The following is a 57,671-nucleotide window of genomic DNA, read 5'->3' as shown; positions in this document are numbered from 1 at the left end:
TGCGGTTATTATTAGGAAGTTGAGAAGTCCAGTCATCAATAACTGTTGTTTTTCCATCATACCGAGCTGCACCGGCCCCTTCTCCGGTAATTAACCCATAACCGATATAAGTTAAGTCATAAGCTTGCATCTGTTTCCAAAAATACTGACTCACTTTTTCTTTTTGGGTTACATCTAATATCCCCATTTGAATGGCATCAGCATTCATTTGTATAATTTTAGGAGGAACGGACAGATAACTATCTAAGTTCTGATTAATAATGGTGGCTGTTTTATTCAATAATCGGTCAGCGAGTTCGTTCACAGCTTTCTGACCATTTTTCAAAGAAAGGTATCCCACCAAGCCGACTGCCGCAGCAATTTGCACTACAAACGGCACAATCAAAATCATCTGTAACGGAATAGATTTCTTTGAATTAAAAAATAAATGACTCATGGTTAAAAATTTTAACGAGGGGTGTTGGTTCAGATTTTTTCTCACCCCTCATCCCTTTCTCTATGAATCTCAATTATTTTTTCAACGAACTAGGGTAGGGGCGTCAGGCATAAACGTTAACTGGTAAGGAAAATAAGTTAGGGGTATGACGCTGGTCAAACCCAAGGAATTGCTAGAGCAAGGGGGGTCAAAGAAAATTGTAATTAGAGCTACACGATATTACCCTTTCTTTGACCTTCCTTGCACTATTAATTCAGGATTCAAGTGTCTAGGAGGCTCCCGAATTAGGGTTGAACTTGTAATTTAATCCGGAGGGTTCCTGAGAGAGATTGGGGGGGTTGCCAACCCTGTAAAGTTTGGCGAATTAAGTTGATTGTTGCTTGATCACTTAAGGTAGAAGCGCGATCGTCTAACATCACGCGCACGACTTGACCCTGACGAACCACAATTTCCCAAACCACTTCTCCAGTTACTTCTGGGGAAAGGGACACATATTGGAATAATTCTTCTAAATCTGCGATCGCCTCCGCATCTAAGTCATCCGCATCCATCACTTGAATGCGATCGCTATCAGGACTGACGGATTCCATTGGGGACGCCTCCTCTAAACGGAGAGGTTGGACTCCACCGGGACCGGGACTAGCACCCCCCGACAACCGCGCAGGTGACGCAGAGGGTGACGGTGGCGGATATGCGCCACTGGTACGCCCCTGAGTTCCCATTGCTGCATCTGCTTCGCTATCTACCCCAAAAATCCCTTCATAGCTGACTCCCTCGGGGAGTTCGACGGGGACTTGTACTCGGCGAGTGGTGCCATCAGGACTGACTCGGACTTCTTCGCTGACGGCGACAAAGGCAGTGTAGGCAGACAGCAACCGATAGGCGAGGGCGGTATTGGTAACAGCAGTTACCCCGGAAGTGGTTTCTCCGCCGTACATTTGGGTCATTAAGTCTTTAATTCGCTGCCGACCCCACAATTGCGCGATCGCCGGGTTGCCATCTTCCTCAAATGCCATCCGAAAGAGCTCTTCATAGCGATCGCCATTGGCAGTCATTCCTTTAACTCGTAACTGTCCCCGGGCGCGATCGCGTTTTCGTCCAAATAAGACTAAGGGTTGTTCTGCAAACAAATCCGGTGGTAATCCCGGATAAACTTCGGCGGGTTCTCCTCCGCCTTCCCAAGTCACTTCAATATTCGTTAAAACGGGATTATTAATCTGTCGAAAAAATCGTTCTGCCACCTCTTCTGTTGGTTCATCCTGCCGAATGACTTGGGAGGTTCCCCGTCCTACTTCGGCAAGGCGATCGAGGATAAATCGATTCACGGAACTCCCCACTCCAAAACTATATAAACGGTTGCCCGCTTGTAACTTTTGTTGGACTTCGGCAATGATTTCCATGTCATTGCCAATATAGCCATCGGTTAATAAGACAATACTCCGCAACCGGCCATTTTCTGCTGGAGGATAATTTAAAACGGTTTGAATTCCATTTAATAATTCGGTTCCCCCATTAGCCTGCAATTGGTTAATATAATCGATTGCTATCTTCCGATTCGCGGGACTATTCGCTAAGGGTCGAGGAGAGAGGGCAGTTGCGGTATTGGCAAAATCAATAATGGTAAAGGTGTCATTGGGATTTAGGCCATTGATAAAGCGGCGCATCAATTCTTGAGATTTCACCAGGGGATCACCGGATTGCGACCCGCTGGTATCCATTAAAAAAATGACATCTTTGGGGACAATTTCATTGCGGTTGTAATCTAAGGCGGGAATGAGGTAAATGGCAAAATGTCCCCCGCGATCGTCGGCGTGGGTGAGGACCGTTGCTTTGGTGCGATCGCCTGAAACCTGATAGCGCAGAATTAAATCTTTGTTGGGAATAGAATCGGATTTTTCTAATTCAATACGCACCATTTCTCCCGATTGAGAGGTGACTATTTTATGAGAGGGGGACTGGATATTAGAAATAGGAACTCCGGCATTAATCTCTAGCGCTACACTAATATCATGACCGGACCGCGTGCCAGGACGAAGGACGGGAGGGGTAATCCGCGAAGCATCAGGAACTTGATTGGTGTTGGGGGTTTCCGGGGTGGTTGGGGTTCCCGGAATATAGCGCGGACCGACGACCATTGGGAATACAAATTCATAATTTCCCCCTTCAAAGGGGAGACTGTCACTGTAACGGATGGTGACCTCAATTTGTTCACCGGGTTTGATATTAGCGAGGGATTGGGTGAAGATATTATCCCGTTCTTGTTCTAATAATCCTGCGGTTCGTCCTTGTTCTCTGGCTTCTTCATAAATTCGTTGGGCTTCTTCTCGTTCTTTGATATCTCCTTTAATAATGCGATCGCCAATTTTAATTTCCATATCATAAACCGCCGCTTCATCAGGAAGCGGGAAGACATAAATCGCTTCTAATGGCTCATTAAATGGGTTTTGAAACCGTTGGGTTACCGCAACTTGGGAGACATTCCCATCAATCCGGGCTTTCACATCGGTATGGGTCAGAGTAAAGGCTTGTTTTTCTCCTTCCGGGGATAAAACGTATAAGCCCCCCATATCTTGGGAATCCGAAGGAGTCTGGGTATTATTGCCCTGAGAGAGGGTTGAACTGGGGAGCGATCGCGAATTTTGGGCTACGGTTAAATGAGCTACGGTTCCCATTACCGTAGCCATCACTAAACAGGCTGGAAAAATATAGAATAATTTCATAGGAACCTCTTTTGAGAAGCGTTGAAAAATGTGATGGATTCTAGGATGGCATAGACTTGAGGAAATGAGCAGGGGGTTACACTTTTTGTAACCAACCTCCTAGGGGTCGGGGATAACAACTGAAATTATTACTAAAAACGGTAAAATTTAGTAAGTTTTACCTAGTTCATCGTGATAACTTCAGTCATTTTTTTAGTGGGCCGGAAAACCTAAAATATTTCTCAAAAGTTTGCTTTTAATTCATGAGGCTGCGTAAAGCAAATTAGTTCTTTCAAAATTATTTTTATTAATTAATAGAAAATTTAGGATTGTTCAACAAAAAACCTCCCAATTCAAGCGATTTTTCTCAAAATTATCGAACTCGGAACGGGTAAACATCCCATGCTGATGGGAAAAAGGGATTCAATGCCCTTGACAGGTGGGAGTTTTCCCCCCGTCAATCCAGGCTGGAAAGAAGAGCGCAATATGTTAAACTAGGCGGGTCTGAACCTGGACCAATCCCTTGCAGGGACACAACTACAACTGATTTCTTAGTCACATTCGAGAGTAACCATAAATTCATGTTTGACGCGCTTGCTGAACGCTTAGAAGGAGCCTGGAAGAAACTTCGAGGGCAGGACAAAATTTCCGAATCCAATATTCAAGAAGCCCTGCGGGACGTTCGGCGCGCCCTTTTAGAAGCCGATGTCAATCTTCAGGTCGTCAAAGCATTTATTGCCGACGTTGAAGAAAAAGCGCTGGGTGCTGAAGTGATTTCTGGGGTGCGACCGGACCAACAGTTCATCAAGATTGTTTACGATGAACTGGTGGAAGTCATGGGGGAAAGTAACGTTCCCCTCGCGCAAGCTGAGACAGCCCCCACGGTTGTGTTGATGGCCGGATTGCAAGGGACAGGTAAAACCACGGCAACGGCTAAACTGGCCCTACATCTAAGAAAGCAAAATCGCACGACCCTTTTGGTGGCAACGGACATTTATCGACCAGCGGCGATCGACCAGTTGCTGACCCTGGGGAAACAGATTGATGTGCCGGTGTTTGAACTCGGGACTGATGCTGACCCGGTGGAAATTGCGCGGCAGGGGATTCAACACGCCGTGGCGATCGGGGTGGATACAGTGATTGTGGATACTGCCGGTCGTCTGCAAATTGATGCAGATATGATGGCGGAGTTAGCCCAGATTAAAGAGACGATCCAACCTCATGAAACCCTGTTAGTGGTGGATGCCATGACGGGTCAAGAGGCGGCGAATCTGACCCGGACGTTTAATGATGAAATTGGCATCACTGGGGCAATTCTAACCAAATTAGATGGGGATACACGCGGGGGTGCGGCCCTCTCCGTGCGCCAACTGTCTGGACAACCGATTAAATTTGTAGGGGTCGGGGAAAAGGTAGAGGCCCTACAGCCTTTTTATCCCGATCGCATGGCATCTCGGATTCTCGGCATGGGTGACGTGCTCACCTTAGTCGAACGGGCGGCAGAACAAGTGGACCTTGCTGATGCCGAGAAGATGCAGCAAAAGATTTTACAGGCGCAATTTGACTTTAACGACTTCCTCAAGCAGATGCGCTTGATGAAGAATATGGGGTCGTTGGGGGGATTGCTGAAAATGATTCCCGGCGTTGGGAAAATCTCCGATGACCAGTTGTCCAAGGGTGAGTCTCAGCTTAAAAGTGCTGAGGCGATGATTAATTCCATGACAGCCCAAGAACGGATTAATCCTGATTTGTTAGCGGGTTCTCCTTCCCGGCGCAAACGGGTGGCCCGGGGTTCCGGTCATGATGATGCAGCAGTGACTAAGCTGGTGACGGATTTCTCCCGAATGCGAATGATGATGCAGCGCATGGGTCAAGGGGATTTGACTGGGATGCCTGGAATGGGAGGAATGTTTGGACCCGGAGGGGGACAACCGGGACGAGGCGGCTATCCTGGGGGTCCGGGTAAGAAGAAAAAGAAGGCCAAGAAGAAAAAAGGGTTTGGGGAGTTGTAACGGGCCTGTTCTAGGGGTCTCGGGGACTCTAAAACATCAATTCTTAGAGAAGAGATCCCCCCAACCCCCCTTGGGAATGGGGGCTTTGAAAGATTTCCCTAATCCTGCGTAACAACTCCAATCAGCTTTAGTAATGTGTTTCGGCCTAATTTGGAGGCAAGTGACAGAGATTTTTTTTAGAAATTCGGTTGTCTTGCCGCTGTTGTATCGATGCCCTGCAAGGTGCTATAATGAATGACTTTGCAGCGGGAATTTGTAGATGGAACGCTGTAGGTGCTTACCCCCAGAAGCAGGTAAGCTGTAATTTGATGGCCTAGAATGGTTACGAAAAAGAAGTAGGAGCAAGATGATCAAAATTCGATTGAAGAGATTCGGCAAGAAAAAAGAAGTCAGCTATCGGATTGTTGCGATGCAAAGCACGACTCGCCGGGATGGACGTCCTTTGGAAGAATTGGGATTCTACAATCCGAGAAATGATGAAACGCGTCTGAATGTCCCTGCGCTGGTGAAGCGACTGCAACAGGGCGCTCAACCCACCGAGACGGTGCGTCACATTCTTGAGAAAGCTAATGTCTTTGAACAGGTCAATGCCAGAACCCCTTCCTAATTCCATCAACGAACCACTGACTCCCCAAGAACCATCTCAGGGTGAGAAAAGAACGCCTAGCCCAGATTATGGAGGGTTGGTACGTTTTCTGGTGGAACCGTTGTTAGAAACGCCGGAATCATTACGAGTAGATTGCGAGTTATTGACCGGCGTACCTAAAGTCTGGATTCGCATGGCGTTTGAGGATCCAGAAAAAGGGCGTGTGTTTGGGCGTGGCGGACGCAATATGCACGCGGTGCGAACAATATTAGAAGCAGCGGCGAAGGATGCGGGGGAAGCGATTTATTTAGATATCTATGGGGGATGGCCGAGCGATCGCGCTTCGTCATCCGATGGCCCTGGCTCTAAAACCACGACGAGTCCTGCGGTAAAAAATGGTCCGGTTCGTCCTGCACCAAAACTCGCCGATCGCTCCTAGTAGATGCGATCGCCTAGCATCTTTGGGGAGAAATCGCCCCAAGTTTCTGGAGTCTGGAGTGGGGCGATCGCCGTCTTGTTCCAGCCCCGCTTCGTCAACACCTATTCCTTGAATAAACAAAGATATTGCCGGAGTCCTCTTTACAAGACGCCTGTTTGCAGCTCAATTTGCAAAAAAGGCGTCTTTTTGCATTTTTTAAACCTTTACCTGTAATGGATAGGGCATGGAAGAAAACACAACGATTGAACTCCCTTCTCAAGAAAGCGCCTTAGCCCTCAGTGGCGATCGCGAGGAAAACCTCAAACTCCTCTCCAAACAAACCGGGGCCCGAGTCGTCCTGCGTGGACAAGATTTATTTATCCAAGGTACCCCCAACCAAATTGAACTCTGCACTCGCTTAGTGCGATCGCTCTCGGACCTCTGGATAACCGGCAAACCCATCACCGGCGTTGATATCATCACCGCCCGTCACGCTTTGGATACCCAACGCCAGGAGGAACTCAGCGAAATGCGCCAAGACATCCTCGCCAAAAACCGCCGAGGGGAAGAAATTCGCGCCAAAACCTTTCGCCAGCGGTCCTATATCAAAGCCATTCGCAGCCATGATCTCACCTTTTGCATTGGTCCAGCAGGCACCGGAAAAACCTTCCTCGCTACTATCCTCGCCGCCCAATCTCTCCTCGCCAATGAATACGAACGCCTGATTTTAACCCGCCCTGCCGTAGAAGCAGGAGAAAAACTCGGCTTCCTTCCCGGGGACTTGCAACAGAAAATTAATCCTTATTTACGCCCCCTCTACGATGCCCTCTATGAAGTCATCGAACCCGAAAAAATTGCCAACCTCATGGAACGCGGCATCATTGAAGTTGCCCCCCTTGCCTATATGCGGGGACGCACCCTCAATCGCTCTTTCGTCATCCTCGATGAAGCGCAAAACACCACCCCGGCGCAAATGAAAATGGTTTTGACCCGCCTTGGGTTTAAATCCCGCATGGTGGTTACCGGAGACATTACCCAAACGGATTTACCCTATCATCAGCAGTCGGGTTTAAATGTGGCCCAAAACATCCTGCAAAATGTAGAAGGTATTGCTTTTTGCACCCTCTCTCAAGCCGATGTCGTCCGCAATCCTCTCGTTCAGCGTATCGTCGCCGCCTATGAAAGCCATGATAAATAGGGTCGTCCCCCTCTGTCTGATGGTACTCATGGTGCTGTTCACCTCTGGGAATGCTCTAGCGGGACCCCTGGAGGACCGTTTGCAAGCCTTTCCCAATTGGCAGAGTAAACCTGCCGTTTCGGTGGCACAGGGCGATTTGATTTATCCCGACTGGATCAAAGGGACTTGGGATGTAACGAGTACCCTCATTGAACAAATTGCCCCCCTCGCGCCCAATCTAGTGACTCCGGGATTTGAAAAAAATCAAGCCTATTTGAATCAGCCGGTACAATTTCAGGTGCGGTTTGTGGAGGGGTCGGGATTGAATCCGGGAGGATGGCGGGGAATCCCAATTCCCGTTTCTAGGAATCAGGGAGTTATTGCCGATCGCGCCTTTAATGGATTAAAAATTGCCCAAGCTTATTTAGGCAGTCGGGCGGTAGAGTCGGTGAAAGTGGACCCGGCGGATCCGAACCGGCAGATTACGATTTTGAAAGGCGATCGCCAACTGGTATCCCTGGTTACGGGTAGAAGCAGCGAAATTCCTGCACCGGATCAGTTTATCGCCACAGAAATCACCCAGCAGATTTTTCGCCGCCAACCGCAGATTTATCTCAATGAAGTGGAAACCACCACCCACTATCAACGGGTGAAGGATACACCGGAGAAAATCACCGCCAATCAAATCACGGCGATTTATTTATCACCCCAAGACCCCGATTACTTTGCTGCCGGAGGCAAGGCGATCGCCCTTTATCGCTATCAATTAGAATTATCCCCGGTTGCCACACCTAACCGATAGCGGATACCCCGGTAAGCAGGGGTAAAAACCCGCAACCTCAAGGAGTTCAGTTCTAGCGACGGCGATCGAGTAAAGTAAGATTAACCCTGAATATTAACGTCTAAAATAAAATTGTCTCGATCGCATTATTGGTTATTGCTGCCTTACCTGCGTCCCCACTGGAACACCATCATCCGGGCGCTGATTTGTACATTGATTTTCACCGTCTTTTGGCCGCTGCAAGCCTGGTTAGCGGGTCGAATTGCTAATTTTATTGGGGCGGGGGATGTGGTGGCGATCGCCCGATTAGCGGGGATTGGTGCGCTGATTTTTCTAGGGCAAGGAATCGTCCAATATGGTCAAGATTCCCTCATGGCTTCCGCTGCCCTTTCCATCGCCCTTGACCTCCGCAAATCCATTTATAGCCACCTCCATAAGCTCAATCTGGGTTTTTTTGAAACCGCCAAAACCGGAGACCTTTCCTATCGCCTCACGGAAGATATTGACCGGATTGGGGAAGTGGTTAATAAATTTTTCCATCAATTTGTGCCATGCGTTTTACAACTGGTGGTGGTGGTGGGATACATGATTTATTTGAATTGGCAACTCACCTTTGCTACGCTATTAATTGCCCCATTTATGGCAGTTATTGTCAGTTGGTTTGGCAATAAATTATTAATTGTTTCCCGGCGCAGTCAAAACCAAATTTCTAATCTATCCGCGTTAATCTCTGAGGTGTTTAGTGGGATTCGCTTAGTTCAAGCTTTTGCGGCGGAAGATTATGAAATTGAGCGATTTTCTAAAGAAGCTGAACATAATCGCCGGATGAAATATCGGGCAGAACAATTAAAGGCGATTCAATTTCCTGTAGTGGGATTTTTAGAAGCCTTAAGCGTATTATCGCTATTTTTCTTGGGTGGATGGCAAATTTCCCAAGGAAATCTAACCGGAAGCGAATTTGTCAGTTATGTAGCGGCAGTGGCATTGGTGATTAATCCCATTGCTTTGACTACAAGTAATTATAATGAATTTAAACAGGCAGAGGCATCAGTAGACCGAATTTTTGAGTTGTTTGCGGTGAAAGCAACGGTGGTGGAAAAACCCGGTGCAGTCGCCTTACCTGCGGTGACGGGAAAGGTTGAATATCGGAATGTTTCCTTTGCCTACGCCACCCAACCGATTCTCAATCCCAAAAACCAAGAAGAAGTGCCGGTATTGCAGGGATTAAGTTTAGTTGCTTCCCCGGGAGAGGCGATCGCTCTCGTGGGTGCTTCTGGGGCGGGAAAAACCACCTTAGTTAATCTTTTACCTCGGTTTTATGATGTGAAATCGGGACAAATTCTAATTGATGGAATAGATATTCGAGATGTTTCTATTCCCAGCTTACGCCGTCAAATTGGCATCGTTCCCCAGGAAACCATTCTATTTACTGGAAGTATTGCTCAAAATATTGCTTTTGGACAACTGGACTATCGCTTAGACGAAATTGAAGCAGCGGCGAAAATTGCTAATGCTGATGAGTTTATTCAAAAACTGCCCGATGGATATCACAGTTGGGTAGGAGAGAGAGGGGTTAATTTATCTGGGGGTCAACGCCAACGAATTGCGATCGCCCGCGCGGTACTTCTGAATCCCCAAATTCTCATTTTAGATGAAGCAACCTCTGCCTTAGATTCAGAATCAGAAGCGTTAGTTCAAGAAGCATTAGAACGATTAATGCAAAATCGTACCGTGTTTATTATTGCCCATCGTCTCGGCACGGTGCGTCGCGCCGATCGCATTTTAGTCATGGAAAAGGGTAAAATTGTAGAATCGGGCACTCATCAGGAACTGTTGGAACGAGAAGGACACTATGCCAAATTTTACGCCCAACAGTTTGAGCCAGGATAACTCAAAACCCCCGAAGATTTAAAGCCCTGGGGGGTTATTGTGTTCAAAGACTTTGAACATATTTCAACAAATCTGCCATATCTTGAGGATTCGGTTGAAATTGAGGCATTGGCGGCGTTTTGCCTCCCGTTACCTGATTAATAATACCAACAGGGGATTTCCGCTGAGAAACCGCAGTCAGGCTGGGTCCTACCTGCCGTCCATTCTGGATGCCATGACAACCGGCACAGTTCATTTGGAAAATGGCATGACCCCGAAGGGAGTCACCATCCAGGGTTAGGACGGTTTTTACATAAGGATCTGAGACTTGTAGCTGTAGGGCGAGAATAATCCCGAGGATAATACCCACCAAAATAAAGACAATGACTGTGCTTCGCGCACCAAAGGCGATCGCCCCACTTGTGACGGGACAAGGTTCTACAGCTTCCGGTTTGGCGAGATCGTTAGTCAAGGGTAAGGGGGTTTTCAAGGGATGTACAAATATTGTATTATTTTCTAACATATCTTAAAACTTGGGATCACAATGGGGATGGATTGGCAATTTCTGGGGACCCCTGGGCGACGGACATCGATGGCATGATCAGGAACTCTGCTAATCGGGAAACCGGGACCAGCCCTTTTAAGCAGACTGTCTGTAGATGAGAGAATTGCAAGAAACCTTTACATATTAAAATATAACCCTAGTTGCAAAGGAGATTCATAGACGTGGTTGAACCGTTACTGTCTGGTATCGTGTTGGGTTTGATTGTGGTGACTCTAGCTGGTTTGTTTTTCGCCGCTTACCAGCAGTACAAGCGCGGGAATGACTTGGGTTTGTAAAGCCATCTTGAATTCCTGACTAAAACAATAGCGATCGCCGCTTTCGGGTCCTGAACCCGCCAGAGGCGATCGCTGTTTTAATTTCATAACTCATCGGATAACCCAATGAACGTCACCGTGGTATTGCTATAACGCCGTTCCCGAAGGATTTCCAGAGTGGAAATCGGGTCCAGGGTCAGGCGATCGCTGCGATGTTCCACCGCAATTTCCCCATCGGATGCCAGGAGTTGATACTGGGCGATCGCTGCCAACACAGGTTGATAGAGACTGCTGGCATAAGGCGGATCGAAATACATCCGGTCAAATTGGCGACCCTCCAAAGATTTTAACCGCGCCATCACATCACCGCGCAGAATTTCCACCCTTTGATCCGCCTGCTTCACCCGTTGCAAATTTTCCCGAATAATCGCTAAGGCACGAGGGGACTGTTCCATCGCCACCACTTCAACCGCACCTCGACATAATGCCTCTGCACTCATCGTCCCGGCACCCGCACACAAATCCAACCAACGGCATCCCGCAATACTCCCTTGCCAAACATTAAACACCGCTTCGCGCACCCGTGCCGCAGTGGGTCGAGTTTGTTCACCGGGTAAAGTTTTCAGTAACCGATTACCATAAATTCTAAGACTCATAATAATTAGGATAGTCGATTCAGGTGCAACCCGAATATCTGGAGGAAAAAGTAGGGTAAGAATTCCACAAAACCTGACTAGAGAACCCTTGACTATCGCCCGGGAAATAGCTTGTTCAGAGGATACCCCTAAAAAGCCGTTTTAATTCAATATTTTTTGAAAGAAGGCGAGACCCTGTATTGATTTCTCGTAAACCCGATATTCTATCTAGGTTTCCCTGTTGGTAATCTTAGCGATCGCGATAAGATTGCCTTAAATAAAATCCTATCGTTAAAAATAACAGAGTTAAAAAAGCCAGCAGATAAAAAACAGAAAATCGAGTAGCCTTTTCTACGGCAACTTCAATCATTTGCCATTCAATCCAGAGCAGAATTACCATAACTTCAGCTTTCATCCATAGCAAAACCTGACGGGCAATTTTATACTGATTTGGTAAGTTTTCCGGGGTGATGGGAACCGGGTAATTAAAGGTGTGGGGAAAAAAATTAGTAAGGGTCATCGCTACATAACTGATGACGCCGATGCCGGGAAGCAACCAGAATGTGAATTTAGGTCCCCATAAGTCGGGTTCCCCGGTGATGCCAAAGTGCAAGGGAACTGACGCAGGAAGGCTGTGCCAATAGTAGCCGCCGATCGCCAGACTGGCAACAACACCCAGGAACGCTGTAATTTCTAAAACTATTTCTAAGGGAGAGTAGGCGATCGCCTCTATACCCGGTGGTTTTTGATTGTCTTTCATTGGCCTTTTCTCCAAGGTTACAACCCGTGATAATTTAATGTTTGACTATTAATTTATCCCTAACTATTGGTGTTTTTTTTAGATAATCCTTTAAAATTGATAAACATACTCTGTCAGGAACTACCACCATGAAAATTCCTAGTTTAAGGACCCCCCGCTTGTTTCAAAAATTACAATGGGTGATGAATCCGATTGGGTACATGGAAACCCGTGCGCGCCGTTATCCTGACCTATTTCAGGCGGAGGTTGTCGGGTTGGGGGATACCCTTGTCTTTATCTCTCATCCCCAAGCCCTTCAATACATTTTAACCCATGAAAACAAACAATTGAGTGTTCCCGGGAAGGTAAATGAAATTGTCGAACCTTTGCTGGGAGAGTATTCGGTTATTATGTTAGAGGGCGATCGCCACCGTCGTCAGCGCCAATTATTGATGCCTCCTTTTCATGGCGATCGCATGAGGTCTTATGGCGAAATGATTGGTGAAATTGCTGCAACAGTCATGAAACAAGTGCCAACCTCAGAGCCTTTTATCGCTCGTCGGGTGATGTCTGAAATTTCATCCCAAGTCATGCTCAAAACCGTCTTCGGGTTAGATGTTGCCGGAGAAAATTATTATGAAATCAAACATCTAATGACTTCAATGTTAGATGTTTTTAACACTCCGGCTGCATCTGGTCTCCTGTTTTTTAAGCAATTGCAAGTCGATTTAGGGCGATGGAGTCCTTGGGGATATTTTCTCAGAATTCGAGAAAAAATTGATAAATTACTCTATGCAGAAATTGCTAATCGCCGTCAACAAGACTTGAGCGATCGCCTCGATATCCTCTCTCTATTAATGTCAGCGCGGGATGCCGACGGGGAAGCGATGACTCCTCAAGAATTACGGGATGAATTGCTGACCTTACTGTTTGCTGGATACGAAACAACAGCCAGTGCCATGTCTTGGGGATTATATTGGATTCATACGCTTCCAGAGGTCAAAAATCGTCTCTGCGAGGAAATTGCCACTCTTGGAGATAATCCCGCAGCGATGGATATTTTTAACCTCCCTTATTTGACAGCCGTCTGTAATGAAGTCCTCCGACTTTATCCCGTGGCAATGTTAACTTTTCCCCGGCGAGTCGAAGAACCGATAGACTTATTAGGATACTCACTCAAAGCCGGAACGGATTTAGTCGGTTGTATTTATCTACTCCATCATCGGGAAGATTTATATCCCGATTCCTATCAATTTAAGCCGGAACGGTTCTTAGAACGGCAATTTTCTCCTTATGAATTTATGCCTTTTGGTGGAGGTAAACGGCGTTGCATTGGAGCAGCATTAGCGGCTTATGAAATGAAGCTGGTGTTAGCCACTGTCTTATCGGGCTATGAGTTAAAATTGGCAGAAAAGGGTCCAGTCAAACCCTTGCGCCGAGGTGTTACTTTATCCCCGGCTGGAGGAATTAAAATGATGAAGGTTGGCGATCGGACTCCCGTTGAGAGACTTTTGGTCAACTCAGTCCGCTAACACCCCGAAACTAAACCAGGGATGGAGGTTTTCCAATTCTTTAAGTAGACTTTATCCAGAGTAAAAAAAGGGGGGATGGAAACGCCAATGCAACACCCCCTTTCTTCTGCCGTCTTAGTTCTAGTTTTGTTAAGTCAGCTAAAAAGGGGGATGGAAAATAAGGGAGGGATTGATTGAGGGTGATCGCCTAGGACGACTAAATCTTGAGAGTAAAAAACTGCCCATAGAGGTAAAATCGTCCCGATGGCTAAGTTTTAAAATGTTCTATACTATAGTTTTAATCACCCCATTCAAGGAGAATAGCAATGGAATTCTTGAACAACGTTATTCCTAACGGTTTTTTGGATTTTCTACCGGGAGTCGGCGAAGATAATGATGAAGAAAATCAGGCAGCCCGAGATATTGCCATCCAAACCGCTAAATTTATTACTCTAGGACCTACTGGCTTTGTTCTTAGCTCAGTATTTTCTCGGCTAGTGAATAATATTGACATCAATCAAGTCGGCTCTGAACTCCTGAATCGAGTGACTCAATTAATTGACTCTAATCCCACGGACATTAATCCCAGTCAATTGATTAATTCTGTTGCCGGACAAATTCAAAACTTTGTCAATAGCACAGAGATTACTTCGCGAATTTCTCCGGCGCAAGTGACTGATTTTCTAAATACCAACTTAATTCAAAATGGGGCTTTACAAACGGGATTTTCTCAATTAATTAATTTGGCGTCTCAGGGAAGTCAATTAGGACGATTTATTGATGCTGATTCCGTCAATAACTTAATTGAAATGACCGTAGACGATATCAATTGGCAGGGAGGATTACGGGCCCTAGAAGGGGACGATCGCATTCTGGGCAGTAGTGGTGCGGATATCGCCAATGGAAACCAAGGAAATGACACCCTAATTGGAGGAGAGGGCGATGATTTTTTCCGGGGTGGCAGAGATAATGATTTGCTGATTGGAGGAACTGGAAATGATGTCCTCAATGGTAATTTAGGAGATGATACCGTCCAAGGAGGTGCGGGAGATGACTTGATCCGAGGAGGTCAAGGGAATGATATGTTGTATGGAGATGAGGGCCGGGATGTTCTAATTGGGGATCTGGGTTCAGATTTTCTCTCTGGCGGTGCTGATGCTGATGATTTTATCTTGCGCGGTGATGTTTCGGATCAAAATGCTGCCACTGCCGATCGCCTGTTAGATTTTAATGCTGCCGAAGGTGATTTGATTAAATTAGTTAACGTTACCGATATCGCACAAATTACCCTGGGCGCATTAGATGTCAATGGAGATGGGATTGGAGATACCGCCATCATTGATTCTAATAATCGAGTTTTAGGGGTGGTAATGAATGTGGATATTTCTCAGTTTAACTTGGTAAATTCTGTCCAATTGGTCAGTGCCGAAGATTTAGGGATTAATTTACTCGGATAAATCACAGACTTGCGATTGCTCTAAATTTTCAGGGTTGATTGCCACTGAAGGGACAAGTCATGACTTCCCCCTTCAGTGGCTGGTAGGGTTACTCTATAATTTTTCTATGTTTTCTTGATGATTCAACTCAAAAACCCTGAAGGCGATCGCCACTTTTATTAATCATGGTTCTCATCCGCATTCTTAAATCCTGGGAAATTCCTGAACACCAAACTACTCCAGAAACTGCCTTTTTGTCCCGTCGGCGCTTTTTGAAGACTGCCATCGCCGCTGGTATCGGGGCGACCCTTTTACCGATGGGGGGCTGTAAAAGTGAAACCAACTCAGATTCCCTGAGCGAACTCATCCAAAATACCACTCCCTTAGCCAATATCCCCCGCAACCCTAATTTTATAGAAGGCGATCGGCCCCTTACCGAACAAGCTTTTGCCTCTCGTTACAATAATTTTTATGAATTTGGCGGCACCAAATCCATTTGGAAATCCGCCCAAAGTTTGCCTACAGAAGAGTGGAAAATTGAAATTGGTGGACTCGTCAAAAATCCCCGCATTTATGATATTGATGAAATTCAGACCCAATTTCCCTTAGAAGAACGCATCTATCGGTTCCGATGTGTAGAAGCTTGGGCAATGGTTGTTCCCTGGATTGGATTCCCGATGAAACGCCTCATCGAAGCAGTCGAACCCACCAGTGCCGCTAAATTTGTGCGATTTACCTCATTTTATGATCCCGAGATTACTCCAGGTCCTGGATTTCATTTAGGAACGTTACCTTGGCCTTACACCGAAAGTTTACGCATTGAGGAAATGGCTAATGAACTGGCCTTTTTTGCCACGGGAATTTATGGGCGGCGCCTTCCTAAACAACATGGCGCACCTTTGCGGATGGTAATCCCGTGGAAATACGGGTTTAAGGGCGCTAAATCTATTGTTAAAATCGAGTTTCTCGCCGAACAACCGGCGACTTATTGGAATACTTTAGTGCCAAGCGAGTACGATTTTGAGGCGAATGTGAACCCAACTAAGCCTCATCCGCGCTGGTCCCAGGCAACGGAACGGATTGTTGGTACTGGACCGGCTTTATCCTGGAAACGTCAGCCCACTCTTCCTTATAACGGGTATGGAGAATGGGTCGCTAACTTGTATTCTACCTGAACAGACCGTTTTAATCTGGGGTAGGCGGTGGTTTTAAGCCCTAGAATCTGTTGCTTTCCTGACCCGATCGGGCTGTACCTCTGGGTCTAGCGAGAGGGCGATCGCAAAATAGGTGATTCTGTCGAAAAAGGATAAATTCACCTGGCATGGGGGAACGGAATCCGACTTACTTTAGATCATTAGATCAGGTTTCGATCCGGTTTGAGAAGATGGGTTGAGCAACAGTCTCAGGGTGGGGAAAAACAATCGGCCCAACCCTGGGAGAGTGTCGGTACAGTAGAGATTAAACCCTAGGGTTTTTAGACTATCTCTACATCAGAGGAATACTTGAGGGCCAGAAACTCGGTTTCTTGTCTTTATATTCTCTAAGACTGTACCGATCGCCTAGGGATTTAGGGATGCATCTACACTGTACGACCGAAGACATAGTATTGGTACTCGTCCCACTCTCCGGAATCGGAGGTAATGGGGGTGGTGCATATTCAATTGGGAGTCAATTTGTTATGAGTAACCATCAGCATGAAGACCGGGAGGCAGCGGAGAAAGCATTCTTAGATTCTCTAAATGCATTGCAAGAGCGTTTGCAATTGGTTGAGGACCAGAAAGCTGCATCTGCTCGCGAAGCTGAACGGCAAGCCATTAAGACTGCACAAGACGAGAAAGCCACTTTTACCCTCCATGATCTAGAGGAGGCTGTGGCTGATATTGATGAATTTTTTAAAGAATTGCACAAACCAGAAGCTGAAGAGTAATCCCTTGAGGTTGTTTAGCCTGAATTCCCTCAGTTTAAGAAACCGAGGAGGAATGGCTGGTTTGACGGAGGGCTTCATATAAAATTAAGGCGGCAGCGATCGCTACATTTAAGGATTCGACCCCAGACTGCAGAGGGATCCGAACTTGATAATCAGCGGTAGACAGTAAGTCGGCTGATAATCCTGCGCCTTCATTGCCAAGTAAAACTAAGGTCGGCTGATGGTAATCAATTTCCCAATACGTTAGGGGTGCATCGGCAGTGGTAGAAATAACCTGTACCCCTTGTTGTTGGGCGTGGATGACATCCTGTTTCAAGTCGGCACTGACGGAAACCGGCAAGCGAAACCATTGTCCCGCAGAGGCGCGTAACACTTTGGGAGACGCTGCATCCACACTATCGGCACTTAACCAAATGCCTTGAGTTCCGGTAGCGGCAGCAGTTCTAATCAGGGTGCCAAGATTGCCAGGGTCTTGGAGGGTTTCTAGGGCGAGGGTCAACCCAGTCCCGGGAATCGAAGGAACCGCAGACTCGCGCCGTTTGGCGACTGCCACAACGCCATCGGGTTGAACAGTAGTCGCCATTGCCTTGAGGACGGCTTCATTGACGAGTTCACACCGGGGCGATCGCTGGCTTACCGTTTCCCATAATTCAGGATAGCGAGCTTGCCACTCCGGCGTAAAACAAACCACCTCTAGGGGATAATCCACGCTACAGGCTTCCTCTAAGAGGTGCGTCCCTTCCAACAAAAATAGTTGCTGGCGATCGCGCTCCTTTGCAGCGTGCAATTTCCGCATCTGCTTGACCAGAGGATTCTGAAGGCTCGTCAACATTGGGGTATTACAGGGTATGTAGATGCGGAACCCGGGACTTGAACCCGGAAGTCCTTGCGGACACTAGAACCTGAATCTAGCGCGTCTACCAATTCCGCCAGTTCCGCGAAAATGCAGTTTTGCACTGCGATTTACCATAGTGCCTCAATTCCTCCTTCATGTCAAGGGGTCAATTTAAAAAAGTTTTTTTCCCAATTACGTCATCTACCTACTACACTTTTGAGGAATGTCCAGTTAAGGTACACCATGAAGACACCGGCTAGAATTGTTGTCCAAAATGATGCGGACCGTGAGGAAGTCCTCGCCCTGAAATCCGCATCACTGGACACAAAATAGTTCACGGTAAGATTCTATTGGTATCAGGGGTTACCGGAATTGATTTTTTTAGGTATAAATCTGGACATCTAAAATATTTCCGGTAGAATCAAAACCAAATCGAAAGGTGTACCACATCCACTGATTCTGGAGGATAGACCTATTACTGCCTCTCTCGGTTCGCTCAACATCACCAACGCTCACGAAGCTGACCCCTCGGTCCTGCACATTTGGGGAGGCCATCCCCTGCAAGGACAAGTCAAAATTAGCGGGGCCAAAAATGCCGCCTTAGTCATCATGGCGGGGTCCCTACTCTGTCCGGAACCCTGTCGGTTAAGGAATGTCCCATCCCTGGTCGATGCCATTCGCATGGGTCAAGTGCTTTCCGCCCTGGGCGTGGATCTGCAATGGAACGGCGATGTCCTAGATATCAACGCTCAGGACATTACCACCTCGGAAGCCCCCTACGAATTAGTTAGCCAACTGCGGGCGAGTTTCTTTGCCATTGGACCTATCTTGGCTCGCTTGGGAGAAGCCCATGTTCCCCTTCCCGGCGGCTGTGCGATCGGGGCCAGACCTGTGGATATCCACGTTCGCGGACTGCAAGCCCTAGGTGCTAATGTCTATATCGAGCATGGTATGGTTCATGCGTCCGTTCCCGGGCGCGATCGCCGCTTAAAAGGCGCTAAATTTTACCTTGACTATCCCAGCGTTGGTGCCACCGAAACCCTGATGATGGCCGCCACCCTCGCTGATGGAGAAACCATCCTGGATAATGTCGCCCAAGAACCAGAAGTCATCGATTTGGCTAACTTCTGTAACGCTCTAGGGGCAAAAATTCGGGGTGCGGGGACCAAAACCATTGTGATTGAAGGGGTTCCCCGGCTGCATACGGCGGACTATCCCATCATTCCCGATCGCATTGAAGCCGGAACCTTCTTAGTCGCTGGCGCAATTTCGCGATCAGATATTAGCCTCTATCCTGTGATCAGCGACCATCTGACGCCGGTCATTTCCAAGCTGCGGCAAACTGGCGCACAAATCATTGCTGAAGGCCCCGATCGCCTCCGAGTGATTGGACCCGATATCATTCAGGCAACGGATATCGAAACTTTGCCCTATCCTGGATTTCCCACGGATATGCAGGCTCAATTTATGGCCTTGTTGACGGTGAGTAATGGGGATAGCTTGATTAGCGAAACCGTTTTTGAAAATCGCCTACGCCATGTAGCTGAGTTAAATCGCATGGGAGCAGATATTCGCGTCAAAGGCCATACGGCGATCGTGCGCGGTGTAACGAACTTAACGGGTGCTCCGGTCATGGCAACAGACCTGCGTGCCTCGGCAGCCTTGGCGATCGCGGCGATCGCGGCTCAGGGTAAAACAACAATTCAAGGGTTGCAGCACCTGGATCGCGGCTACGAAAACCTCGACCTCAAACTCCAACAGCTCGGGGTTCGGATCAAGCGCGAACCCGCCCCTCCTGAGAGTGAAGCCAACTCCAACGCCATCCAATCTTCTCAATCCGCACTAAAATGAAAGGGCAATGAGGTTTCCGGAAGTCTCTTCTTCTCAGACAACCTCTGAATTCTCTGTCATCAGACCTTAGTCCCTAAACTGGTATGGCTTTCCCAAAAACAACCCTGATCGGACTCAAAGCAGATGGCTTCCGTCATCCTCTGGATCTAGAAGCAACCCAATCCCTCAAGCAACTCCCTGGACTCGATCTGATTGTCCGGCAGTTGCTGGGTTCCATTGGGGAACAATTTTTTTACCTGGATAATATTGCTTCTAGCGTTTTGGTCAGTGAGCAACAGTTGCCTGAGTTGCATCAGTTGCTCAAGGAAGCCTGCCAGGTTTTGGATTTAGAGACTCCGGAACTCTATGTTCGTCAACATCCCATGCCCAATGCTTATACCTTCGCGATGCGGGGCAAAAAACCCTTCGTGGTGATTCACACCTCGCTGATCGAACTACTGACACCGGCAGAAATCCAGGCGGTGATCGGACATGAGCTCGGGCATCTCAAATGCGAACATGGGGTTTATTTAACCCTGGCGAATTTGATCATGTTAGCGGCAGGACAACTTTCGACGGTGGGGGCTTTGATTGCCCAAACCCTCCAAAGTCAAATTTTGCAATGGGTCCGATGCGCTGAGTTTAGCTGCGATCGGGCCGCATTATTAGCGACTCAAGACTCGCGAGTCGTGAGTTCCGTCCTGATGAAATTGGCCGGGGGTTCCCCCACTCTGGCTCCCCAACTCAATTTGGATGCCTTTCTCGCCCAAGCCCGGGCTTACGATGAGAGCAGTAGTACAGAACTGGGCCTTCTGCTCAAGGAAGCCCAAACCGGGCAACTCACTCATCCTCTTCCTGTACTCAGGGCTAGAGAGATTGATCGCTGGGCCAGCAGCAAAGATTATGAAACTTTGTTGCAAAAAGGAAAAATGTGTTATAGTAGTGAAACCGAGAAAAAGGGCGAGTGGCGAAATTGGTAGACGCACCACACTCAAAATGTGGCGGCTTCGGTCGTGCGAGTTCGACTCTCGCCTCGCCCACTCTCTAAAATCGGAAGCACAAAATAGAGGTTCTCAGTCAAAAGCTGAGGACCTTTATTTTTTATGGTTTTTTCCCCGAGGGACTGGGGTTCAACTCCAGAAGCCGCGATTTTCTACAACATCCCGGCGGGGAAAGTCACCAATCTTTGTGAAAATTGCTACTTTCTGGACTGAGGACTTGACAAGTCCCAGGAAAGCGAAGCTAAAATGGTGAAATAGTTTAATGAATCAAGATTACACCTAGAAGGATTAAGACGATGGCTCAACGGCTCAAAAGTTGGGAGTCTCCTCGGAGTCAGGGGAGAAATACCAAGGGCAAAGGCGGCAGTGCAAGACAACGACAAATCAAGAAGCAGCAACAGATGTTGCGGAAAAAATTAAAAGGGGAACCGATAAAGGGCGATCGCAGCCCGACCCCCTCCGAAAACCCCAGCAAAACAAAAGAGAAGAGAACTCCGGTTCTCTTCTCTTTTTATTTAAAGACTCAGCAGGCGATCGCCTCGGTCTAATTTATTAAGGATTATTCATCATTTGCTGAACAGACTGGGCAACCACCGCAGGGCGATCGGTGTATTCCCGCTCTATCCGAGTCCGCGTGGTATCATCCCACCCCAGATTGTAATCTCGTTCGATTTCAGTAATCACTAATTGACGAACTTCCCCAGTCACTTGGACTTGGCTATCTTCCATCACCGGCATTTGGGAATCCGTTGTAATGACAATCAGATCACTCCCACCAACAGCCTCATCTTCTTGGATGCGGAAAACATTAGGTCCCAGCACTTCTGCCACTTCACCGTTGAGGGTCACCGTTTGACCCATAAATTGATCAGGATTGTCTGAAACTTCCTCTACCTCCGTAGTCATTCCTGTAGTCTCCATGCCTGGAGTAGTTGTAGTCCCCGGCGCGGGAGTCATGGTGGTGTCAGTTCCTGGCGCGGGAGTCATGGTGGTATCGGTTTCCGGTGACATGGTGGTGTCAGTTCCCGGAGTCATGGCGGTGTCCGTTTCAGCTTCTTCTGTGGTGGTAGTCGTGGTGGTTTGATCCGTCGCGTCGCAAGCTGGGAGTACCAGGAGCATCAATCCTAGGGCGATCGCCCCGTTCACCTTTCCAAGTAGGGAAGAGCCACGAACTAGCGGGCTGCGTTTGTTAAGGGATGTCTTGTTAAATCTATTTAACATTGTGAAACCTCCGAATAAAATTAGTCAGACCCATTCTGACCCTGAAAACAAAGTTGCCACGGGTGTCCCCAATCTCAAAAGTTAGCCCGAGGTACCGTTGATAATATTGAACTTACTGTAGGAAACAATCTGGGCATAACGCATCTTTCTTTAGAAGTAGATAGCTGAAGTGAATCTACTCATATTTGAGATTTCTGCTATTTGCAGTTATTTTGCAGCTATCTGGAGCAATAAGGTGGAGCAGATGGATGATGGGGTACAACTAGAGACACAGCTTTCTTCCTTTCGTCGTCCCCCCTTTACCCCCCTTTAGAGGTAGTTCTGCCAAATTTCGGCCAACCCCTTTACTTCTTGTCTCTGACATCTCATCCCGGATCAAGCCTCTAAGAAAAGCTTCCCACCTTCGGCTCCCCATCCCGATCGCACCCTGCTAATCCTCGGTTTTAGAGAAAAGTTTACTTAAGTTCATACTTGTAAGATATTTTGCTCTAATTTATGTAAACCTTTATTTCTTGTGCTTGCATTATAGGGAAATGATGATAAATTAATAAATGAAGCCGAAAGAGCTTCCCTGGCAGATAAGAGCAGACAAGTTCAAATTAGTTTAAAGAGGTTCAATCTGTTTAATCTAACATCTGTCTCGTACCAAAAACCCAACAGCACCCAAACCAAGGGCTGATATTTCCTCAAATCATGGAATCGGCAGTAATACTCCTAAACTTTTTAAGTTAGGCAGCCTGCGAACATTGAAATTGAGAGGAAATCACTCAGCGAGTAGGTCTTGGGTGTTGTTTTGTTTGGGCATCAGTTGCCAGAACTCGATTTTTAAAATCCCTTTTTTTGCTATCGGAGGGAGACCCTTGAAGAATCGGCGAAGTGGCGATCGCGCTGCTCCCTAATCGAAATCCATGGGTAAAATAAGTCTTTATCCAATGGTCTATCTTAAATTTAGATAAATTTATGAAGTTACCCCGCCTCCCGGAAATTAAGTAAAGTTTTATATCATTCTCTTGCCATTGCTAAAAAGCGTGCTAGATTTAATATATAGAAGCAACAAAGAGCTTCTCTGGCAGATTACAACAGCCAAGTTCAAATTAGCTTAAAGAGGTTCAAGCTGTTTAATCTAACATCTGTCTCATATCCAAACCCCAACAGCACCCAAACCAAGAGCTGATATTTCCTCCAATAGTGGAATCGGCAGCAATACTCCTAAACTGTTTAAGTTAGGTAGCCTGCGAACATTGAAAAGGAGAGGAAATCACTCAGCAAGTAGGTCTTGGGTGTTGTTTTGTTTGGGTATAAGTTGCCAGGAAACCCAAATTTCAACAGTCCTAATGGCCCGATCGCGCAAACTGTGCCAAAACCTTTAATAAATACTCGCTTAACGTCACGGCATCTACCCCTAACTCGGTACGAACAGCGGCAGCAGAAATAGCAGCTTGGGCGTGCCACCAGACTGCGGTTTGCACAAGGGGTTCTACAGGAAGTTTCCGGGCGATCGCCTGAGCAATTAAACCACTGGATAAGCCGGTTAAGACATCGCCACTGCCGCCTCGTGCCAATGCAGGTGTGCTTTCGGGATTAATCCAAACTGATCCATCAGGATAGCCGATCGCCGTTCTGGCTTGTTTGAGCATCACCACCGCCCCACTTTGCTCAGAGGCCCCCCGAACGGCCCTGACTAGATCCTCGGTTTCACCTTGAACATTGGGAAACAGCCGCTTAAATTCTCCAGGATGGGGAGTCAACAGGGTAAAGGCTTCTCGTTGGGAGAGGGTAGAAATCGTCCCCATTTGCGCTAAGGCATTTAATCCATCGGCATCTAAAATTAAGGGCCGATCGCTTTCTAAGACGGCTTGGACGACTTCCATCCCATCCAGGGTCAAACCACAACCACAGGCGATCGCAGCAAAAGAACTTAAATCAATGCTATCCGGCAAATGATCGATCGCCCCAGAATCGGTTTCTGGGCATCCAACAACCAATGCATCTGCTAATTGCTGACTCATGTAAAGTTTGAGGGACTTAGGAACGGCGATCGTTAACATTCCCACCCCGGATGCCTTGGCCCCCAATCCACATAATAGGGCCGCACCCATATAGCGTTGCGAACCACAAATTGCCAGAAGATGTCCTTCCTTATACTTGTGGGTTAATTGGGGACGAGGAAGCGGAAGATGGGCGAGTGCCACCGCTGAGGTAATCCGGTGGATGGGATTGCGATCGCCTAACACCGCCTGAATATCTGCCAACGGGATATCAAAATCAATTAATTCCGCTTTCCCTACATAAGCCAACGCTTGATCATGAAATAATCCTAACTTCCATAATCCTAAGCAAAAGGTATAGGTAGCCTGAATTGCTGTTCCTAAAATTGCTCCTGTATCCGTATGTAACCCCGAAGGTAAATCAATACTAATTACAGGCTGAGACTGTTTATTTAAGCGGTCAATTCCCTGAGCAATCTCCCCAGAAATTGCCCGTTCTAATCCAAATCCAAATAATCCATCGATAATCAAATCACAATCGAGAAGCGGTTCGATTGTGTCAAAAAACCCCACTCCCAAACTCGCCACATATTTCCCATGCTGCCCTGTTAATTCCTTACCTTTAGCAAGGGGTTGATAAATCAGCACCTCATATCCAGCAAAATGTAACTCTCGGGCCACCACCAAAGCATCCCCGCCATTGTGTCCTGGACCGACCAAAACACCAACTTGCCTGACTCTTGGACGAGGATATAGCGCAACTACCCGCTGAAAAATAGCTTGGGCAACCTTTTCCATTAACGCAGCCACCGGCATTCCGGCGGTAAAAATGCGTCCTTCAATGGCGCTCATTTGCGCTGAAGTCACGATGAATTGATCAAGCTGATTTTGGCGGGTTTGTGGTGAGGTCACGGTCTTATTTTCTGAAGAAATGGGCAACTTCCAGAGGGGGTGAAAGTGCGGGTTTTAAGGAGTGGTAACATCTGGCTTCTGATTTGCTTTGCCCTCAATCATATTGATGAACACGAGCATCAATGCCAAAATTACGAATATAGCCGCTTTCTTGTTGAGCCGTGATGCGATTGGGGTAAGGTCCGATCGCCAAATGAGGTCCAAAAGGAACCGTACGGACAGAGATTTCTTGGGAGGCAATTCCGGCAGTGGTTAATTGACTGGTAATCCGGGAAAAATCATTAGGGTTACCCGGAATTACGACAAAATAGGGATTAGAAATACCCAAAGATCCACCTGGACTGCCAACCGTTGCGATCGCTGGAGACATGGGTTCAATCGTATCGATCGCCGAGCGAATTCCAACCAATAACTCTAATTCTCGCGCCCGTCGATAAGCATTGGAGTTATTCACAAACATCCCTGCTTGAATCACGGTTTTTCCATCCCACTCCTTGATAAATGCCTCGGGTTCGACTAACTGAACTTGGGCGAGTACCACCGGGTTATTCGTGGGGATATAGACTACATAACGCTTAGAACTGGGTAGCGCAGGCAGCGGGGGTGGGGCGGGAGGGAGATCAAACTGGGGAATCGGTCCCGGATAGAAAGGCGGTTGCTGTGCGGGAACCACAAGTTGCGGCAGGGGTTGCGGCTGTTGTTGGGGAAATTCTTGAAGGGTGGGAAGGGGGGAAAGGGTTTGAGCGATCGCCCCTTCAGAGGGCAGTAGGACCTCAGCGGCGACTCCCACCGTTAACCCGAACCCTAAAATCGCTCCTAACCAGAAGTCAGGCGATCGCGCCGAACTTCTTTCACGATTCCTAGAACTGAACAAACCGAATCGTAGATTTTCCATACAGGGATATCCACTCACCAAGCAGAATCATGAGATTTTTAGTCACTCTAGCACAGGAAATTAAAGCCATTTTCCCAAAGCACCAAAAATCTCCCGGAATTTGACCATGAATTCAAACCCGATCTGTTAGCCTAGAAATAGATTATTATTGTCTGGCCGAATTGTGTAGATAGCGGCCTTTTATAGGATTTTATGAGCAAAGTCGTCGTTGGCCTCTCCGGCGGAGTAGATAGTTCTACCGCAGCCGCCATCCTACATCATCAAGGATATGAAGTCATTGGTCTTACCCTATGGTTAATGAAAGGGAAAGGTCAATGCTGCTCTGAGGGGATGGTCGATGCTGCTTCGCTTTGTGAAGAGTTGGACATTCCCCATCACATTGTTGATACTCGCCAGCTATTTCAAGAAAAAATCGTCGATTACTTAGTGGCGGGATATAGTGCCGGATTTACTCCGTTACCCTGTTCCCAATGCAATCGGGCTGTGAAATTTGGCCCCATGTTAAGTTATGCCCAGGAAGAACTAGGGGTTGACAAAATTGCGACGGGACACTATGCCCGAGTCAACTATAACGAAGAGAGCGGACGGTATGAATTACTGCGCGCCGTCGATCGCAATAAAGATCAATCTTACTTTTTGTACGATTTAACCCAAAAATTGCTGGGGGGATGTATGTTTCCCTTGGGTGAAATTACCAAGACGGAAACCAGGCGGATTGCGACCGAATATGGGCTGCAAACTGCTGAAAAGCCGGAAAGTCAAGACTTATGCTTAGTGGAAGCCCACGGGTCAATGCAAACCTTTTTGGAACAGTACATCCAGCCCCAAAAAGGGGATATTGTCGATGTCCAAGGGAAGGTCCTCGGACAGCATGACGGCATCCATCGCTACACCATTGGACAGCGCAAAGGGATTGGGGTTGCGGCAGCGGAACCCTTGTATGTGGTGGCATTGGATGCGGTGAAAAATCAGGTGATTGTGGGTGATCGCGAGTCAGCGACGGAACCCAGTTTTACCGTAGATCGAGTCAATTGGGTCTCGATCGCCCCTCCGACTGCACCGATTCGGGCAGAAGTTCAGATTCGGTATCGGACCTTGCCGGTTCCCGTGACGGTGATTCCTGAAGATCGGGGACATCGCGCCAAAATTGTTTTTGACGAACCGCAGTTTGGGGTAACCCCTGGACAAGCAGCCGTTTGGTACGACGGCGATCGCGTCCTCGGTGGCGGGATTATCGAACAGTTGTCCTAGGGCGATCAAACCAGATGCCCTTGCGCGTAAAAATTTAAAAGCCCTAATATTAACAACCCGGGTTTTTTGAAAACCCGGGTTGTTAATATTAGGGCTTTTTTGGCATGAAGGCGATCGCACCGAATCAAGGCGTGTCAAACGTCCCAGATACCAGTATGATAAAAAATTAGCAAAGCTTAAGAATTGAATTCTATCTAAAAGAGGGATCGTTTTGACTCAACATACAGATGCGATCGCCCCCCACGGCGGTCACTTGATTAATCGGATCGTCAGCTCCGCCCAAAAGCAGGAATTTCTCTCCCAAGCTGAGACCCTGCCGCGTCTGCAACTGAGCGATCGCGCACTCTGTGACCTTATCCTAATTGCTATTGGTGGTTTTAGCCCCCTGACGGGCTTCATGGATCAAAAAGATTATGATCCCGTCGTCACCGATATGCGGTTGGCGAATGGTCTCCCCTGGTCCGTTCCGATTACCCTGCCCGTCACAGAAGAAATTGCTGAACCCCTGAAAGAAGGGTCCTGGATCCGCTTAGATGACCCAAGCGGCAAATTTGTAGGCGTCCTGGAACTCACCCAAAAATACCGCTATAACAAGGCTTTAGAAGCCGTTAACGTCTATCGCACTGAGGACCTCAATCATCCCGGCGTCAAAGTCCTCTACGAGCAAGGACCCATCAATCTAGCCGGACCCATTTGGTTGCTCGATCGCGAAGCTCATCCCCAATTTCCAAATTACCAAATCGACCCGGCTCAATCTCGCGCCATGTTTCGGGAACAAGGGTGGAAATCCATCGTGGCTTTCCAAACCCGCAACCCCATCCACCGGGCCCATGAATATATTACAAAATGCGCCTTGGAAAGTGTGGATGCGTTATTCCTGCATCCCTTAGTCGGGGTGACAAAAGGGGATGATATTCCCGCTGATGTCCGGATGCGCTGTTATGAAATTCTCATGGAAAAATATTATCCGAAAGACCGGGTAATTTTAGCCATTAACCCCGCCGCGATGCGCTATGCCGGACCTAGAGAAGCCATTTTCCATGCCTTACTCCGGAAAAACTACGGCTGTACGCATTTTATTGTGGGTCGGGATCATGCCGGTGTAGGGGATTATTATGGAACCTACGACGCTCAACATATTTTTGATGAGTTTCAACCCGGGGAATTAGGAATCGTGCCGATGAAGTTTGAGCACGCTTTCTTTTGTAAGTTGACCAAGAGTATGGCAACGACCAAAACCAGTCCAAGTAATCCGGATCAGCGGATTCACTTATCAGGAACTAAGGTCCGCGAGATGCTACGGAATGGGGAGTTACCCCCGCCGGAGTTTTCCCGTCCAGAAGTGGCCGCTGAACTCGCCCGGGCGATGCGGGTGTCTGTGGAGTCGTACTAAATAAGCCTTATCCAGCATTCAAAGGTCTATAAATTAGGACTAGAAATCGGGTTTCTGGTTCTTTAGCTTAGGGACAAGGCAGTGCCTTGTCCTCCCCTCACCAGAAGGGGCGATCGCCTCCTGATGAAACCATCGTTAGACAACGGGGAAACAAAATTCCTTCTTTGGGTTTGGACCGATCGCGATTGAACGGGTATCATATACAAAGAGAGTCCTAATTTTTGGCCTCAAAATTGCAAAACAATGGCTAAAATTTGGTCTGGTTTTCTCCATTGGGAGACAGAAATAGCGGGACAAGACAGCGCAAAAAAACGCCAGGAAAATATCAAAAGAAAACAGGCGCTTGTTCGGCAGATAGGGGCAAAATTAACAAATAACCCCTACAAAATTTAGCTCTCTTTGCCAGAGTCTCTTAACAAAAGAATATAAAAAATTTGGGTTCCTGGAGAAGATAGACTTCCCTGAACCCAAGATGGGTAGAGAGACCAAATGGGAAGGAAGACCCCACGGGCGATCGCAGCGGATCCCGATATAAAGTGGCTCTCATGACCCAACTCAGGGAATGGACTCCCGAAGATTAGACCGAGATCAAACCGGAATGAGTCACCGAAGCAAAGACGTTGCCCCTCGGGTTGCCACGAGTCCATTCCCGTTTAAAAATAAGCGTTATAAGGGTAAGAAGGACAATTTAGGGAATGGGACTGAAGCGACGAGAATTTTTACGCAGGGCAGGCGGCATCCTAGCCGGATTGGGAATTAGCGAGTCCATCATCTGGAAATCTAGCCAGCGCTATTACCAAGCTTTGGCAGCACCCGCCTCTGGCAAGTTGGCATTGTTAGTGGGGATCAACGCGTATCCGGGCTTAAATGCCCTTTCCGGTTGTGTCACCGATGTGGAACTGCAACGACAACTCCTGGTCGATCGGTTTGGGTTTAATCCCCGGGATATCGTCACCCTCACCGACGGACAAGCCACTCGGACCAATATTGAAGAAGCTTTTGTCAATCACCTGGGACAGCAAGCTACCAACGGGGATTTGGTGGTGTTCCACTTTAGTGGATATGGGCGGCGAATTAATTGGGACCAATCTACCACCGGATTGCAAACGAGTTTGATGCCTGTGGATGGGGGAACCGGCAGTGGGGGACAACCGGCCAATGATATTTTAGAGGCGACGTTGTGGGAACTGTTGCGATCGCTCAAAACTGACCGGGCGATCGCCGTCTTAGATACCAGCTACAGCTATCCAGGGACTAATCTCCAAGGAAATCTGCGAATTCGCTCCCAACAAGGGGTTCCCACGGGTAATCCGAGTGATGCCGAACTCGCCTTTTTGGAAACCATTAGCCCAAAACCTACCTTATTGTTTCCCCGATCGCCATCCTCCCTTAAAGGGGTGGTTTTAGCGGCCTCCGGTGCCAATCAACTCGCTACGGAAGGGCGATGGAATGGTTTTAGCGCCGGAGTCTTTACTTATGCCATCACGCAGCAACTGTGGTTAGCGACTCCAGCAAATACGCTCCAAGCTAGTCTCCAGAAAGCGTCTTGTGCCGTCCAGCAAATTGCAGGTTTTCCCCTGCAACAACCCCAACTGTTAAAAACTTTAGAAGCGCCACCGTCTGGGGAAGGGAACAATCCTCCCGATGAAACCTTACCGGGTTTTGCCTTTAATCAACCGAGTGCCGAGGGTGCGGTTACTGCTATAGAAGACAACGGTCAAACGGCAGTTTTATGGTTGGGAGGACTGCCGATCCAGGCGATCGACGCTTTAGAAGTTAATTCAATTTTCATCCCCGTTCCTTTAGGCGAAACAGACGCGTTATCCTACCGCTTACAGGTGCGATCGCGAGACGGATTAACCGTTAAAGCGCAAGTCTTAGGGGTTGAAAAATCAAACCCTCTGTCTTCTAACCCGGTGAAAATCGGTCAAGTCGTCCGAGAAGAAGTCCGGACAATCGCCCGTAACCTCAACTTGACCATTGCTTTAGATCCAGGATTGCAACGCATCGAACGGGTGGATGCCACCAGCGCTTTTGCTGCTATTCCCCGAGTGAGCACAGTGATTGCTGGAGAACAACCAGCAGATTATTTATTTGGACGGGCTCAAGAGGCAATGTTGGCGCAACTACCCAGTTCCGCCTTACCCCTGATTCCCCCTGGGAGTTATGCGCTGTTTTCCCTGGGAAAAAATTTGTTGTTGAATACGATGGGAGAACAGGGAGAAGCGATTAAATCCTCTGCACAACGGTTAGTTCCCCAACTGCAAACCTTACTGGCAACCAAATTATTGCGGTTGACGGCTAATGAGGGGTCTTCCCGGTTGGGAGTGCGGGTTAACTTGGAAACCTTGGGACCGGAAGCGAAGGCGATCGTCCAAAGCGAAACCCGTCGCGCCCCTTGGGAAGCCCCTGATTTATCTGCGGTTCCCCTGGCGCGGAATGGGAATAGTCCGTTAGGGGTTCCCTTGGGGAGTCGGATTCGCTATCGGGCCTTTAATTATAGCGATCGCCCAGTGTACTGCCTGGTGTTTTCCTTAGATAACAGTGGCAATGCGGTAGTGCTCTATCCCTCGGATGACCCGATCACGTCTAATAATGGACAAACTCAGCCTAGCTTAGAACAAAATCTGCTGCGTCCCGGGGAAACTCTAACGATTCCCACAGGTTCAGGGACAGGATCCTGGGTAGTGCATGGTCAAGCGGGATTAACAGAAACCCAAGTGATTTTTTCATCCAGTCCTTTTGCTAAAACCTTTTCCGCCTTATCCGGTTTGATGCGTCCCCAAGGGGATGCCCAACCCCTGATTCCCGTGACCAATCCCTTAGCGATCGCCCAAGCTATCTTACAGGACCTCCATACCGCCAGCATTGCCAGTCTCCCCAATGCCAACAGTTCCCCTGATCGCTGGGCGCTTCATGTGGATCATTGGGCTACTCTCAGCTTTATCTACCGTGCCATTTAACTTCAATGGCGAAGACAAACCGGGTTTTTCTCCCCATCTTTGGCAATTCCTAACCAATCTGGGTCCAAAACCCGGTTTCTTGTTCTGGAGATCTAAAACAGGACCGGCATGGCCTGCCCTCCCCTGTCTTTTTGGTAGTAGACTTAAAAGTGTTCAAGTGGGAAGATTAGGCCGAATGTTGTTTCGCTCGTTTCAGTTGTTCTCGTTCGATCGCCTCAAATAAAGCTTGAAAATTTCCTTCTCCAAATCCTGCCGCGCCCTCGCGACGCTCAATGACCTCAAAAAAGAAAGTCGGTTGTTCAAAAATGGGTTGAGTAAAGGTTTGTAGTAACAAGGAATCGGGGGTTTCAAGATGCCAATCTACTAAAATTTTTTTCCTTTGAATTTCCTGCCACTCTGCCGACTCTTCATCGAACCCCAGACGTTGGCGCAGGGTTGCATAATAGGTAGAGGGCACATCAATAAACGAGACTCCATTTTCCCGTAACTGGGCAATGGTTCTGAGAATATCAGTCGTTTTTAAGGCAATATGCTGAATCCCCGGACCGCGATTGAGTTCTAAAAATTCTTGAACTTGAGAAGTATTGGAGGTCGGTTCATTAATGGGAAACTGGATTAGACTATTGGGATAAATCATAACCTGGGAGTGTAATCCAGACCGTTCCGTTTGGATATCAAAGGTTTGCTGACCTTTAAATCCTAGAATTGTTTCATACCAAGTGAGGGCGGGTTTTAAGTCCCCTTTTTCCACATTTAAAACGAAATGGTCAATATTGAGATACAGGCTATTACCCAGAGGGTTAGGGGCGGGGAGAAAATTGCCCTGATCATAAATGGAGTTTTCATTGTATTCTTCGGTCCAAAAGGGATAAATTTCGGTGTAAATTCTGCCGGTTTTGGTCGCATCCCCGGGGGGACAACGTTGAATTAAGGTATGACTCAGTTCTCCCCATCCGGCAATTTTTGCCCATTTTAAGGGGTTAAAAGATAGGGGGTTTTCCTGTATGGGTTGTAAGACTTTTGCACCCGCTACAGCCGCTTGATCCAAGCAGGAGGCTAAATCCTGAACAGCAAAGGCGATATCTGCGACTCCCGGAGGATGGCGATCGAGATATTCCGCGACAGGAGAAGCAACAGATAAGGGGGAAGAGAGTGCAAACCGAACTAAACCACTTTGAATCAGTTCCGTGTGAGTTTCGGAATGGGTGAAACTGGCGATCGCCTCAAATCCGAGGCAATTTACGAACCAGTCCCGTTGTGCCGTAGCATCTTTAACGTAAAAGTGAATGTGATCGATTTCCATGAATCCGATATCACTGCCCTCAATGACTCTAATGCCCTTTAATTTTACTCGTTTCCTCAAAAAACGGCGGGGTTAAGGAGTTCGGGACACTAGGGCGATTTGATAGGCTTTTCCTATTTTTTTTAATTTAAATGCTTTAGATAAATCCAGGAAATGGGTTAATTTTCCTTTAATTTGCAAACGTTTCATCAGTTGTGTAATGGGAACACCATACTGAGCGTTAAATTCACTTGCTAGGGAGGAGAGAGGAATAAAATTTCCTGGAGAAGTTTCAGTTAATCGGACCAGTAATTCTATTAAACAGTCTTCTAAGTCTGCGGCGGAATTGATTATAAAAGAGGAGGAAGAACCGATGCCCGGAGTCACGGTGAATACTTGAGGAGGATGGCTGTGTTTTTCACGGATGATGATTTCACCCGTTTCGGGAGATGGGGTTAAGGAAAATCTGGAACTAGACTCTAAAAATTTACTAAAATTCCCCCCAAGTCCTAATTTTTTAATAATCCAATTCGGATTTTGACCATAGAGTTCTTTAAATTCTGAACCTAGCATCCCCGTAGAAATCGCCATGCCAGGATATTTTTTGTGCATAGAGGCGATCGCCCGTTCTAATGCCAGTTCAACTTCTTCTCTCCCATTAAACCCATTGTGAAGGGAATCTTGGGGCATGATAGGGGGTTTTAAACTTAGGGATTGCGGGGCAACATCCGGGATTGATTTTAACTCCAGGCAATCAAATAAAGCAATGTAAAGTTCGGGATCTCCAGGGACTTGATGAACTACAAAATCATCCGGGCGATCGCAAAAGATGTCCCGGGCTTTTTTTCCCGGTTCCGAGGCGATCGCCACCTGACTCAACGGGATTTGATAATGGTCCTGGAAAACTGCACAAACCCTGGAAAATTTAACCCACTGTTTACCGCTTTTTTTCTGTTCCCCTTGCAGAATTCCCTTGAAGGTTTTAACGCATTCTTCCACCGAAAGAACTGGGTTAATTTCTTCCCTGCCATAACTTTGAGTTTTACCCGTCTGTGTATTTAAAACTGTTAAAAATTTCCCCTGCTTGCGGACTAAATATACCGTTAATCCGTGAGTCTGAAGCGTTGTGCATAAATGAGTCATGACCCCATCGGATGAACAAACCAACACCTCTTTTGCATTGGGATAATGAACAAAAATAGAAGAACCCACCGTTGCCATTTTCACATCGGCACTGTCTTTACCTGGCGGAACATGAATCAGTTCATAATGACGCTTATGCAGTTGAACATCCTTTTTCCCCATTCTTTGCCAATTGGCGAAAGCAATTTTAATTTGTAAATCATAGTGACAGACTTGTTTTAAAAATTTTTCTGCTTCTTCATCTAAAGATAAATTTTCAGCATCTAAAAGTAAAATAGCAATTCCCCCTCCTGCCCTATGTTTAAAGGCATTAAATTGGGCGGCCATGCCCAAAGAAAGGGCTTCGGGCAGATTAAAACCCAAGCGCAGGGCAAATTGTGCCAAACTTTGAGTTTCCAAATCTGATTGAACCGCCAGGGTGCTAGGGGAAAGGGTGGATTCGGTAGGGACTATTGAAGCGGGAAATTGCAGTAAAGCTTGAAAATTGTGAATTAATTCTAAAAATTCATAAGATACAAAAAATGGAGATTTCATGAAAGATTCTAAAACTTTCATGAATTTGCGAACCAAAGTTTCTATATTTTGATTATGGGGCTGGAGTTCTATCGCAATTTTTGCGGATAACTTAGCGGGAAAGTCTGGGTGATGCCAGGAGTAATTTCTAAATTTTTCATTTAGCCATTCGGGATGGCGCTGATAGGCTATTAAAAGGGTTTTAGAGATTAAACGACTTAATGGCGCGATCGCCTCTAATAGCTGATTAGCAGTCAAACTCGGATCGTCTCGCATAGCGATTCCCGTAGAAAGTGACAGTATTCCATCATAATAAAAGACGATAGCTCGATTGATGGATAAACATGGCACGAGATTTACGGGAATTCCTGAACCTCTTAGAAACTAGGGGACAACTCCGGCGGATTACCACCTGCGTTGACCCGGATTTAGAGATAGCCGAGATTTCCAACCGGATGCTACAAGCAGGAGGACCAGCCCTCTTGTTCGAGAATGTTAAAGGATCAGCCCATCCCGTCGCAATCAACCTCTTAGGGACTGAGGAACGGGTTTGTTGGGCTATGAACATGGAAAAACCCCTAGAATTAGAGGAACTCGGGAGGAAACTGGCCCTCTTACAACAGCCTAAACCCCCGAAAAAAATTGCCCAGGCAGTCGAGTTTGGCAAAGTGCTCTTTGACGTCCTGAAAGCAAAACCTGGACGGGACTTTTTCCCCGCTTGTCAGCAAGTGGTGATTCAAGGGGATGACTTGGACTTAAACCAGTTACCCTTAATTCGTCCCTATTGCAAAGATGCAGGCAAAATTATCACTTTGGGATTGGTGATTACCAAAGATTGTGAGACGGGAACTCCTAATGTTGGGGTGTATCGCTTACAGTTGCAATCTCACAATACAATGACCGTGCATTGGCTATCGGTACGCGGTGGGGCCAGACATTTGCGAAAAGCCGCAGAACAGGGTAAAAAACTCGAAATTGCGATCGCCCTCGGTGTCGATCCCTTAATCATTATGGCCGCTGCCACCCCCATTCCCGTAGACCTTTCCGAATGGCTATTTGCCGGACTCTATGGCGGTTCTGGGGTCGCCCTCGCCAAATGTAAAACCGTAGATTTAGAAGTTCCAGCCGACTCAGAATTTGTCCTAGAGGGAACCATTACCCCGGGAGAAATCCTCCCTGATGGACCCTTTGGGGACCACATGGGCTATTATGGCGGGGTTGAAGATTCTCCCCTAGTCCGCTTTCACTGCATGACCCATCGCCAAAACCCGGTTTATCTGACCACTTTTAGCGGACGTCCCCCCAAAGAAGAAGCGATGATGGCGATCGCCCTCAATCGCATTTATACCCCTATTTTGCGACAACAAGTCTCAGAAATTGTAGACTTTTTCCTGCCAATGGAAGCCCTAAGTTACAAAGCGGCAATTATTTCCATTGATAAAGTTTATCCGGGCCAAGCGAGACGGGCTGCCTTAGCTTTTTGGAGTGCCTTACCCCAGTTTACTTACACCAAATTTGTGATTGTGGTGGATAAAGATATTAATATTCGTGACCCGCGCCAAGTGGTTTGGGCTATTTCCTCTAAAGTTGACCCCGTTCGCGATGTCTTTATTTTACCCAATACTCCTTTTGATAGTTTAGATTTTGCCAGTGAAAAAATTGGCTTAGGCGGACGCATGGGTATCGATGCCACTACCAAAATTCCTCCCGAAACCGAACATGAATGGGGAGAACCCTTAGAGTCAGATCCTGAAGTAGCAGCAATGGTCGAGCTCCGTTGGGCTGAGTATGGTTTAGCTGATTTAAAATTGGCCGAAGTTAACCCCAACTTATTTGGATATGACATTAACTAATGGGCTTAATTTAACTCTAAATTGAGTAACGATTTTACCCTTTTTTACCGTTCTTCCTCGACGGGGTAAAAACTCTAAGATCTAAGAATAGCCTCCAAGCGCAGGTTAAGTTAATGGCAGCCTTTGATACTTGATTTTAAAGGTTTCACGGCTAGAATTTCGCCCCAGGATATTCGGGCATATTTTTATGGAGTGTGAACATCTTGTTAACTCCAAAATAGTGAGTCAGATGCTTGCACTCCATAAATCTATTAACTGCTATCTAGCTTTTAAATCTGCTTCCTAGGACGCCAGCCCCATCTAAAAAAAATGCGGATAGAAAACTGATTATATGCCCAAGAGAAAATTGCTGAAGGCTACAGATTTTTTAAGAAAATCCGCTTGTCTTTTCCTGTTTTCTTCGGGGACTAGAAATCAACTAAAATTTTGATCCAAGCCCTGCCCTGGGTTTAAACGCTCTACCTTGGCACTTCTCTCGAAATCGGGTATCATCATTTTTAAGAAAAAAAATAAAAAGGGCCTTTTGTATCACTTGGGTGAGAACAGGGCGTGCAGTCAACAAAAATCAAAGAAAGACTGGGTGAATTGTGAACCAGCTTCGGTGGAGCAGAGTCACCAAAGAAGAACTCAGGGAGTCTCTGCACAATCCGGCTGATACAGGGTTTCAAAATAACGAAGGTCCAGCCAACGGCATCCGTGTGAAGACAACCAGGCACAAACCGCATCTATCCCAAAATCATGAATGATTCTACGTCAATTTTTAATAGAGGTATAGACTCCTATGGGGAGATAGACCCACTTTCAGGGGAGTTTTCCCCGAGAGCAAATCAAGAATCACTGTCCGATGGGGATGCACTCTGGCAGAGCCTGTCTGGTGATTTACCAGCGTCGTCGGAAGGGGAAAAAATTAGAATTTGGCAGGATAATTTAGACTGTCTCAGTCGCTTGGGACAGGGGACGAAACTGTTAATCGCAGCCGTTGAACCCCAAAATTTTAGCCTTTGTTATGGGAACCCAGCCTTGTGTCAACTGGCGGGAATTCAGCCGAGTCTGGATCAACAAAGCCAGGACGATCGCCAAATGTTGTTGCACCACCTGCTACAGGAACACCTAAGTGAAGGCGATCGCCAAGAGTTGGAACAGTTATATCGCCGTCAGGTGCTGTTGGGAATTCTGGGCGATCGCTATGGAGTTGACCTGAAAAGTCAGTTGGGATGGGATGAACCGGCGATCGTTAGCTTTAACAGCCCAAACTACTCAGAACCGAGGATGATTGAGTTTTGGGTGAATACAGCAGGACTTAAAATTATTCCCCTCGATCCTGCTCAAGATGAGTTCGCCGATTTACGCTTAGAACAGCACTCCAGACTCGAAAATCCCCAAAGCCTTACGGACCTCTGTACCCTGGAAAGCTTAGAACAGCGAGTCTGTTGGGAGAATTATCGCGTTGAGGGATTACTCCTGTTAGAAGGAGTAGATGTGACCATTCGGGAGAGCATTCGGCAGATTTCCCGGTTACTCATTAATACCCACTCGATTTTACGTCCCGATCGCTTTCGGCAAATTAATCAGCATCTCAAATCTCTGTTTAGATGTGACAACAGCTTTATCCTGAGTACAGAACGCGATCCAGTCCGCCTGTTTGTGGAAACGGAATCCAGAAACTTGAGGGTCACCAGTTATGCTCTCGACTCCCTCCAAGGGACCCACTTCCTCCAAGCGGCAGAAGCCAATCGCATCTGGAATGTCACGGATTTAAGTGCAGATTGGACCGGGGAATGCGAGAAGCAACTGGTGGAGGCGGGAGTGCGTTCTTTGTTATTAATCCCTCTGGTAGTCCAGGTGAGTGGTAATAATTCTGGATTAGCAAAGCGATCGCCTGCTCAATCCCAGCAAATGGTTGGATTAGTCGGGTTAACGAAGGCTCATCCCCATCACTTCCATCCCATCGATATTCGTCGCGCAGAGGAACTGGTTGCACCGTTTACAGTGGCATTGCGCCAAATTGTCCAACAACAGTTGACCCAATTTACTAATATTCATCCCTCTGTAGAATGGCGGTTTATTCAGGAGTTAGAACGGCGTAGTTGGGGATTGCCACCGGAGGCGATCGTCTTTCCAGAACTTTATCCCTTGTATGGGATATCAGATATTCGCGGGTCTTCTGACGAGCGCAACCGAGCGATTGAAGCTGATTTAATCCAACAGTTTCACTTAGGTTTAGCCGTAGTAGAAGCGGTTTGTGTCGCTGAGAAACAGAGTTTTGTAGAACAACTGAGACTGGATTTGTTAGAACGTATTCAGGGGATTCAACGGGGGGTGACCGTGGATGGAGAAGTCACCGCGATCGAGTATTTGAAAGAGCATCTGGAAGGGTATTTTGACTATTTTTCCCAATGTTCCCCCTTAGCAGCCGAAGCCGTGGCAACCTATCGAGCCGCTTGTGATAATGAACATGAGTGCGTTTATGTGGCGCGATCGCGCTATGACGAGACCGTAAATCAAATTAATGCGCGGTTAAGAGACACTTGGGAGATTTGGCAGGAGAAAATGCAAAAAATCATTCCCCATTACTGTGATGTGGAATGTAGTGATGGCATTGATCACATGATTTATGCAGGGGCAGCGATTAATCCATCCTTTTCCCGTTTTCATTTGCACAGTTTACGCTATGAACAACTTCGGGCCGTTTGTGATTGTGCCCGGGTAGCATTGAGAATTCAAGCGGATTACCAAACGACCCTAGAAGTAACTCATTTGGTTTTGGTGCAAGATTGCACCGTAGATATTTTTCATGATGAAAAGACCGAGAGACTTTTTGATGTTCGCGGAACCCGGGATACTCGTTATGAAATTGTCAAAAAACGCATTGACAAAGGAGTAGAAGCACAAACCGGCGATCGGATTACCCAACCCGGGATGTTAACCGTAGTCTACGCGACCAACAAAGAATGGGAAGAATATGAACAGTATTTGCGTTATTTGGCGAGGGAAGGTTGGGTAGCCGACAGAATTGATTTTGGCACCGTCGAACCGCAACCCGGAGTCTCTGGTCTCAAATTTGCCCGGGTTCGCATTTTACCCGAATCGAATTCATTGCCCGATCTGGCACTCAATGGCTCCCCCTATCCTGGCGAGTGAGGGGGTGGCGATCGGCGTTTTTTTGAGGGATTACAAACCCGGTTTCTTAGCAAAAATACTGATTATTTAGCCTCACAATTAAGGCCAGAAACCCGGTTTTTTGTCCTCCCGATTTAATCCAGTACCAATGCCCGAGGGTCTTGGTACAGTAGCGGGAAAACAACCCGGTTTCTTGACCCAATCCTAACCCCTTCACCACACCCCTTCACCACAAAGAGGGGCCAAAAACCCGGTTGATGGTCCCTGGGTTCTTAAAACTGAACCCATGCTCTAGGAAGACACAAAAGATCCAAAAGATCCAGATCAAAGATTGAGCCGCCTACCTCCAGACTTCTTGAATTTCTACAAGACCGAACTGACACAGAATCATCGATGATTGATGAGGCATCAAGGGTTGGGATCTACGGGGTTGCCCCTCCCCATAGTCTCAGTGCCTAAGTCCTAAAATTAGGATCGGGGCAAACCCTCGCGCCCCTCTCAACTCTGACGGATTGACAGCATTATGACATTTAGTCGATTTTCCAACCTTCCTCGGGTAATAGACGGCAACCTTTCAATCCCAAAGCGGGATTTTTTCGATAGTCTTCTTCTGGAATCCAAACCTGAACAGTTAAATCAGATTCTACCGAGTAGATATATTCGGCATTGGGGTCATAAGTCATGCTGACTTTCAGGTTAGAGAAATCATCTTCACAGATTTCAAAGCCGAAACGAACTACAATCTGGGCTACTAAGCACTCCGGTGTATCGTGGTATTCTCCAGCCGCCTCTCGTTCTTGGCAAAATTTACCTAGAAAGGGTTTGAGAATGCGTCGAACTTTGTCCGGCGCTCCATTTCTACTGGCATAGATAATTGCCGGATTTCCTTCTACAACGATTTGACAGGGTATAGACATGGGTGTGATTCCTACTCGTTCGGAAACGGTACCAAGACTTGCGGTACCGTTATCAACATAATATTTTGGCCTAAAGCCACCCCGTGCCGTTCATTTACACCGATGAAATTTTTACCAAGTCGTAAAAGACGACCCTTGATATAGCCGTTTTAACATCGATGATCTATTCGTCAGAGGAGGATGATTGGGCGTGAATGCAGCAGAACAGGTTAAAAATTTTGAACTCGCCAGCAAGATTGCGGCAGTTGTTAATCTTTTTAAGTTACAGTTTCCTGACGCCCGGGCGGATTTGAAACCCTGGGTGAATGACCCGAATACTCAGGAACTGGTGGATCCGGATTCGATTGACATTGGATTTCACTTTCCCGGTTGGAGTCGCTCATTGCAAAGTCGGAGTATTTTAGTGCAAATCCGGTTTCATGAGGACCCCTTGGATGGCGATCGCCGGGCGATCGGTGTGGAATCAGCCGGTTATGACCATCAAGGACAACAATGGCGATTTTCCACGGTTGAAGACTGGCGCTTTGTAGGGTCAACGGAGCCAGTTGCTGAAGTACAGGATAAGTTGAAAACCTTTTGTCAACAAACTTTTGAGTTGTTTAATGGGTAGTTTGGGATGGGAGAGATGGGGAGGATGGGGGAGATGGGGAGGATAGGGGAGTAGCTCTTTTGTCATGACGGAAGCCGTGACAGGGGCCTTCTGTGGCTATGCCGCTTGCCTGGTTCGGGGATTGGCGGCATAACCTTCAAGGGTGCTTGACTCACTTCAACCAAGTCACTAAGACATCTGCCCCATCTCTCCCATTCCTCATCTTGTCTATTTAAAGAGAAATAGCCTCTTCTTCGTCAGTTTCTAGTTCCCGCTCACGTCCATTGTAGTGGCGATCGCCATAGTCCCAGGTACTGCTTTGTCCTTGAACGCCATTAGCAATAATCCCCAAAATTCTGGTATTGCCCGTTTGCAGTTCAGCGATCGCTTGCTGGATGGCAGGTTTTTCCGTTTGCCCCATGCTGACGACTAACCCAATTCCATCAGTATAGGCGGCTAAAACTCGACCATCTACAACCCCTAGCAAGGGTGGGGTGTCATAAATCACCAGGTCAAATAAAGCGTGCCATTGCTGCATCAGGTTGTGCATTTTTTCAGAAGACAACAGCCGGATGGGGTCTGGGGGTGTCGCACCGGCAGTCAGGATGAACAGATTGGGTTCAACGGGCGATCGCTGAATGGCTTCATTCATATCCATTTCCGTCGCAATCAAATGGGTTAACCCTTGACGGTTGGATAATCCCAATCGTTTGTGTACTTGGGGCCAACGCAAGTCAGCATCTACAAGTAATACGCGCTGTCCCATTGAGGCAGCAGCTTCGGCGAGATTGACGGCTACCGTAGATTTACCTTCAGCGGGAATCGCAGAGGCGATCGCTACAGAGCGCAAAGGTTTCCCAGGAGTCAGAAAACGAATATTGGCATTGAGGGCGCGGAATGCTTCTAAAAAGCCAAAATCGCGGACATCTTGGAAGCCAGCACTGCCGCGAGCATCTGCAGAAGGAAGGGCAACCGAGCGATCGCTTGCCGGTATCAAACCTAAAATTGGCAAACGTGTAGCATCTTTTAAGTCTTCCGGGGAATGGAAGACATTATCCAAGCGCTCTGCTAATAATGCTGCCCCAAATCCCAACATCAACCCCAACATCGCCCCTAAAACCAGGTTCCGAGGCAGACTCGGCGAAACCGGAATCCACTCCCCGTCTTGGTTCCGAGGAATCGTTGCTTGGGAAATGATTTCCCACGGAACCTCTCGTTCCGCTGCATCCACTCGTAACCCTTCTCTACGGGCTAATAATTCGGTCAGAGTAGTGTTAGCAATTTGGAGTTCTCGCTGCAAATCCGTGTACTGGCGCAGAATCACCGGAAATTGTTCACGGTATTCACTTAACATTTTTGCCGCTTCCCCGAGCACTTGATTTCGCACTTGGAGGACTTGAATTTGGCTAGCAGCTTTGACCATTTCCTCAATCAAGCCCGTGCGAATCGTGTTTTGGAAGGGAGCTTGGGGGTTTCCCACTACCCCACCCGGTAGCTGACTCCCTAACACTTCTGAAGCTTCCTGTCCTAGCAGCAATTCGATAGTTCGTCGCTCTTCTAAGAGAACTTGAACTTGGGGTGAGTTGGGAGTAAACCGAGTTGATTCGGCAGCAATTTTATTTTCAAGTTCTTTGAGTCGATTGAGTCGAGCTTGATAGGTGGGAGCTTCACTTAAAACCGAAGCGGCGATCGCGGTCCCCGGTTCGAGTCCAATTTGTCGCCGCAACGTTTCATACAATTGTTGCTGCTGAACCAGTTGAGCTTGGGCCTCTAAAAGTTGGTCATCTAGTTTGGTCAGTTGTTCAGCCAGTTGTTCCCCTTGTAACTGGGGTTCAATAATGTTGTACTGCTGCCGAAATTTCTGAAGTTGTTCTTGTAGGGTATCCACCCGCTGCCGTAACTGTGGCAGTTGGTCTTCAATAAATTGAATCCCCTGACTAATATTACTCTTGCGGTCTTCTAAGCTATATCGCAGGTAAGAATTTTGGAGTGTTTCCAACACAAATTGAATTTTTTCCGGTTCCGGGTCTCGGTATCGGACTTCGAGAATTTTAGTAGTTTTATTGAAGCGATCAAGCGCGAGGGGCGGTTTCTTGCCCTCAATCAGGGAAGTATAGTCTAGTTCGGGATAGCGAGCTTGGATCTGCTGAACGATTGGGTCCATCAGTTTAGGACTTTGTAAAACAGCCAGTTGGCTATCATAATCCAAGCCCGAACTTTGTCCTTGCAGAAATTGTCCTCCGAGACCCCCTGTCAGTGCAGAAATCCGAGAAAAATTATCATCTTGACTGGTGACGGGCTCCACCAAAATTTGAAACTTGCCTTCATACTCAGGGGTTTGGTTGGCAGTCCAGACAGCAACACCACCAGTGACGAGAGTCGCAACGCCCAGAATCACAAAGGCTCGACGACGAATCACGGCAAATAGCTGACCGAGGTCCAATTCTTCCTCATCTGGATCCTGGAATTCAGCCATATAAGGCATCGGCACGAACTGTGACGGATTGCCCGGTTGGTGAAGAGTTAACGGCTGAGGATTGGGTGCGCTCTCCATGTCAATCTTGGGTGATGGTGTGTTCCTTCGTATCGTAGCAGTCTCGTTAGAGGATTGTGGCATTAATGAGGAAAGGTTATTTGAGAACCCGAGCGATCGGGTCCTCAACCTTTCCTGGAAAACGTCTCAATGCTGCTACAGTCTTCGATAAATAGTACAGTTAACGGCTTTCTGGATCAAACTTGTGGCTAATTCGTAGAAATTTTTTCAAGAAACCCGCTTTGTCTTCTCCATACTGTACACAAGCCCTAGAACAAATTAAAAAATCGCAAGATTCCAAACAGCGAGAATACGGAATTGGTCACTTGCCCGATCGGGCTGACTCTATCTCCGAATTTAGCTAACCCGGTACGCCCAACCACAATCACATCATTATTTCGTAGAATGGGGTTAGTCCCTTCATCAAGTCCCTGCGCAAAATCAATAGGAATGGTTTGCCGAGACACCGTGCCGTTGGGGTTTAACCGAATGAGTTCCACTTCATCCTTTTCCGCCCGGGTATTATTAAATCCTCCCGCTACCAAAATCGCCTGGTTTAATGAAGCATTGGGAGGTAATTCCACCAGTCCAGGTTCCTGAATTTCACCCACAATATTCACTTGAATCCGATTGGGGGAGAAACTCGCCGTTGCCAGTCTGGGGGCTTCGGCTAAATCAATATTAGTGGCGGTTTGGACCACGATCGTATCCCCTTGTTGCAGCAGAACATCTTGGTTCAAGTTGCCATTTTCCAAGAGTTCCCACAGATTCACATCAATAATTTGTTGGGTACCATTGTTGCGTTGTCGTAGAACTTGAATCCGACGAATATCAGCAGTCGGGGTAATGCCGCCAGCAATTTTGATGGCTCGTGTGACTGTAGGAAGTCCCACAATTTCACCGCCAGTATTGGTGGTGTTCAGATTCTGGGCGTCCCCAGTGGCACTGACATCCTCCCCGGAAACCGTATAGGTTCCAGGACGGTTGACCTCTCCCACGATCGCAATATTCAGGGGAGTAGAGGTACTCGCCGCAAAGTTAGCCGTCGCAATGCGAGACGTTTCTAATGGATTGGGGTTACTTGCAGTTGGCACTTCAATCGTATCCCCTTGTTGGAGAATAATATCTTGGCTGAAATCTCCGCGATCAAGCATTTCCCATAAATTCACTACAATCGTTTGAGGAGAACCAGCTTTCGGGCGACGGTTGACCCGGATTTCGCGAATATCTGCGGATAAAGTGACTCCCCCTGCCGTTTGCAAGGCACGGGTGACTGTCAGGAGTCCCCCCGCTTCGTCCACTCGCGTTACAGTATATGAGCCTGGACGAGTAACTTCTCCAGACACAGCAATATTGACCGGTTGATTTGGACTACCTGCAAAACTGGCTTCAGCTAATAGGGTAGATTCTGCGGCATTAAAGCCTGTGCCGGTAGGGACATAAATGGTATCCCCTTGTTGAAGAATAATATCTTGGCTGAGATCTCCTTGGCGCAGCAATGCCCAGAGGTTGACTGGGATCCGTCGTGCTGGACCTGCCAAGGGTTGGCGCAACACTTGAATTTCGCCTAGCTGGGCTGACTGTGTAACCCCACCCGCAGTTTGTAAAGCTCGGGTTACAGTTAACAGTCCCCCTGTCTCATCCATTCTCGTAACGGTGTACGAACCTGGACGGGTGACTTCACCCACTACGGCAATATTAACCGGTTGGCTGGGGTCTCCGGCAAAATTGGCTTGGGCTAATCGAGCCGATTCTGCAGGACTAAATCCACTGCCCGTGGGTACATAAATCGTATCTCCTTGTTGGAGAATAATATCTTGGCTAATATCTCCGTTTAGAAGCTGCCAGAGATTTACCGATAGGATTTGGGCTGGTCCAGATTTTGGTTGTCGTCGCACTTGAATCTGACCCACCTCTGCGGATTGGGTTACCCCTCCGGCAGTTTGTAAGGCACGGGTTAGGGTCAGGAGTCCCCCAGTTTCAGTGTCTCCGGCTACGGTGTAAGAACCAGGTTTATTAATTTCCCCAACTACAGCAATATTGATTGGTTGCGAGGAATCCCCTGAAATGCTAGCTTCGGCAAGCTGACGCGCATCGTTGGCATTAATGTTGGGATCGGGAGGAATAAAAATGGTATCGCCATCACGAATCGTCACATCTTGGCTGAGGTCCCCCAACTGGACTAGAGTAGTGAGGTCAATGGTAATCAGTTGATTTGGCCCCCCTCTAGTCCGACGCAGAAGCTGTACCTGACGGATATTCGCTGTGGAGGTAATGCCTCCAGCCCTTTCAATGGCTGTGGTGATTGTGGGCCTTTGGCTACCACCGACCTCATTCATGGGGATGATATAGGACCCAGGTCGTCTGACTTCTCCGGAAATTCCCACTTGAACGGGACGACGCTCCATGAGAGAGATAGTCAGGAATTCTGGTCGTTGTAGGTAGGGAGCATAGAGGTTTCTGAGTCTGCCAGCAGCTTGTTCTAAGGTTAGTCCTTCTACTGAAACGCTGCCGACTAAGGGCAGATTTAAGGTGCCATCGACTAAGACTTGGTGTTGTCCATTTTCTCCGCTGTATTCGGGGACGTTAAAAATATCGATTTGAATGCGATCGCCAGGACCAAGGGTATAAGCTTCTTGGAAGACTGCTCCTTGGGCTAGGAGTTGGGATTCCGTTCTTGGTTCTACCGACGGCTGTGCAATTGCCGGGAGTGCTGTGATCACGGCGAGCAATACTGAGAAGGTCAACCGAGAGACTGACTGGGCGATCTGTGGACTGAGGTCCTGTCTGCTAGACCAAAGATAAGAATGAGATGGGGTAGAAGAGGACTCTAGACTGAACATATTTTTAAAAATGGATTGGTCACTTAATAATTTATGTAGGGAAACGGGAATTGAGCAATGATGGGGGTCGATATAGAACCTCGGATTTTTTCGGAATCATGCCCGACTAATAGATCAACTTGGAAAAGTAGAATATGATACCCGAAATGGATTGGAGGTCCGAAACCCAAAGCCATTGAGAGCAGGGCGATCGCCCTACTTTATCAGGTGATCCCGCTTAAGTTCAACTAGATATGAGGTTTTCATCTCATTCTACATAGCGAAAATTTCTCCTCCTGAAGCTTAAGCCTCAAGATGATCTTTCTTAAAACAATTACGGTAGGGTAACGCTATCACTGGCAGCACTTCTTCCCTCTACAGGCAGAGTCGAAAACACAGTGGCTTCATTTTTTCCAGCACTGTTCAGTTTTGAAGGGCCAAGACCCTTGGGTTCTTCTAAATTAGACAGAGATGTTAAACGTGGAGAGCGAAAGCCTACAGAGGAAGGCTGATACTCAGGAACTAGGCGTTGCAATTCGGCTCGAATTGCTAGCACATCATCGGTGCGAGTTTTTTGTACCAGAGCCTCTAAAAGGGGCTGCAAAAATTCCCAGTGAATTTTTGCTTCTTGAGCACAGAAGATTTTAGGATGCTGAGTGGGCCTAGCTTTAGCACTATCAACCAACAATTCTTCATGAAGCTTTTCTCCCGGTCTTAATCCGGTAATTTTAATATCAATATCCTTTCCGGGTACTAAACCACTCAACTGAATCATCTGCATGGCTAGATCATAAATCCGCACGGGTTCGCCCATATCTAACAAGAAGATTTCTCCTCGTTTTCCCATTGCTCCTGCCTGAATTACCAAGCGGGCTGCTTCGGGAATAGACATAAAATAACGAGTCATCTCCGGATGAGTGACGGTGATGGCTTGACCCTCAGCGATTTGCTTGCGAAATCGAGGAACAACTGAGCCACTACTATCTAGGACGTTGCCAAACCTAACGATGGTAAAGCTTGTGGAAATACCCGACCGCTCCGCTAAAGCTTGAACAATCAATTCCGCCACCCGTTTGCTGGCTCCCATGATATTAGTGGGACGAACCGCTTTATCTGTAGAAATTAAAACAAAATTAGCTACCCCACAATCGATCGCACAGCGCACTGTAGTCCAGGTCCCGACGACATTATTAATAATTCCTGGAGAAGGATTAGCCTCGACCAAGGGAACGTGTTTATAGGCTGCGGCATGGTAAATGGTATCCACTTGATATTTGGTCAGGACTCCAGCCAGTCGCTTCTCATCATTGACTGATCCTAAACAAGCCACACGCTTGAGGGTGGGATAAGCCTCGGCTAATTCCATATCAATGCTATAAAGGGCAAATTCCCCTAATTCATACAGCACTAAGCATTTCGGCTGTTGTTGAGCAATTTGGCGGCATAATTCTGAGCCAATGGAACCACCAGATCCAGTAACCAAAACCGTTTTGCCCGTGATATTCATCCGCAGCAATTCAGGATCGGGGATGACTTCTTCTCGACCGAGGAGGTCAGCAATATCGATATTTCTAATTTCACTGATAGAAACCTGACCGGATAAAATTTCACCAATACAGGGAACAGTTTTGACTGGCAGAGACAAGAACTGTAGGCCTTCTAAAATTTGCCGCTTTCTGATGCGATCAATCGAAGGCATCGCTAATAAAATGGTATCAAAAGGCTTTTGAAGTTGGAGTCGCGGTAATGATGTGGGAGAGTAAACCGGGAGTCCCTGAATATTCTGGTTGGCTAAAGAGGGGTCATCATCCACAAAAGCAACAGGTTGATAGCTGGGGTGATGAGCAAGGGATTGAGCCAGTTGCGACCCCGCAGAACCCGCACCATAAATCACAATCCGTTCCGGGGTTTGATTTTGCCGGGTCAGACCCATGACAGTATTTACCAACCATCGCAAAGACAGACGCACTCCTACTACCAATAACAGGGTAAGTAAAGCATCATTGAGGAGAACCGAGCGCGGAAGCTGAAGAAACTCAAATAAATAGGCCAGCAGGACAAAAGCGCCGGAACTGAACAGCACCGCTTTTGTAGCAGTTAATAAAAATTCCAAGCCTGCATACCGCAGCACGGGGCGGTACATTCCCGTCACCAGGAAGACCAAAGGCTTGATCACGATTAGAAGTAGAATTAGCCACAAATAGGGCCAGGTTTGTTGAACAGGAAACATATCGCTGAACCGGAGTCCAAATGCCCCATAGATGGCGACCAGAAAGACTGCGGTATCCAGACTCAACAGGATCAGACGTTTCTGGGGCCTTGAGAGGGAAGCAGCGACGGACTGAAAGGCAGTCCCTAGGTTGTTGATTAGCCAGTTTTGGGTCATGGGAACAGTATAAATTCCATAACGCTCGTTATGCTTGGACTGGGATCCGTGGGATTTGAGAGCCACTTTCATAGAGATCTATGAATTTCCCGGATTGCTGAGAGTTCCCTCAATCCCCGATTACCGGATCCAGACGAGGGGGTAAGGGACGATTTGCAACCAATCTTCAAAAGCTCTGTTGATTATAGGGGATTCTTACTAGGTTGGGAACTTTTGCCTCATCCCTTATCCTGGCAAGGTACAAACCCAAGAATAGACCCTCTCCTACACGGGCTAATCCCGCTCATCAGATCTACAAATGTCCCGACTGAAGTCATTATTCCCAGCTTTGAGTAACGATTTCAATAGTAAAATGACTGAATTTATCTGAACAGAACCCAAATGCGTAGCTTTCTAATTGCTCCAAGCATGAGTGCTTTTCTTTGACCCAAATGATCGATATTCGGATAATCTAGTAAACATAAAATTAGGCCGCGAAATGTTTTGGGTGCGATGAGGCACAAGATGACTGAACAAAAAGTTACTAAAATCGATTTGCTGCTGGCTTTGATGAGTGATGGGGAGTGGCACTATCCAAGTGATCTCCTAACAGTCAGCCATCGCTTTGGAGATACGATGCACCGAGCGAAGGAAAAGGGATATTTGATTGAAATTGAACGGATTAAAGGAAATTTGTGTAGATATCGCTTGATAGGCCATGAAGACTCCCGGTTGTGGAGCGAATTTCTCAAAAAACAATCCAAGCAAATGTCTCAATTAGGAACAAGTAAATGCCCTAACTTGGAAGGGTATAGGATTGAAACTATTTCAGGGGGTCCCCATAGCAATACGATCAGCTTTGAATTGCAATCACCTTCGGGTCATCAACAACACCTTACGATTTCATCTCCCGGAATTCTGAGATTTTTGTTAGAGTAAGCCTTTTATTCACCGCCAAGACTTAGAAAGATGGCTAACCCCATAATACCCACTTGGTCATCCTTTTGTAGAATTCACGGTATGAATCAGTAATTCTCATTATGGAAATTTTGCTCAAGCTTATTGAGAACCGTCTCAAGAGTGCTTCTTGAAAGCCCCATTCCTTCCTTAAAGATGTCACATCTTAGACAGGATAATGGTCAAAATGAGAATTTGCTGGGGCTTGTACCTTTGGGGACGAGTTGAAGCCCTGAGAGGTACAAGAGGCAGCTTAAGTCCTTACTTAGGTACTGGAGGCAGATCCTTCACCAAAAAAGTAAGCCTCCTTAAAAAGAAAAGTAACTCCCAGATTACCCTTTACCCAAATACACTTCTCCCCACACCATGCCCACCCCCACCAGAGCGAACCCAATTCCAGCACCCACGCCACCCCAGAGCAGAATACTTAGAGCGATTAGTAAGGTATAGCCAATATAGGTACTGGCAACCTGACTATGACTCCACCCAGCTTGCTGTAATCGTTGATAGAGGTGACTCCGATGAGCTTTGAAGATGTTTTCCCGACGGATGAAGCGGCGAGTCAGGGTATAAATGGCATCGGCGGTGAGTGGGAGGGTGATGGCAAGGGCATTCCAGGCGGGGATGGGGTTGTCTGCGTTGAGCAGGGCGATCGCAACGGTGGCCCCTAAGACGGTACTGCCGACATCCCCCATGAAGATTTTGGCAGGGGACCAGTTCCACCAGAGGAAGCCCAAGAGAGCAGCCACTAGCAGCCACCAGAAGGGTTGGTTGAGGTAGAGGGCAAGGAAGCCGAGTTGTACAGCCGTGACCCCGGCAACAAGACCATCAAGACCGTCCATGAAGTTGTAGAAGTTTATCAGGGCGGTGATGGCGATGAGGGTGAGGCTGGAGGCAAGGAGTTGTCCCGGGAGCCCGAACTGGGTGAGCCAAGGTTGGGGAAAAGGGCCAAAGCAGAACAGGGCGATACCCCCGGCGGTGAGTTGGACCAGGTAGCGGATAAGGGCGAGCAGGTTGTGCTTGTCGTCGAGAAAGCCGATGATGGCCAGGGGAGTGAGGATGGCCCAAAGTTGCAGTAAGAAGGGCTGGGGAGCGCGGATGAGGGTTTCTGGGAACAGTTGGGGGAAGTAGGTTGACCCAAGAGGGGTTGAGAGAGTGATGGTGGCAAAGGCGAGGATGAAGCCTAAGCCGCCGCCGCGTGGGGTGGGTTGGCTGTGGGAACTGCGATCGTTGGGGATATCTAGGAGGTTTTGGCTGAAGCGTTGTTTGAGCCAGCCGGTGGTGAGGAGGCTAAGGAAGAGGGTGATTAGAGATAAAATGGGGAGTTGCATTATGGAAGCAAAGTTTGCTGGAGACCCTCATCTATCGTAAATGGTGGTTGCCAGTTTAAGTTATTCCGGATTTTGGGGCTATCCACGACGAGGGAACCCAGAAGGCGATTAAGAGCTATGGGATTGATGTGTAGGTCTGTTTATTTCAATTTAAACTTATATATATGCACCCCAAATTCTTCATAAGTATCTACCCAAAATTTATCTTTCATTTCTGCTACATTTCTTCCTTCTTCAAATAAGGTTTGTAAACCCAGAATACTCCGAGGAAACTCATATTTAACTCTTAGCGGTCTTTTGTCTAAATTAACAGTTAACAGGGTTAATTCACCGCTAACTTCCTTCAGTATAGACCTAACCGGAGAATCTGTGTAGCTGTGTCCTTGCACATATACTTTATAGTTTTCTGGGGATGTTGGAGAAAGAATAATAGGCTTAAGTTCAGTAAGTTCTTGATTTACTCTAACAACCTCATCCCAAAGTAGTTGGCTCATGTTTCTTTGACCTTCTGAAGCGGTAAAACCAACATTTCGACGGTCTGAATAATCTTTTGCTGTATTCTCAGCTATTCCGATGACATTGCCATCACGAGTCACAAAACTATCCAGAGCAAAGTAGATTATTCCAGTTGAACCATGAATTATCGAAGCATAAATCATTGCCCGCTCTTCTCTGGAGTTTGGCATTGATAAATGATATTTTGAGTGGGGGCTAAATAGTTCAAATGATTGTGGCACAAACCATACTGGTTTTTTCTGGTTGTTGATTTCAACTGCTAATGATACAGTCTCGGGAATACCTGTTGATGCACTTATAGATGTTATTCCTGGTCCAATTCTGTAATTATCGTGAGAGGAAATGTCACCAGCACTATTCCAACGTAACCACCAAGTTCTTTGTGGTGGAGTTATTGTAGAAGTATCTATGATAAAAACGGGATGAATGTTATCGATTTTTTTGATTTCCTGAATTCGTTTTTGAAATTCAGAAAACTGAGTTTCCATATTTCGTCCCCAATAAACTCCAGTTGGTTCTTCACGAAGATACCAAGCTAAAATAGTTGCATCGTTTTTATATTTTTGTAATTCTTCATCAGTCGGTCCAGAATAATTTGTTCCATGATAAATTATCTGTAAATTATTCTGTTTTGCATCTTCAATCACTGAGGCTAGATTTTGCCCTTCCCAAGTGTGAACACAATTAAATCCAGCCTGCTTAATTGGGGCTAATGAATACAACCGTCCATGATGTTCTCCTGTAAGAGTGTGATAAAGGCAGATGGGTAAAAATGAGGATTCAGGGTCATATTTCATCAGTAAACGCCCCATCCGGTCAGTATGCGGCACACCATTTTGATATACTGATTGACTAGCATTAGCTGTCAAACGAAAATCATTGCCGTCTTGTTGTCCTTGAGAAAATTCTACTTTTGCTATAATTAAACAAAAAATTAATATAAATCCAGTAATTATGGGGGTAATTTTTTTCATTTTTTAGAAAAACAATTAATGTTTAACTGATTGATTATGATATCATTCCTAATGAACGCATTTCTTCTATTTCTATTCCAATTCCCTCATCAAAACTTCGAGGGTAAAAGCATAACTCATTTACCGCTTTTGAGATATCAAAGACTTTATCTTCTTGCAATCGCAAAACTTGCTCTTCTGTAACAGGAAAACCAGGAATTTTTTGGGCAAATTTGGCAATATTAGCGGCTAGAGTGGTATCAATATTAATTTTTAATACAGAGCGATTCATCTTAGTGAGGATTGTATCCACAATTTCTTGATATGCAATCCCAGAGAGACCCGCTAAATTATATTCCTGATTTTCCGTGCCAGCTTGGGCAATAGCAGCAACTATACCATCTGCCAAGTCTTCTACATAAACTGGTTGCATCAAGCTTTTGCCCGCACCAAATAGAGGAAAAACTGGATAACGGTCTAAAAACTGAATCAGTCTGTGCATATTCTTATCTCGCATAGACCCATAAATCATGCTAGGGCGCAGAATCGTATAGACAATGCCACTAGCTTTGATTTTGGCTTCATTATCTTTATAAATTTGAGAAAATTGATTGTATTTAGAAAAAATCCCAGTTGTGGTTACAAAATATGCTCTTTCTACCCCAGCAGTTATCACCGCTTCCAGCGACTTGTGGTAATGCTTGGGGTGAGTCATATCCAGATAAATAACTGAGCAGTTGAGTTGCTGGATTAGAGTTTCTGGTTCTGTAACATCACCTATAACAGTTTGAACCTTTAGTTTTTCAGCAAAAGTTATATCGGAAGTTGGTCTGACCAAGCAAGTAATAGCATCACTGCCAAATTTTTCTACTAATTTGCTTAAAACTCGATTACCAGTATCAGAGGTGGAACCAGAAAATACTATCTTCATACAGACGCATCGGTTTTTAATGACAGACTTTTAATCCATGCTACTAGCTTTAAAGCAACCAATATTGGACTAAATATAATTGCACTGGGTTTATTCCATTTCCACAGATACTTACCCAGAGAATCTAGAAACCACTTATTAACTTTAGTTTGAATGGTTTCAGAAGTGTTAGAGCTACCTCCCTTTACATGAAATACTCTGACTTGAGGGTAAAACCATAGTTTGTAACCAGCTTGCCAAATTCTTTTGCACAAATCAATATCTTCAAAGTGTAAGAAAAATTGCTCATCAAAACCCCCAAGGTCTTCATACATGGCTTTAGGTATCCCAATGCAGGCACCAGAAACACAATCTACTTGATGCGTTTCAACGGGCAACCAAGACAAATCGTATGATTTTTTATATTTAAAGACTTTATATAGCTTTGTAAAGTGAAGGAATACATTTAAAAAATTGGGAAAACTTCTTCGAGAACCCCGCTGCTCGCTGCCATCAGGGTTTAAAAGAATTCCCCCAAACGCACTCTTGTTATCAGGATATTGTATAAAAAAGTCTAAAACTGCTGCTAAGGTACTGCTGGCAACTATTGTATCAGGGTTGATCAGAAATATATATTCTCCTATTGCTTCTTTGACGCCTTGATTATTGGCTTTGCCAAAACCTAAATTTTCTTGATTGCTAATTAATTTGACTTCTGGATGTTGCTCTCTTAAAAATTCTGGGCTCCCATCTTGAGAGTGGTTATCGACAACGATTATTTCAAATAAATCTTGGAAATAGTTAGAGCTTAAATATAAACTTTGCACACACTGCTGCAACAGGTTTTTGGCATTGTAACTGACAATAATAATTGATATTTTTGGTGCCATATAATTTTTACACTAAATAAAAATATATGAATTTCTAAACTTATTAAACACATTTTTTTTATGTTTTAAAAAAGAATATATTTCAGGTCTTAATATAAGTAATAGGGTAAATTTTATAACAGAAAACATAATCAACAAAATCATAGTTGTTACAGTAATTCTATTTTTTCTCCAAAGTTGCCAATAATTATTAAAATCTTCAAGTCTCATTTTAAATAATCTGCTAGTTAAACCAGCTGTGCCAAAACTATTAAAAATATAACTTAGTTGCACATTTAGCAAAAAACAAACAGATCCATCTAAACATATTTCCTGCCACAAAAAATAGTCTTCACTATATCTTTTGTGTGGGTCAAATCTGTATTTGATATCTCGGTTTAACATAATAGATGAAGTTTCAAATGGATTTGAAAGTAAAAGTTTTTGTGGTTTAATTTGAGTGTATGTAAGTTGGCCTTTTAATGAAACTGTTATGCTGGAAAGAAAATTTTCATAGGAAGAACAAACTGGAATTGTATGCCCAGATAATAATGCTTGTGAATTTTCTAACATCCAGTTATACTGAATATCTATTTTTTCTGGATGCCAAGCATTATCAGCATCTAAAAAAGCAATATAATCTTGTGAAGCCAAATCCCAACCTGTATTTCTGGCAACAGAAACGCCAGAATTTTCTTTTAAAGCAACCACTTTAATCCAATCTTTCCCATAGGTTTCTTGTAGCTTTAAAATGACAGATAAAGTTTCATCTTTACTTCCATCATCTACAAGAATAATCTCTTTCGGTGGAATAGTTTGATTGACTACTGATTCAACACATCTGCTGATAGTATCAGCACATCGGTAACAAGGAATAATAACACTGACTGATGCTTTTATCATAATAAACCGACTTATTTAGGTTAAGCGATTATCTGTTATCCCAATTTAATGTTTGGAGCCAAAGTAAATATATTCATTGGATAATAAACCATATTTTTGTATTAAATTATCTGATAATTCGTCAATATACTTATCTACTTTGACAGTAAATCCAGCATCCTCCAATCTATTTTTATAGTCACGACCATACATTCTTACATGATCGCTTTGTCCAAATAAACGTTCCCGATCTTGTGGCGATATGATGTTTGGATCTTCAAAAGTTTTTTCCAATGTGGGGTCAATTGGCACTTGAAGAATAGCCCAACCACCGGGTTTAAGAACTCTAAAGAGTTCTTTCATTGCTTGGATATCGTTCGGAATATGCTCTAAAACGTGATTACAAAGAATAACATCAAAATAGTTATCATCATACTGAATCTTAGTAAGATCCATTTTTACATTTGCCAATGGTGAATCTAAATCCGCCCCAATATATTGTAAATTTTGGTTGCTTATCAATTGTTTTTGCAAAAAATATTCTGGAGAACAGTGTAAAATCTTCAGATTCTTTTCAAAAATATTTGTTTTATTTTTTAAATAAAGCCATAGTAATCGATGCCTTTCAAAAGATCCGCATCTTGGGCATACATTATTGGCGTCAGGTTGATTTTTGTTATAAGGTAAGAATCTCCGAAAATGACCACCGCAACATGGGCAAATAAAGTTATTTCCCAAATATGCCAAAGACCTTATTGTGTAATATGAGCTAATAGCAGCAGGAAGGTATTGATTGGGGATAATAGATTTGATTTTTGTTGTTAGACTTGTCATATTTTTCTGGGTTTGATTTTGATATTACTAATAGTCTAAATGAGTCAGAGATATCTTTCAAATACTTTTTCAATAAGATAATTCACAAAAAATAAGTAAAAATTATAACTACTTACTTATCTATAGCTGCCATGTCTCCATGATTCAACAAAATGCCATATATAAAAATAATCTAACAGGTAATGAACAGTAATTTTTACTAATGACCAGCAAGTATTCATCACGGATAGAATAACAGGAATATCGTTGTTTATACGAGCCTTAAAATATTCAACTTCTGTTAGATAATAGTTACTTGAAACTCCTCTAGGACTAGCTATGGCAATTATTTGATTAACATAAATAAATGGAACTGAACGTTTATAGCATCTACACAAAAATTCGTAATCAGCAGCAATTTTAAAATCTGTATTAAATACTCCCATTTCTTTATAAATGGATAAAGGAACAAAAACTGAAGGATGAGGAAGCATTTTATAAGGTAGTTTATTCAAACGACCAGATACAATTAGCCAATTTTGAGTATCAAAAGATTGAAATTCTTTGCAGTCTCCTACAACAATTGATGGATATGATTGATTTTGGTAAGACTCAACAATTCTTGAAATAGCGTTTGAAGTATATGTATCTCCCGCATTAATGATACCAACTATTTCCCCTTGACAAAGCGATATGCCTTTATTCATTGCTTCATATATGCCATTATCAGGTTCACTAATCCAAACTTTTATCTGCTTTTCATATTTTTTGATTATTGACAATGTATTATCTGTGCTGCCTCCGTCAATAATAATGTACTCTATATTTTTATAATTTTGGTTAATTACACTTTTTATGGTTTCTTCTAAACAATTATCAGCATTGTAAACCACAGTAATTATACTGAACAAGGGATTTTGATCTAAAAAAATAGATTTATTTTTATCAAACAACATTGTATTACCGAAAATGTTAAATATTATGATTTAGTTTAATATGTTAAATTTATATCGTTTGCCCAAAACAAACAAAATTATGGCATATAATATAAAATAATGAGCGGATAAAAAATCTGGTCTTTGGTATAGCGATAATCCACATACTACTGTCAATGGTAAGTAGCGAATTTTTTTTGTTATTAAAGGTATATATACCAAAAAGTATATTGGATATATAAGTAATAGAGAAAATCCTATAAAACCCATTTCATAGAAAAATCTATGATATGAGGCATAGCTTGCTTGCTGAGACTGTATATTAGATCCGATACCGTTGCCAAAAGCTAATTGAACTACATTAGCTCTTTGGAAATAACTTTCAAAAGTATCTTGATAAATAGACCTATTATCTCCAGCTAATTGACCATCTTGGATTTCCAAGCGATTCAATAAATGAATTTCGTAGGCAATTCTTATTTCTTCTGGAATCACCAATCTGGTTATTAATATGATTAATATCAAGGAAATAATTATTTTTTTTAAAGTTTTTTTAGAGTTTAATTTGGCATTAAATAAATAGTAAATTCCTATAAAAAATAAAAAAATGGCAAAAGCCAGTGAAAGTGATAATATGCCAAATGTTACCAGCATGAACTTGGTAAATTTTCTATTGGGAAAAACAATTATATCAGCTACCAAAAGGATTCCAGCATAGGTGGCTAACATTCCCGGCTCTTCAAACATTCCTCCTAGACGGGATATGGTAAATGATCCAAAATCATATATGGTGTAGTCTGTAAAAATAGCAAGATTGCTATAGTTTCGATAAATAAAACCTCTCCCAGCTAAATTAATAATTTCATAGGCTGCTCCCCAACCAAAGAGAATATTAATATAGTAAAATATACTAAAACTATTCATAAAAATAAATATTTTTAAATAAAAATTAAAGATTTTATAAATAAAAGATGGTTTTTCTGTAATTAGACAAGAAAAAAAAATTAAAATATTTAAACCCGATGGAGAAGCTG

44 protein-coding genes and 2 tRNA genes (2 of these 46 cut by a window edge) are annotated in these 57,671 nt (G+C 45.7%); 22 read left to right on the top strand and 24 right to left on the bottom strand.

Going from position 1 to position 57,671, the window contains the following annotated elements; translation table 11 throughout:
• Both NG796_RS10195 and NG796_RS10190 read right to left on the bottom strand, forming a co-directional pair.
• On the bottom strand, positions 1-436 hold the start of the coding sequence (locus NG796_RS10195) for an ATP-binding protein (protein ID WP_261206427.1). Its footprint begins 1,769 nt before the window's first position; 436 of the gene's 2,205 nt are visible here — the first part of the coding sequence; it begins with the start codon at positions 434-436; its stop codon lies off the left edge, out of view.
• A gap of 284 nt (positions 437-720) precedes the next feature.
• Entirely contained in the window at positions 721-3,156 is a 2,436-nt protein-coding gene (locus NG796_RS10190) for a VIT domain-containing protein (RefSeq protein WP_261206425.1), read from the bottom strand.
• A 560-nt stretch (positions 3,157-3,716) separates the two neighbouring features.
• Between NG796_RS10190 and ffh the strand changes: the two genes are divergently transcribed.
• The 6 genes from ffh to NG796_RS10160 all read left to right on the top strand — a co-directional run bounded on the left by ffh (position 3,717) and on the right by NG796_RS10160 (position 9,999).
• On the top strand, positions 3,717-5,147 hold the full coding sequence (gene ffh, locus NG796_RS10185; RefSeq protein WP_261206423.1) for a signal recognition particle protein: 1,431 nt from the start codon (positions 3,717-3,719) through the stop codon (positions 5,145-5,147).
• Between the two features lie 346 nt (positions 5,148-5,493).
• The gene (gene rpsP / locus NG796_RS10180) at positions 5,494-5,754 is read left to right on the top strand and encodes a 30S ribosomal protein S16 (protein ID WP_015147986.1); all 261 of its coding nucleotides are present in this window, start codon (positions 5,494-5,496) and stop codon (positions 5,752-5,754) included.
• Positions 5,735-6,172 (top strand): KH domain-containing protein, encoded by a 438-nt coding sequence (locus NG796_RS10175; protein WP_261206420.1) that lies wholly within the window; start codon positions 5,735-5,737, stop codon positions 6,170-6,172. Before rpsP ends, NG796_RS10175 begins: the two co-directional genes overlap by 20 nt.
• Before the next feature lie 223 nt (positions 6,173-6,395).
• Positions 6,396-7,349 carry a PhoH family protein gene (locus NG796_RS10170; RefSeq protein WP_261206419.1) on the top strand — a complete coding sequence of 318 codons (954 nt, stop codon included), beginning with the start codon at positions 6,396-6,398 and terminating at the stop codon, positions 7,347-7,349.
• Positions 7,350-7,368: 19 nt separating this feature from the next.
• The gene (locus NG796_RS10165) at positions 7,369-8,130 is read left to right on the top strand and encodes a DUF6816 family protein (RefSeq protein ID WP_411268798.1); all 762 of its coding nucleotides are present in this window, start codon (positions 7,369-7,371) and stop codon (positions 8,128-8,130) included.
• Positions 8,131-8,241: 111 nt separating this feature from the next.
• Complete coding sequence (locus NG796_RS10160) at positions 8,242-9,999, top strand: ABC transporter ATP-binding protein (protein WP_261206415.1); 1,758 nt, start codon at positions 8,242-8,244, stop codon at positions 9,997-9,999.
• A 43-nt stretch (positions 10,000-10,042) separates the two neighbouring features.
• Here NG796_RS10160 and NG796_RS10155 read toward each other — a convergent pair whose 3' ends face one another.
• On the bottom strand, positions 10,043-10,501 hold the full coding sequence (locus tag NG796_RS10155; RefSeq protein ID WP_261206413.1) for a c-type cytochrome: 459 nt from the start codon (positions 10,499-10,501) through the stop codon (positions 10,043-10,045).
• Between the two features lie 203 nt (positions 10,502-10,704).
• Here NG796_RS10155 and petG point away from each other — a divergent pair, with 203 nt between their 5' ends.
• Positions 10,705-10,818: a cytochrome b6-f complex subunit V gene (petG, locus tag NG796_RS10150; protein ID WP_254563350.1), complete on the top strand. Its 114-nt coding sequence runs from the start codon at positions 10,705-10,707 to the stop codon at positions 10,816-10,818.
• An 83-nt stretch (positions 10,819-10,901) separates the two neighbouring features.
• Here petG and rsmD read toward each other — a convergent pair whose 3' ends face one another.
• Entirely contained in the window at positions 10,902-11,453 is a 552-nt protein-coding gene (rsmD, locus tag NG796_RS10145; protein ID WP_261206410.1) for a 16S rRNA (guanine(966)-N(2))-methyltransferase RsmD, read from the bottom strand.
• A 229-nt stretch (positions 11,454-11,682) separates the two neighbouring features.
• Entirely contained in the window at positions 11,683-12,192 is a 510-nt protein-coding gene (locus NG796_RS10140; RefSeq protein WP_261206408.1) for a DUF1648 domain-containing protein, read from the bottom strand.
• Between the two features lie 128 nt (positions 12,193-12,320).
• On the opposite strand from NG796_RS10140, the gene NG796_RS10135 reads away from it, so the two are divergent.
• The 4 genes from NG796_RS10135 to NG796_RS10120 all read left to right on the top strand — a co-directional run bounded on the left by NG796_RS10135 (position 12,321) and on the right by NG796_RS10120 (position 17,045).
• Positions 12,321-13,703 carry a cytochrome P450 gene (locus NG796_RS10135; protein ID WP_261206406.1) on the top strand — a complete coding sequence of 461 codons (1,383 nt, stop codon included), beginning with the start codon at positions 12,321-12,323 and terminating at the stop codon, positions 13,701-13,703.
• 305 nt (positions 13,704-14,008) lie between these two features.
• On the top strand, positions 14,009-15,139 hold the full coding sequence (locus tag NG796_RS10130; protein WP_261206404.1) for a calcium-binding protein: 1,131 nt from the start codon (positions 14,009-14,011) through the stop codon (positions 15,137-15,139).
• A gap of 164 nt (positions 15,140-15,303) precedes the next feature.
• Entirely contained in the window at positions 15,304-16,293 is a 990-nt protein-coding gene (msrP, locus tag NG796_RS10125) for a protein-methionine-sulfoxide reductase catalytic subunit MsrP (protein WP_261206403.1), read from the top strand.
• Between the two features lie 503 nt (positions 16,294-16,796).
• Positions 16,797-17,045, top strand: a complete 249-nt coding sequence (locus tag NG796_RS10120) for a hypothetical protein (RefSeq protein ID WP_261206402.1) — start codon at positions 16,797-16,799, stop codon at positions 17,043-17,045.
• Positions 17,046-17,079: 34 nt separating this feature from the next.
• Here the strand turns inward: NG796_RS10120 and NG796_RS10115 are convergent, their stop codons facing one another.
• Both NG796_RS10115 and NG796_RS10110 read right to left on the bottom strand, forming a co-directional pair.
• On the bottom strand, positions 17,080-17,877 hold the full coding sequence (locus tag NG796_RS10115) for a TrmH family RNA methyltransferase (protein WP_261206400.1): 798 nt from the start codon (positions 17,875-17,877) through the stop codon (positions 17,080-17,082).
• 23 nt (positions 17,878-17,900) lie between these two features.
• Positions 17,901-17,984: transfer RNA gene (locus NG796_RS10110), tRNA-Leu, on the bottom strand.
• A gap of 370 nt (positions 17,985-18,354) precedes the next feature.
• Here NG796_RS10110 and murA point away from each other — a divergent pair.
• From murA to NG796_RS10090, 4 genes are all read left to right on the top strand, one after another.
• The gene (gene murA, locus NG796_RS10105) at positions 18,355-19,731 is read left to right on the top strand and encodes a UDP-N-acetylglucosamine 1-carboxyvinyltransferase (RefSeq protein WP_261206481.1); all 1,377 of its coding nucleotides are present in this window, start codon (positions 18,355-18,357) and stop codon (positions 19,729-19,731) included.
• Between the two features lie 83 nt (positions 19,732-19,814).
• Positions 19,815-20,690, top strand: a complete 876-nt coding sequence (locus NG796_RS10100; RefSeq protein ID WP_261206399.1) for a M48 family metallopeptidase — start codon at positions 19,815-19,817, stop codon at positions 20,688-20,690.
• Positions 20,669-20,750, top strand: a tRNA-Leu gene (locus NG796_RS10095). The genes NG796_RS10100 and NG796_RS10095 overlap by 22 nt, the downstream gene beginning before the upstream one ends.
• Before the next feature lie 257 nt (positions 20,751-21,007).
• Entirely contained in the window at positions 21,008-21,259 is a 252-nt protein-coding gene (locus NG796_RS10090) for a hypothetical protein (RefSeq protein ID WP_261206398.1), read from the top strand.
• Positions 21,260-21,263: 4 nt separating this feature from the next.
• Here the strand turns inward: NG796_RS10090 and NG796_RS10085 are convergent, their stop codons facing one another.
• The 3 genes from NG796_RS10085 to NG796_RS10075 all read right to left on the bottom strand — a co-directional run bounded on the left by NG796_RS10085 (position 21,264) and on the right by NG796_RS10075 (position 25,727).
• Complete coding sequence (locus NG796_RS10085) at positions 21,264-21,932, bottom strand: hypothetical protein (RefSeq protein ID WP_261206396.1); 669 nt, start codon at positions 21,930-21,932, stop codon at positions 21,264-21,266.
• A gap of 1,331 nt (positions 21,933-23,263) precedes the next feature.
• Positions 23,264-24,832: an NAD(P)H-hydrate dehydratase gene (locus tag NG796_RS10080; RefSeq protein WP_261206394.1), complete on the bottom strand. Its 1,569-nt coding sequence runs from the start codon at positions 24,830-24,832 to the stop codon at positions 23,264-23,266.
• A gap of 94 nt (positions 24,833-24,926) precedes the next feature.
• The gene (locus NG796_RS10075) at positions 24,927-25,727 is read right to left on the bottom strand and encodes a hypothetical protein (RefSeq protein WP_261206392.1); all 801 of its coding nucleotides are present in this window, start codon (positions 25,725-25,727) and stop codon (positions 24,927-24,929) included.
• A gap of 192 nt (positions 25,728-25,919) precedes the next feature.
• Between NG796_RS10075 and mnmA the strand changes: the two genes are divergently transcribed.
• From mnmA to NG796_RS10060, 3 genes are all read left to right on the top strand, one after another.
• On the top strand, positions 25,920-26,978 hold the full coding sequence (gene mnmA / locus NG796_RS10070) for a tRNA 2-thiouridine(34) synthase MnmA (protein ID WP_261206390.1): 1,059 nt from the start codon (positions 25,920-25,922) through the stop codon (positions 26,976-26,978).
• 211 nt (positions 26,979-27,189) lie between these two features.
• On the top strand, positions 27,190-28,371 hold the full coding sequence (gene sat / locus NG796_RS10065) for a sulfate adenylyltransferase (protein ID WP_261206388.1): 1,182 nt from the start codon (positions 27,190-27,192) through the stop codon (positions 28,369-28,371).
• A gap of 695 nt (positions 28,372-29,066) precedes the next feature.
• Complete coding sequence (locus NG796_RS10060; protein ID WP_261206387.1) at positions 29,067-31,334, top strand: caspase family protein; 2,268 nt, start codon at positions 29,067-29,069, stop codon at positions 31,332-31,334.
• A gap of 166 nt (positions 31,335-31,500) precedes the next feature.
• Here the strand turns inward: NG796_RS10060 and hppD are convergent, their stop codons facing one another.
• Both hppD and NG796_RS10050 read right to left on the bottom strand, forming a co-directional pair.
• Positions 31,501-32,637 carry a 4-hydroxyphenylpyruvate dioxygenase gene (gene hppD, locus NG796_RS10055; protein ID WP_261206386.1) on the bottom strand — a complete coding sequence of 379 codons (1,137 nt, stop codon included), beginning with the start codon at positions 32,635-32,637 and terminating at the stop codon, positions 31,501-31,503.
• A gap of 72 nt (positions 32,638-32,709) precedes the next feature.
• A complete protein-coding gene (locus NG796_RS10050) occupies positions 32,710-34,548 on the bottom strand; it encodes an NYN domain-containing protein (RefSeq protein ID WP_261206385.1) in 1,839 nt (612 codons plus the stop codon).
• Between the two features lie 68 nt (positions 34,549-34,616).
• Here NG796_RS10050 and NG796_RS10045 point away from each other — a divergent pair, with 68 nt between their 5' ends.
• Both NG796_RS10045 and NG796_RS10040 read left to right on the top strand, forming a co-directional pair.
• On the top strand, positions 34,617-36,125 hold the full coding sequence (locus NG796_RS10045) for a UbiD family decarboxylase (RefSeq protein ID WP_261206384.1): 1,509 nt from the start codon (positions 34,617-34,619) through the stop codon (positions 36,123-36,125).
• A 738-nt stretch (positions 36,126-36,863) separates the two neighbouring features.
• Positions 36,864-39,266 carry a GAF domain-containing protein gene (locus tag NG796_RS10040; protein WP_261206383.1) on the top strand — a complete coding sequence of 801 codons (2,403 nt, stop codon included), beginning with the start codon at positions 36,864-36,866 and terminating at the stop codon, positions 39,264-39,266.
• Between the two features lie 509 nt (positions 39,267-39,775).
• Here NG796_RS10040 and NG796_RS10035 read toward each other — a convergent pair.
• A complete protein-coding gene (locus NG796_RS10035; protein ID WP_261206379.1) occupies positions 39,776-40,162 on the bottom strand; it encodes a histidine kinase in 387 nt (128 codons plus the stop codon).
• Positions 40,163-40,352: 190 nt separating this feature from the next.
• On the opposite strand from NG796_RS10035, the gene NG796_RS10030 reads away from it, so the two are divergent.
• Entirely contained in the window at positions 40,353-40,772 is a 420-nt protein-coding gene (locus NG796_RS10030) for a hypothetical protein (protein ID WP_261206377.1), read from the top strand.
• Between the two features lie 211 nt (positions 40,773-40,983).
• Here the strand turns inward: NG796_RS10030 and NG796_RS10025 are convergent, their stop codons facing one another.
• The 3 genes from NG796_RS10025 to NG796_RS10015 all read right to left on the bottom strand — a co-directional run bounded on the left by NG796_RS10025 (position 40,984) and on the right by NG796_RS10015 (position 48,564).
• Complete coding sequence (locus NG796_RS10025; RefSeq protein ID WP_261206375.1) at positions 40,984-43,305, bottom strand: GumC family protein; 2,322 nt, start codon at positions 43,303-43,305, stop codon at positions 40,984-40,986.
• A 248-nt stretch (positions 43,306-43,553) separates the two neighbouring features.
• Positions 43,554-46,007, bottom strand: coding sequence for an SLBB domain-containing protein (locus tag NG796_RS10020; RefSeq protein WP_261206374.1), 2,454 nt, complete (start codon positions 46,005-46,007; stop codon positions 43,554-43,556).
• A 433-nt stretch (positions 46,008-46,440) separates the two neighbouring features.
• Positions 46,441-48,564, bottom strand: a complete 2,124-nt coding sequence (locus NG796_RS10015) for a polysaccharide biosynthesis protein (RefSeq protein ID WP_261206373.1) — start codon at positions 48,562-48,564, stop codon at positions 46,441-46,443.
• 432 nt (positions 48,565-48,996) lie between these two features.
• Between NG796_RS10015 and NG796_RS10010 the strand changes: the two genes are divergently transcribed.
• Positions 48,997-49,410, top strand: a complete 414-nt coding sequence (locus NG796_RS10010) for a hypothetical protein (protein WP_261206372.1) — start codon at positions 48,997-48,999, stop codon at positions 49,408-49,410.
• Between the two features lie 350 nt (positions 49,411-49,760).
• On the opposite strand, the gene NG796_RS10005 is transcribed toward NG796_RS10010, so the two are convergent.
• From NG796_RS10005 to NG796_RS09970, 8 genes are all read right to left on the bottom strand, one after another.
• Positions 49,761-50,759: an MraY family glycosyltransferase gene (locus NG796_RS10005; protein ID WP_261206370.1), complete on the bottom strand. Its 999-nt coding sequence runs from the start codon at positions 50,757-50,759 to the stop codon at positions 49,761-49,763.
• 140 nt (positions 50,760-50,899) lie between these two features.
• On the bottom strand, positions 50,900-52,249 hold the full coding sequence (locus NG796_RS10000; protein ID WP_261206368.1) for a hypothetical protein: 1,350 nt from the start codon (positions 52,247-52,249) through the stop codon (positions 50,900-50,902).
• 34 nt (positions 52,250-52,283) lie between these two features.
• The gene (locus NG796_RS09995; protein WP_261206366.1) at positions 52,284-53,159 is read right to left on the bottom strand and encodes an SDR family oxidoreductase; all 876 of its coding nucleotides are present in this window, start codon (positions 53,157-53,159) and stop codon (positions 52,284-52,286) included.
• Positions 53,156-54,028, bottom strand: coding sequence for a glycosyltransferase family 2 protein (locus tag NG796_RS09990; RefSeq protein WP_261206364.1), 873 nt, complete (start codon positions 54,026-54,028; stop codon positions 53,156-53,158). Before NG796_RS09990 ends, NG796_RS09995 begins: the two co-directional genes overlap by 4 nt.
• A 12-nt stretch (positions 54,029-54,040) precedes the next feature.
• Positions 54,041-54,910, bottom strand: coding sequence for a glycosyltransferase family 2 protein (locus NG796_RS09985; protein WP_261206362.1), 870 nt, complete (start codon positions 54,908-54,910; stop codon positions 54,041-54,043).
• A 45-nt stretch (positions 54,911-54,955) separates the two neighbouring features.
• Positions 54,956-55,723: a class I SAM-dependent methyltransferase gene (locus NG796_RS09980; RefSeq protein WP_261206361.1), complete on the bottom strand. Its 768-nt coding sequence runs from the start codon at positions 55,721-55,723 to the stop codon at positions 54,956-54,958.
• Between the two features lie 116 nt (positions 55,724-55,839).
• Positions 55,840-56,658 (bottom strand): glycosyltransferase family 2 protein, encoded by an 819-nt coding sequence (locus NG796_RS09975; RefSeq protein WP_261206360.1) that lies wholly within the window; start codon positions 56,656-56,658, stop codon positions 55,840-55,842.
• Between the two features lie 30 nt (positions 56,659-56,688).
• On the bottom strand, positions 56,689-57,671 hold the 3' portion of the coding sequence (locus tag NG796_RS09970; protein ID WP_261206359.1) for a hypothetical protein. Its footprint extends 268 nt past the window's final position; only the last 983 of its 1,251 coding nucleotides appear in the window; the start codon falls outside the window, past its right edge; the stop codon is at positions 56,689-56,691.

The sequence above is a fragment of the Laspinema sp. D2d genome, assembly GCF_025370755.1.
In the GTDB taxonomy this organism is placed as follows: Bacteria; Cyanobacteriota; Cyanobacteriia; order Cyanobacteriales; family Laspinemataceae; genus Laspinema.
The sequence above is the reverse complement of the archived record's forward strand: the minus strand, read 5'-3'. Positions and strand labels throughout refer to the sequence as shown.

Excerpts from the sequence above, each read along its gene's own strand:
- mnmA (WP_261206390.1), top strand. The coding sequence starts at position 25,920 with ATGAGCAAAGTCGTCGTTGGCCTCTCCGGCGGAGTAGATAGTTCTACC.
- NG796_RS10040 (WP_261206383.1), top strand. The coding sequence starts at position 36,864 with ATGAATGATTCTACGTCAATTTTTAATAGAGGTATAGACTCCTATGGG.
- NG796_RS10075 (WP_261206392.1), bottom strand. The coding sequence starts at position 25,727 with ATGGAAAATCTACGATTCGGTTTGTTCAGTTCTAGGAATCGTGAAAGA.
- NG796_RS10000 (WP_261206368.1), bottom strand. The coding sequence starts at position 52,249 with ATGAAAAAAATTACCCCCATAATTACTGGATTTATATTAATTTTTTGT.
- msrP (WP_261206403.1), top strand. The coding sequence starts at position 15,304 with ATGGTTCTCATCCGCATTCTTAAATCCTGGGAAATTCCTGAACACCAA.
- NG796_RS10045 (WP_261206384.1), top strand. The coding sequence starts at position 34,617 with ATGGCACGAGATTTACGGGAATTCCTGAACCTCTTAGAAACTAGGGGA.
- NG796_RS10090 (WP_261206398.1), top strand. The coding sequence starts at position 21,008 with ATGGCTCAACGGCTCAAAAGTTGGGAGTCTCCTCGGAGTCAGGGGAGA.
- NG796_RS10140 (WP_261206408.1), bottom strand. The coding sequence starts at position 12,192 with ATGAAAGACAATCAAAAACCACCGGGTATAGAGGCGATCGCCTACTCT.
- NG796_RS10035 (WP_261206379.1), bottom strand. The coding sequence starts at position 40,162 with ATGTCTATACCCTGTCAAATCGTTGTAGAAGGAAATCCGGCAATTATC.
- rpsP (WP_015147986.1), top strand. The coding sequence starts at position 5,494 with ATGATCAAAATTCGATTGAAGAGATTCGGCAAGAAAAAAGAAGTCAGC.
- NG796_RS10190 (WP_261206425.1), bottom strand. The coding sequence starts at position 3,156 with ATGAAATTATTCTATATTTTTCCAGCCTGTTTAGTGATGGCTACGGTA.
- NG796_RS10135 (WP_261206406.1), top strand. The coding sequence starts at position 12,321 with ATGAAAATTCCTAGTTTAAGGACCCCCCGCTTGTTTCAAAAATTACAA.
- NG796_RS09980 (WP_261206361.1), bottom strand. The coding sequence starts at position 55,723 with ATGACAAGTCTAACAACAAAAATCAAATCTATTATCCCCAATCAATAC.
- NG796_RS10175 (WP_261206420.1), top strand. The coding sequence starts at position 5,735 with ATGCCAGAACCCCTTCCTAATTCCATCAACGAACCACTGACTCCCCAA.
- NG796_RS10025 (WP_261206375.1), bottom strand. The coding sequence starts at position 43,305 with ATGGAGAGCGCACCCAATCCTCAGCCGTTAACTCTTCACCAACCGGGC.
- hppD (WP_261206386.1), bottom strand. The coding sequence starts at position 32,637 with ATGGAAATCGATCACATTCACTTTTACGTTAAAGATGCTACGGCACAA.
- NG796_RS10100 (WP_261206399.1), top strand. The coding sequence starts at position 19,815 with ATGGCTTTCCCAAAAACAACCCTGATCGGACTCAAAGCAGATGGCTTC.
- NG796_RS09995 (WP_261206366.1), bottom strand. The coding sequence starts at position 53,159 with ATGAAGATAGTATTTTCTGGTTCCACCTCTGATACTGGTAATCGAGTT.
- NG796_RS10050 (WP_261206385.1), bottom strand. The coding sequence starts at position 34,548 with ATGCGAGACGATCCGAGTTTGACTGCTAATCAGCTATTAGAGGCGATC.
- NG796_RS09985 (WP_261206362.1), bottom strand. The coding sequence starts at position 54,910 with ATGATAAAAGCATCAGTCAGTGTTATTATTCCTTGTTACCGATGTGCT.
- NG796_RS10165 (WP_411268798.1), top strand. The coding sequence starts at position 7,369 with ATGGTACTCATGGTGCTGTTCACCTCTGGGAATGCTCTAGCGGGACCC.
- NG796_RS10005 (WP_261206370.1), bottom strand. The coding sequence starts at position 50,759 with ATGCAACTCCCCATTTTATCTCTAATCACCCTCTTCCTTAGCCTCCTC.
- NG796_RS10120 (WP_261206402.1), top strand. The coding sequence starts at position 16,797 with ATGAGTAACCATCAGCATGAAGACCGGGAGGCAGCGGAGAAAGCATTC.
- NG796_RS10115 (WP_261206400.1), bottom strand. The coding sequence starts at position 17,877 with ATGTTGACGAGCCTTCAGAATCCTCTGGTCAAGCAGATGCGGAAATTG.
- NG796_RS10130 (WP_261206404.1), top strand. The coding sequence starts at position 14,009 with ATGGAATTCTTGAACAACGTTATTCCTAACGGTTTTTTGGATTTTCTA.
- NG796_RS10085 (WP_261206396.1), bottom strand. The coding sequence starts at position 21,932 with ATGTTAAATAGATTTAACAAGACATCCCTTAACAAACGCAGCCCGCTA.
- ffh (WP_261206423.1), top strand. The coding sequence starts at position 3,717 with ATGTTTGACGCGCTTGCTGAACGCTTAGAAGGAGCCTGGAAGAAACTT.
- NG796_RS09975 (WP_261206360.1), bottom strand. The coding sequence starts at position 56,658 with ATGTTGTTTGATAAAAATAAATCTATTTTTTTAGATCAAAATCCCTTG.
- NG796_RS09990 (WP_261206364.1), bottom strand. The coding sequence starts at position 54,028 with ATGGCACCAAAAATATCAATTATTATTGTCAGTTACAATGCCAAAAAC.
- NG796_RS10170 (WP_261206419.1), top strand. The coding sequence starts at position 6,396 with ATGGAAGAAAACACAACGATTGAACTCCCTTCTCAAGAAAGCGCCTTA.
- NG796_RS10010 (WP_261206372.1), top strand. The coding sequence starts at position 48,997 with ATGACTGAACAAAAAGTTACTAAAATCGATTTGCTGCTGGCTTTGATG.
- NG796_RS10155 (WP_261206413.1), bottom strand. The coding sequence starts at position 10,501 with ATGTTAGAAAATAATACAATATTTGTACATCCCTTGAAAACCCCCTTA.
- NG796_RS10015 (WP_261206373.1), bottom strand. The coding sequence starts at position 48,564 with ATGAAAGTGGCTCTCAAATCCCACGGATCCCAGTCCAAGCATAACGAG.
- NG796_RS10060 (WP_261206387.1), top strand. The coding sequence starts at position 29,067 with ATGGGACTGAAGCGACGAGAATTTTTACGCAGGGCAGGCGGCATCCTA.
- rsmD (WP_261206410.1), bottom strand. The coding sequence starts at position 11,453 with ATGAGTCTTAGAATTTATGGTAATCGGTTACTGAAAACTTTACCCGGT.